The following is a 57,671-nucleotide window of genomic DNA, read 5'->3' as shown; positions in this document are numbered from 1 at the left end:
CAACAATTTTCAGGGATTCGCGAGCATCGATTTCCAGGTTCCGGTAGAAAACGCAGGTACCCGGGGAGCGACTGATTTCTCGCTTGTCATTGAACACCCCAAGGCATTCACCCTGACACCATCTGCAACACAAGCCGGGCTGTCCTGCTCCCCTTCTGACAGCGGCGTTACCGAATGCGTTTATGACGGCGAGGCCATCGCCGGCGGCTCAGCCAAACCCTTGGCCTTTACAACGGTTGATGCCAACAGCCAAAGCGGCATCGCTGTTCCCTTCCAGGTCTCTGTCGAGTTGGATAACAACCGGGATTACCATCGCCTTAACAACAGCGGCACTATCACCTTGCAACTGGGCCAGCCCGAACTGTCCATTACCGCAGAGCCGGTCTGTCTGTCCAACCGAAATAACGGCGTGGAAATGCGCATCGAAGCAAACGTGGCCAACCTGGACGATGTGATTGATTCCACAGGCACTTTTGCCTTCGGCTCACTACCGGAAACGATCACTCTGCTTAGCAAGAGAAGCACATCCTGTACCGTGGAAGACGGCGACTACGAATGTGAGCTCGGCCTGCTGGAAGCCGGTACAGAACGAACCTCAACCATTGCGATCAAGGCCGCAGCTGAAACCACCGAAACCATTTCAATCAATGTGGATAGCGACAACGGCGCGCAGGCAGGCTCCGTTCTGCAGGCCAACGTTGCACTGAATTTCAGTCGCGAAGACCTTGAGGAATGCCCCAGTGTGGCACCTCCCGCTACTCTGGCACCGGGCGGTTCTGGCGGTGGCGGCGGCAGCCTGCCGGTTGGATTACTTTCCATGATGATGCTGTTAGGTCTTTATCGCCGCAAAGCCTGAGCATCAATCAGAACCACGAAAAGGGCCAGCCGTTGCTGGCCCTTTTTTATTGTCTGCATAATTTGCGACAATGCAGCCCTCTTCCACTGCCAAATGTGTCCTTCCCGGGCCGCATCCAAACCATGCCCACTCTCAAATGCCCCAGCTGCGACCTGCCCCTGCAACTCACCGGCAACAGCTGGCAGTGCGACAATGGCCATCGCTTTGACCGTGCCAAACGCGGCTATACCAACCTGCTGCTGGCCCAGCATCGGCGTTCCCGCGCACCCGGTGACGACAAGGCCATGGTGCAGGCGCGCACGGCCTTTTTGGAACTGGGCCGTTATCAGCCGCTGGCCGATGCGCTGCTTGCCGGGCTGGAAGAGGATGATCAGCCCTGGCTGGATATCGGTTGCGGGGAAGGCTGGTATACCTGCCAGTTTGCCCAGCGGCTGGGGAGCGACAACGGCGTGGGCGTGGATATTTCCAAGTTTGCCGTGGATGCGGCGGCAAAACGTGACAAGGCGCTGACCTGGCTGGTGGCCAGTGGCGCGCGGCTACCCTTGTTCGACGCCAGCCAGCAGCGCGTGTTTGTGCTATTCACCCGGCTATTCACCGATGATATTGCCCGGGTGCTGAAGCCTGGTGGCGAACTGATTGTGGTAGGTACCGGCGAACAGCACTTGCTGCCCCTGCGCGAAGCACTCTATGAAGAGGTGCGGCAATCCGGGTTCGACGCCGGCAAGTTTCTGGATAAACGTTTTGCCCAAATCGACAGCCAGGACATCCACCTGGAGTGGATTCCCGATGACGAACAGGAACTGCAGAACCTGCTGGCCATGACCCCGCACCACTGGCGCGCCAAACCGGAGGCCAAAGCCGGTATCGGCAAGCTCGCCGGCAAGACCATGAATGCGCACTTTGTGATTCAGCGGTGGACAAAAGAAGTGAACAGTTAACAGTTAATAGTGAACAGCGCCGCGCCCAGCGTCGTTTCTGTTCTTAAACGCAAGAAGCCGCGCCCAGCCTCTGGGCGCGGCTTCTTTGCTATGAATACAGCAAGCGTTTTCCGCGCAACTGTTAACTATTCACTGTTAACTGTTAACTCTCCCCAGCACCGTATCCAGATACTCCAGCAAGTGATCGGCGTTGCTCACCGGTGCCCGGTAAGCCAGGTGCCCGTCAGGGCGCATCAGCCACATTCTCGGGCCCTCGCCGAAGGCAGCGGCAAACTCGCCCTGATGGTCCCGCCAAATACGAATGGTGCCTTCCCTGGGGATCTGATCCACCGGCGTATCCCGGCTTACGACTACGGTCAGGTGAACGCGCTCACGGTATTCCTGGCCCAGACGATCACTGAGCGCATACAGCACCAGCCGCTCTTTATGGCTCGGGCTCTCGCCCAATTGCAGCAACAGGTGGTGAACCGGTTTGCGCAGCAGATCGTGGAGTTGATGAAAGTGACCGGTACGCACGGAACTCAAGGCGGCATCAGGCAGCCGGTCACCGGGCAACGGGCCCCGATTGCGCCAACCCAGTTCCGCTTCCGGGCCACAGCTCACCAGTGGCGATTGCCGGTAGTGCACATCCAGCTGGCTGGCAGTGCGCAGCAAGCGCCGGGTCAACCCGGGCCGCCCGCCGGCCATTTTCAGCAGGGAATCGCGGGTGCGGCGCAGCATGGGCAGCTTCACCAGTGAGGCCCGCGACAGCAGATCCACCCCGTGCAGCATTTTCTCCGCCACCGGTTTGCGCTCCTGCTCGTAACTGTCGAGCAAGGCACCGCTGCCATAGCCCTTGAGGTAGAACGCCAGTTTCCAGCTCAGGTTGAAGGCATCGGCCAGACCGGTGTTCATGCCCTGGGCACCCAACGGGCTCTGCACATGGGCCGCATCGCCGGCCAGAAACACCCGGTTGCGACGGTAGTGATGGGCCAGCCGCCGTTGCACGGAAAAGCGGCTGATCCAGCGTGGCTCGCCCAGCGCCGGGGCCTCACCAAGAATACTGGTAAGCCGATCCGTGAAGGGCTGCAGACTCAGCTCGCCTTCCCAGGCCTGATCGCGGGCCATGATCAACCGCCAGCCCGTTGGCAGCGGCAAGGCAATAAGCGGGCCTTCTTCCTGCAAAAAACCGTGGGAACTGTCGCTGCGCCAGGGTCCCTGCCAGTCCACGTCTGCCAGCAGGAAATGTTCATCGTAATCAACGCCATTGAAGCCGATACCCAACTGCTGGCGTACGGTGGAACCAACCCCATCGGCCCCGACCAGCAGGCCACAGGTGATGGTTTCCACCTCGGTGCCCTGTCGCACCCGGGCGCGAACGCCGGCGCCATCCTGGGTAAAATCCAGCAATTCAGTGCCGCGGATCAGCTCGCCGCCAAGACTGCGATAACGTTCGGTCAGGGCTTTTTCCACATCAGACTGGGGGCAGCTCAGCACCCAGGGGTACGGGGCATCCAGGGTGGTCAGATCCAGCTCGAACAGGAAGCCCTTGTCACCATAAACAGAGACCGCCCGCATGGTGCGCGAGGCCTTGCGGATCGGTGCCAGCACTTCCAGGGCAGCAAAAATTTCCAGGGTACGGGCATGCAGCCCCAGCGCCCGGGACCAGGGAGACGGCTCGGCGAGCCGGTCGATGATGCAGCAATCTATGCCGTGTCGACGCAGGCCGATCCCCAGCGCCAGGCCGGTGGGGCCAGCGCCAATAATCAGGACCTGCGGTGTGCGGTTACCGGTAATGCCGATGTTACACTCTCCTCAGGGTTGCCCATGCGGCACAGGCAACCCGATTTTCAATCCTGCCACTTCCCAGAGTTCATTCATGGCACAGGCCTCACGCAAGATTATCCACGTGGACTGCGACTGCTTCTACGCCGCCGTGGAAATGCGTGACGACCCGTCCTTGCGCAACCGACCTGTGGCCGTGGGGGGCGATCCCCACCGACGCGGCGTTATTGCTACCTGCAATTACCCGGCCCGTCACTTCGGCGTGCATTCAGCCATGGCCTCATCCCAGGCCCTACGCCTGTGCCCGGAACTGGTGATTGTACCCCCCAACTTCGACAAGTATCGCAAGGTCTCCGCACAGATCCATGACATCTTCCGCCGTTACACCAGCTTGATCGAGCCGTTGTCACTGGACGAGGCATTTCTGGACGTGAGCACCAGTGAGCAGTTCGATAATAGCGCAACCCGCATTGCCGAGGCGTTAAGACAGGATATTCGCCGGGAACTGGGTATTACCGTGTCCGCCGGCGTGGCGCCCAACAAGTTTCTCGCCAAGGTGGCCAGCGACTGGCGCAAACCAGACGGGCTCTTTGTGATTCCGCCGGCCCGGGTGGACGCCTTCGTGGCCGCCCTGCCGGTGAAAAAGATTTCCGGGGTGGGCCGGGTTACTGCCGAGCGCATGGCCGGGCTCAATCTGCACACCTGTGGAGACCTGCAGGGCATGAGCCGGCTGGAGCTCTCCCAGCACTTCGGCAGCTTCGGCGAGCGGCTCTATCATCTGAGTCGCGGCGAGGATAATCGCCCTGTACAAACCGGCCGACGACGCAAATCCGTATCCGTGGAGCGCACCTACGACAAGGATCAGCCCGATCTGACTGCCTGGCTGCGGGAACTGGATGGGCTACTGGAAAAGCTCAAGACCCGCTTCGCCAGGCTGGACCAGCATTATCTGATCAGCGGACTCACCGCCAAGGTCAAGTATCAGGATTTCGTCAGCTTAAGCTGCGACAAGGCAGGCGACGATCTGGATCCGGCCCATTTCGAGGCGCTGCTGCGACAACTGTGGGAACGCCGCCAAGGCCCCGCCCGCCTGATCGGCATCGGCGCCCGCCTGCGTGACCTGAAAGCCCCGCAGCAGCCGGATTTGTTTCCGGAAGAAAGAGAGAAAGCGTTGCGGCAGCAGCGTAACCGGCTGTGAAAATCAGCTACAAGCCACAAGCTTCAAGCTGCAACACGGGCCCGGTGCATTGCCATCGAAGTAGCCCGCTAGCCGGGATTCAAACGTAACAAGCCATTAGGTGATAAGGCCGGCCAGTTCTCAGACCATTTTTTCCTGCTCTCAGCGCGGGGCCGGAGGCCCCAGGTTGGCACCACCCGACCTCCGTGTTGCAGCTTGAAGCTTGTAGCTTTCTCAATGCACCCGCTGACAGACGCGGTTATGCAGGTGGGCCGGAATCAGCCCGTCCATCAGTTCACGACCCCGACGCTGTACCGGCTCCATCTGGGCGTCCAGATAGGCATCCAGGGTGGCCACGCAATCGGCGCAACGGTTCACAGTATCCGTATCCGGGTGCTCGGAGGCGGCCTTGACCGCCTGTTCCAGCTGATTCAGATATTTGAGCAACATGCTTTGCTCCAGGTAAAACCTCATTAACGGGCCGGCTTTCGCCGGTTCCCAATCGACCAAGTATGGCGATCCTTCAAGACAGCCAAATGACACAGATCAACCATGCAGTCAGTGTGCCAGACCTGGTAGAGATTGGGACGCTTGTGGTGACTAGGCGTTCCCGGGAAATTGTAAAAGAGTCTGTCGAGCCTCCATCGCAACTCTTCACTCACAGGGATTGTCATCTGGGGTACTCTTGGCAAATGTCGCTGTCTTTGGGATGGGCAGCGACGGTTTGACCGCCCTGCGGTTGGCTTCCTTGCCAGAGCAAGGTTCGCGCCTCAAGCGGCGCGGCTGCGTAGCCGATCAAGGCGGCTAAATTTGCCTGAATAACGATTATTTGCGACGGACCCGACCCTATGACCGAAACGGTATCCACCATTGTTGCCCCGGAAGGCAGCCTGGAAGTGCTCAGCCAGCACGAAGTCGAACGCCTGCGTGACACCTCCGGCAGCGGCCTGCACGAGCTGCTGCGCCGTTGCGCCCTGGCGGTGCTCAACTGCGGCACCCCCACCGATGACAGCCGCCAGGTCCTGGAGACCTACAAGGATTTTGATATCGAGGTCATCCAGGAAGATCGGGGACTGCGGCTCAAGGTAGACAATGCCCCCGCCGGGGCCTTCGTGGACGGACGCATGATTCGTGGCATCCGCGAGCACCTGTCTGCGGTGTTGCGCGATATCGTCTATGTGGCCAACGAAATCCAGAATAACGACAGCTTCAACCTGAGCAGCAGCCAGGGCATCACCAATGCGGTATTCCATATTCTCCGCAATGCAGGGGCACTGCGGGCAGGATCCTCGCCCAATATGGTGGTGTGCTGGGGCGGTCACAGTATTTCCCGGGAGGAATACGACTACAGCAAGAGCGTGGGCTATCAGCTTGGCCTGCGCCACAAGGATATCTGCACCGGCTGCGGTCCCGGTGCCATGAAGGGCCCCATGAAGGGCGCCCATGTGGCCCACGCCAAACAGCGATTCAAGGGTGGACGCTATCTGGGGATCTCCGAGCCCGGCATCATCGCCGCCGAGGCCCCCAACCCCATCGTCAACGAGCTGGTGATCATGCCGGATATCGAGAAACGGCTGGAGGCATTTCTGCGGGTGGGGCACGGCATCATCGTGTTTCCTGGCGGGGTCGGCACCACCGAGGAAATCCTTTATCTACTCGGCGTGCTACTGCATCCGGACAATGCAGATATGCCCTTGCCGGTCGTTTTCACCGGCCCGGCCAGTAGTGCGGACTACTTTCGCCAGGTTGATGCCTTTATCCGTGAGACGCTGGGAGACAGCGCGGCGCAACGTTACCAGATCATCATCGACGACCCGGAAGCCGTGGCCCTGGCCATGTGCGTGGGCATCGACCGCCTCACCCTGTTCCGCCGTGACAATGACGACGCTTTCTATTTCAACTGGCGATTGAATATTCCCCTGGAATTCCAGCAACCCTTCGAGCCCACCCACGAGGCCATGGCCGGCCTGGATCTCAGCCCCAACCAGCCGGTCCATCTGCTGGCCGCCAACCTGCGTCGGGCCTTCTCCGGCATCGTCGCCGGCAACGTGAAGGAACAGGGCATCCACGCCATCGAACAACATGGCCCCTACCGCCTGCACGCCCCGGGTGAGCTGATGACACACCTGGACGAGCTGCTCAAGGCGTTTGTGGAACAGCACCGTATGAAGCTGCCGGGGAGTCATTACGAGCCGTGTTATGCGTTGGTGGGGTGAAGGAAAGGAACTAGCTTCTAGGCAAAACGTTCCGTAGGAGCGGCGCTTGAGCCGCGAACTTACTTGCGAAGGCATTTCCAAAAACGCTTCGCGGCTCAAGCGCCGCTCCTACGGCAGCTTCGTAGAATGCAAAAAGCCCCGGAATCCCGGGGCTTTTTCGTTTCACTCGTAGCTCGAAGCTAGTCGCTCGCAGCGGCTCTCACCGAGGCTGCATACGAATACCACCGTCAATACGGATGGTCTCGCCGTTGAGGAAGCTGTTCTCGATCATGTGGCAGACCAGCTGAGCGTATTCCGCCGGGTTACCCAAACGCTTGGGGAACTGGGTCATTTCGATCAGCGGCATTTTTACCTTGTCCGGTGCGGCGTTCATCAGCGGGGTGTTGAAGATGCCTGGGGCGATAGTGTTGCAACGGATCCCCAGCGGCGCCAGGTCGCGAGCGATGGGCAGGGTCATGCCTACCACACCCCCTTTGGTGGCCGCATAAGCCACCTGGCCTACCTGGCCGTCAAAGGCTGCCACGGAGGCAGTGTTCACGATCAGACCACGCTCGTTGTCTTCGCCCGGCTCGTTTTCCGCCATGGCGGCAGCGGCCAGACGGGCCACGTTGAAGGTACCGATCAGGTTGATCTTGACCACCATGTTGAACACGCCCAGATCATGAGGCTTGTTCTCACGGCCAACGGTCTTCATGGCGGAGCCCACACCGGCACAGTTCACACACACATGGATGGCACCGAATTTTTCCACCGTGGCGTCGATGGCCGCTTTCACGGACTCCTCGTCAGTCACATCGGTCTGTACAAACGCCGCATTGGCGCCCAGCTCCGCCGCCACTTCCGGGCCGCGCTTGTCGTCACGATCCAGAATCATGACCTTGCCACCCTTGGCGATAATGGCTTCGGCCGTGGCCTGGCCCAGACCGGACGCAGCGCCGGTAATCACGGCCACTTTATCGGTAATATTCATATGCTCTCCTTGTGGTTAACGGGCGGTTACTGCTCCAGCTGCAACAGCCCATTACAAATGCTGCCCGGCAGTATACCCAGCCCGCTCACGTGTCACATTGTTGCTTTCGCTCAAACTGGGTGCCAATCTTTGACAACCGGCCAGGAGGGAAAACCTTGCCAGATACTGCCAGACAGGACGCCAACGCCACCTTGGTGACACGCTACCAGCGTATTCGGGCCTTCAGCGAACAGCTCTGCGCCCCCCTGCTCACTGAGGACATGGGCCTACAGGCCTGCGCCGACGTGAGCCCGCCACGCTGGCACCTGGCTCACACCACCTGGTTCTTCGAAACCTTTCTTCTCAAGCCACACCTGCCCGGCTACCGGGTGTTCCAGCCGCAATTCGAATACCTGTTCAACAGCTACTACAACGGCATTGGTGAGCAGTTTTCCCGCCCGCAACGCCACCTCTTGTCACGCCCCACCGGCGAGGAAGTCCATGCCTGGCGACAACAGGTGGATCAGGCCATGATGCGTCTTATCGACACACAACCGGCACTGGCAGATCGGGTCACGCTGGGACTCAATCATGAGCAACAGCACCAGGAACTGCTGCTGACCGACCTGAAATACAGCCTCTCCTTCAATCCCCTGGCCCCCGCTATCGGCCAGCCGCTGACCGCAACAGACAAGGTTGCACCACTGAGCTTTACGACTTTCAACGGCGGCCTGGTGGACATCGGTGCCAGCGGCAATGACTTTGCCTTCGATAACGAGACGCCCCGCCACCGGGTCTGGCTGGAGCCATTTTCACTGGCCAACCGACCGGTCACCAATGGCGAATTCTGCGCCTTTATCGAGGATGGCGGCTATCGCCGGCCGGAATTATGGCTGTCGGACGGCTGGGCCTGGGTGCAGGCGCAACATAGCCAGCGGCCACTGTACTGGCACGAGGACCTTGACCGGCACTTCACTCTGGCAGGGCTACAACCGTTACACCATGGGCAGATTCTCGCCCACGTGAATTACTACGAAGCGGATGCTTATGCCCGCTGGGCCGGCAAGCGCCTGCCCACGGAACAGGAATGGGAGCACGCAGCGGCGTCGCAACCACTGGAAGGGGGATTTGTGGACAACGGCATCTACCAGCCCGGCCATGCCCGCGATACTGACCTGGCTCATCTGTTCGGCGATGTCTGGGAGTGGACCGCCAGCGCCTACCTGCCCTACCCGGGTTTCCAGGCTGCAGCCGGCGCCGTGGGCGAGTACAACGGCAAGTTCATGTGCAACCAGATGGTACTTCGTGGCGGCTCCTGCGCCAGCAGTCGGGAGCATCTTCGAGCCAGTTATCGTAATTTCTTCTACCCTCACCACCGCTGGCAGTTCAGCGGCATCCGGCTTGCGGGAGGCCCGTCGTGAACCAACAACAGCTCGGCCCAAACCTGACCTTCTTCGACCTGCATCCCCCCACCACCGACATGCTTGCCGAAGTCAGTCAGTCCCTGCGCTCGCCCACGCCGACGCTGCACCCCAAATTCTTCTACGACGAAACCGGCTCTACCCTGTTCGACCGGATCACCCGCACCCCGGAGTACTACCCCACCCGTACCGAAGCGAGCTTGCTGCATTGCTACGCCGACGAGATTCAGTCACGGCTGGACGGCATCCATACCATCGCCGAACCCGGTGCCGGCAGCTGTAAAAAGGTGCGGGTATTACTGGATGCCTGGCAACCGGCCCATTACATGCCACTGGAGATCTCCCGGGAGTGTCTGTTGGGCGCCTCACGGCGCCTGGCCCACGACTTCCCCCAAATACAGATCAGTGCCGTCTGCGCGGATTATTGCCAGGCCATGGCCATGCCCGAGGGCCTGCAACAACCGGGTCGCCTGGTCTTTTTCCCCGGCTCCACCATCGGCAATTTTGAACCTGCCCAGCGGGCCACTTTCCTGCGCGGCCTGCGCGATCTGGCCGGCCCCGGCGGCTCCCTGCTTATAGGGGCAGATCTGCAGAAACCGCCCGAACGACTCCACGCCGCCTATAATGATGCAGGAGGACTCACTGCCGCCTTCAATCTGAATGCACTGCATCATTTGAACCGGGAACTGAATTGTGGCTTCGATACCGACACCATGCGCCATCTGGCATTTTATAACAGCGCACAAAACCGTATCGAGATGCACCTGGAATGCCTACAGGACCAACATATCCAGCTCGGCGACACAGGCCTGACATTGACCGCCGGTACCCGCATTCATACGGAAAATTCCTACAAATTCACCGTGGAAGGGTTTTCCGCCGAACTGGTCACCGCCGGTTTTACCCCTGCCGCCTGCTGGACCGATAGCGACAACCTGTTCAGCCTGCATCTGGCCTGCGCCTGAGCAACGTCCCGGGATCATAACCAACCCCCACCTGCCCGCAACACACGGCAGATCTTTGCCGGAACCACAAAGACTGTAAAACCGGGCACTTTGACATCAGCGAATAGTGTGAACTGGCACTGGTACCGTTATACTGAACTGCGTTTTTTTGCCGATTCAGTCTTCGAAAGAATAAAAGGGGTCACGGACTGCCGTGGCATAGGGAGATCGGATGCTTGAACTGATCAGTGCGGCTCGCCGTCGTAAACGGCCGCCTACACACCAGCTGTTTGATGTTGTCACCCAGGAATACCGGGTGGGGTTGCTGGATATTGACCTGAACATGCATCTGAACAATGCCAAATACCTGAAGTTCATGGATCGCTGCCGGCTGGAACACGCGGTGGTCACCGGGTTGCTCAACCGCATGATCGAAGCGCGCTGTAATGGCGTGGTGGCCAACACCGAGATTTCCTACATTCGCGAGCTGCGCCCGTACCAGCAATTCCAGGTTCACACCCGCATTCTCGGCTGGGACGACAAATACGTGTACTACGATCAGCGCTTCGAATCCCAGCGTAAACTGCACACCCATGCCCTGCTGCGGGTGGCCAACGTCTACGGTGGCAAATCCATCAGCCCCCAGACCCTGCAGGAAATCACCGGCTTCAATCAAACCTCCCCGGCCCTGCCAGAGTACGTGGAACAGTGGAAGCGACTGCTGCAGACCAAGCGGCGACTGACGGAGAGTGACTAGTTACGAGCTGCTAGCGGCTAGCTACTAGCTAAAACCGCCCACACCGTAGGAGCGGCTTCGTAGAAAGGTTATTCCTCTCCACACAGCAAAAAGCCCCGGCATGCCGGGGCTTTTTTGTTTTTGCTAGAAGCTAGTAGCTAGCCACTCGCAGCTAACATTATTCCGTCGTATACGTATAAAACGGCGCCCAGCGCGGAACCTTGCTGTCGCGACCCGCGTAGTAGACGCCAGGCTCATCCAGACGCAGATCGGCGATCTCACGCAGGGCCACGGCACGGGGGACCTGCTGCAACGGCCCGGCCTGCTGGTAGTTTTCCGGGTCGGCGACCAGTTCTTCCATATCCAGCGGACGGGTTTCCGAGTAGCGGAAGTAGTAGTCCTTGCCCCCTTCCACTTCCAGCGGCATCTCGAACACCATCTTCAGATAGAGCACGCTAAGCGGACGGCGGGCGTAGAAATCGTGGGTGCCGGCGGGCAATTCCAACCAGCTGTAGGCACCGGCCTTGAGACCGAACAGCTGCGAGGCATCCAGGAAGAACACCGGTGCCTGTACCTCTTCATAGCCCCAACGGGTAATCGGACGATAGATATAGACCATGGCATTACGCGGATCCAGCGTGTCCATGGGTTTGAAGGTTTTGCCTTGGGGGGCATGGATAAAGGCACCGGGGGTCGAGGGAACTCCCAGGCCGAGGCCGGAACATCCCGAAAGCATCCACAGGCAAGCTGCCAGCAACACAGCCAATCGCATTATTATTCTCCAGTGATGCCGCTTCCCGTTAGCCTGGGGCGACCCTGTTTATTATTCCGCGCAAGATAGTGCTTATGAAGGAGCTAACTATGGCCGATTTGCGGGTATTGCTCAAGATTAAGGTGGCTGCTCAAATTCCCACCAAGTGATTCGCTTCTCCCCTCCCCTGCCCCGCCTTTTCTGCTAATCTTCCGCCATGGCAGTCAATCGCATTCACACCCCCTGTATCGGCGTCTGTTCCACCGTGTTCGGTGATACGGTCTGTCGTGGCTGTCGCCGTTTCAGCCACGAAGTGGTGCACTGGAACGGGTACAGTAACGAAGAAAAGCGAATCGTCTGGAAGCGGCTGAATCTGCTGCTCTGCCAGGTAGTGGACAACTACTTCCAGGTCACCGATGCGGACCGGCTGGCGGCGGAGATGGACTTCCAGAATCTGCGCTACCAGACCCAGCTTTCCCCCCAGGGCTGGGTACCGGAGCTGCTCAAGGCCGCCGGCAAGCAACAGATCCCCTACGATCGTTTCGGCCTGCGCGCCCTGCCCCCAACCCAGGGCCTGTTACCTCGGGAGCTCTACGATCAGATCAGTGCTGAATGCCACGCCCTGGCCCAGGCCCACTACGACCGCTCCTACGCCCGCCCAGTTACCCTCGCCGCGGAACTCACCGAGCTTGCCGCACGGGAAAAGGGGTTGATCTAACTCCCTGCCCCCAGCTACGAGCTACGAGCTACGAGCTTACCGGTTTTAGCTCGTAGCTAGAGGCTAGTAGCTAGCCGCTATCATTTGTCCCCAAATGACCCTTCCACAAAAACATCACTCAATGGCACAGTTACGGAATGAATATTCATTCACTGCCTGAGTGAGACCAATCATGGCCACCCCTGCCCCGGTTACCCCGGTCGACAACAAGGAAAGCCGCAAGCATGAGCAGATCATCCAGGCCGCGTTGCGGGTGTTTGCCGAGCATGGCTTGCACGGCACACCGGTGCCGCCTATCGCGGCGGAAGCCGGTGTAGGTGTGGGTACCCTGTATCGCTATTTCGACAGCAAGGAAGCGCTTATCAACGCCGTGTTCCGGGACAGCAAGAACCGTCTCAAGGAACGCCTGCTCAGCGATCTCGACCTGCTTCATCCCTCGCGCAACCTGTTCGACAACCTCTGGGCCCGGCTCACCGCCTTTGCCCGCGAGGAACCGGACGCCTTCCGCTTTCTGGAAATGCAGGATCATCACAGCTACCTGGACCCGGAAAGCCGCCACCAGGAGCAAGCCCTGCTGATCCCCCTGGGAATCATGGTGGTCATCGGCCAGCGCACCGGCCTACTCAGCAACACCATGAAACCGGACCTGGCCATTGCCCTGTTCTGGGGGGCTTTCGTGGGTGTCTTCAAGGCTGAGCGGCTGGGCTATCTGACTTTAGGTGACGACGACCTGAAACGGGCGCGGGATGCCTGCTGGCTCGCCATCGCCAATCACGACAACAAAGGCACTCAATAATGAAATCCACCCATGTATTGATCACCGGCGGGGCCGGCGCCATCGGCAGCCAGCTCGCTGGCCAGTTTCGGCAGCACCACCCGGACGCGCGCATCACCCTGGTGGACCTGAATGCTGACGCCCTCGCCCAGATCGCTGACAAGCACGGCGCCGAGACGGAAACCTGCGACCTGACAGATATCGGTGCCCTGCCCGCCTGGTGGCAGTCGTTGGTGGACCGTCGCGGGCCGGTGGACGTGCTGGTCAACTGCGCCGGCATCATGGACATCATCAGCATCACCGGCACCGGCTGGGAGCAGGGCAAGCGACTCCTGGATATCAACTTCACCGCCCCCATGCGGCTGATGGACCTGGCCCTACCGGCCATGGTGGAGGCCCGCAACGGCTGTGTGATCAATGTGGCCAGCATGGCCGGACGTGTGCCAATTCGGGGTTGCAGCTATTACGGTGGCGCCAAGGCCGGTATCGGCCTGGCATCGGAAATCGCTCGGCTGGATCTGAAAAAGCAGGGCGTCAACGTGATCACGGTGTACCCAGGCCCGATTCATTCCGGCCTGGAAAGCCATGCCCGCAGCCAGGTCAAGAAAGGGCCGATATCCCGCTATATCCCCACCGGCAAACCGGAGGTGCTAGCCGAGCGCATCTATCGCACCTTCCGCAAGGGCGGCGCCCGGGTGATCTACCCGGATATCTACGCCCTGGCCAAACAGGTAGCCAACCTGAATCTGACCAACCGGGCGATGGATTTCTTCAGCCCACAACCGAACCAATAACCACGGACTCTCCCATGACACAGCAAGCCAACACTCCCATTTACGACGTCCTGATTGTGGGCGCCGGCATCAGCGGCATTGGCCTGGCCATTCGCCTAAAGGAAGCCGGGTTCGGTAACTTTGTAATCCTGGAAAAAGCCGCCGACCTGGGCGGCACCTGGCGGGACAACACCTACCCGGGCTGCGCCTGCGATGTGCCCTCGGCGTTGTATTCCTATTCCTTCGCCCAGAAACCGGACTGGAGCCGGGCCTTCGCCGGGCAGGCGGAAATTCTCGACTATGTCCGCGACACTGCTAACCGCCACAACATTCCCGGTTTTATTCGCTTCAATCAGGCGGTAGATCGGGCCCAATGGCGGGAAAGCAAAAACCTCTGGGAAGTGCAGACCGGCGATCAGCTCTACCTGGCCCGCACCGTGGTGGCCTGCTCCGGCTATCTGCACGAGCCGATCATTCCCAACATCCCCGGCCTGAAGGATTTTCAGGGCAAGCTGTTCCATTCTTCCCGCTGGGACCATGATCACGACCTGAGCGGCGAGAAGGTGGCGGTGATCGGCACCGGCGCCTCGGCGATCCAGTTCGTGCCGGAAATTCAGCCCAAGGTACAACAGCTCACCCTGTTCCAGCGCACCCCGCAATGGGTGCTGCCCAAGCCGGATCACCCCATCCCCAAAATCGAGGAAAACTTCTTCCGCCTGCCGTTCACCCTGAACGCTTGGCGCAAGACCCTTTACGGCGGCTTTGAAGCCTTCGGTATCGGCTTTCGCAAACCGGCGCTGCTGCGACAGATCCAGAAAATGGGCGAGGCGCATATCCGCCTGGCCATCAAGGACCCTGCCCTGCGCGAGAAACTGACCCCGGATTACACTCTGGGCTGCAAGCGGGTACTGATGAGTAACCAGTATTACCCGGCACTCAATCAGGACAATGTGGATGTGTTCGCCACCGGCCTGCGGGAAGTGCGCGGCAATACGCTGGTGGGTCAGGACGGCAGCGAGTGCGAGGTGGACACGATCATTCTGGGTACCGGGTTCTTCGTCACCGAGCCGCCCATTGCCGATCACATCTTCAACGATGCGGGCGAGTCGCTCAGCCAGCTCTGGAAGGACGGCATGCAGGCCTACCGGGGTACCACCATCGCCGGCCTGCCGAACGCTTTCATGGTGCTGGGCCCGAATCTTGGTATCGGCCACAACTCCGCCTTTATCGTCATCGAGGCGCAGATCAACTATATCCTCAGTACCCTGCAAACCATGCGCGACCAGCAACTGAGCCGGGTGGAAGTGAACGCCGACAGCCAGAAAACCTACAACCGCAAGGTCCAGAAAGACCTGCAGGGCACGGTCTGGAACACCGGCGGCTGCTCCAGCTACTACCTGGACAAGAACGGCTTTAACAGCGTGGGCTTCCCCTGGAGCACCCTGGAAATGCAGCGTCTGCTCAAGCACTTTGATGCGGAAAACTACTCGCTCACAGCCGCCACCCAACCCGTCTTTTAATGTGAACAGGCCAGAATCATGACAAACAACACCCCATCTCCCCGTCGCGCCCTGGTTCTGGGCTGTGGCGGCGTCGCTGGCGGCGCCTGGTCCATCGCCGCCCTGCACCATCTCGAGCAGCAACTGGGCTGGGACGCCCGTGACGCAGACATCCTCATCGGCACCTCGGCAGGGGCGGTGCTGGCCACCCTACTGGGCAGCGGCATTAGCGTGGATCAGCTGCTGTCCTGTCAGCAGGGCACCCGTCAACAATGTCGCTGGGATCACGACAGCGATACCGGCGGCGCCTTGCCACCGCTACCCGCGGCCAGCCTCACCGGCGCCAAACTTGCCCTGAAAGGCTTACGTGGAGACGTCTCCCCATTGACCGCCTTCTGCGGACTACTGCCCCGGGGCCAGTTCGATATGACACCTTTCCGGCGCTTGGTTGACGACGCTACGGGGGGCGCAGACTGGGTAGCCCATCCGGCCACCTGGATCATGGCTGTGGATACCACCAGCGGCAAACGAGTGGCTTTCGGTAAAGGCGGCGCACCGCGGGCCCACATCCGCGACGCGGTCTGTGCGTCCTACGGGGTGCCCTTCTGGTGCCCACCGGTAAGCCTGGGCAACCGCAACTACATCGACGGCGGCGTGGCCTCCCCCACCTCGGCGGATCTGCTGGTGGACAGCGCCGTGGACGAGGTCATCATTCTTGCCCCCATGGCCTCACGGCAACCGGACAAGCCCCGCTCGCCCCTGGCAGTCATCGAACGGCGGGTACGCCGTTACATGACCGGTATCGTGGATCGGGAAGTGAACAAACTGGAAAAGGCGGGCAAGAGAGTGATTCGTCTGGAGCCCAATGCGGACGACCTGAAAGCCTTTGGTTTCAATATGATGGACCCTGCTCGCCGCCGCCAGGTGCTGGACACGGCGTTAGTGACCACGCCTGTAACGGTACAAAACGCGCTTTAGTCAGGTAACGCGGGGAGGTTTGCCGGGCGACCTCCCTCGTATTGCCTAGAGTGAGTCCACCGCCGCGATCAGCGACGCCTTGATCTCATGCAGGGAACCGTGTGCCGCCTGGCCCTCGGCGTGGATTAACCCGCCCAACACCAACGCCCCCACCGCCAACGCCACCAGCGCCAGCAGCCGCACGCGGTCGGCTTCAAGCTTTCGTGCCGCCGGAAACTGGCCGGTCTTTCGGTTCCTGTCTTGTGTGTGCACTCGCATAATGCCACCTCCCCTTTAGTTCTACCCGGGGCAAGGCGAACTCGCAAGTGCCGCCCTAAGCGTGCAAGGAGCATTCCGGGCAAAAGCGCAGAGTGCGGAAATACAGCTTGGCCACCGGCAAGGCGTGAATACAGTGAGTGAAATCCCCCAGGTAAATGCGCTGATCGTTTTCATTTGGCAACTGCTGACAATTCACCGTGTGGATTTCCCAGGTGTCGTCATCGGCCATGATCTTGCTGAGGTAATACCGCATACCCTTCCCCGATTAGCGGATTCGACAAGGGGGCATGTTATGGATTTGAGACGTGAACGGTATGAAAAGAAAGTAAAAACTGGCAAGGAATACATTAACTTGATAGCGACCCTGACCCGGATGTCCCGCGACCAAAGATGCCAAAAAACAAAAGGCCGTAACAGCAACGCTGTTACGGCCTTTCTTTGAGATGGTGCGCCAGGAGGGAGTTGAACCCCCACACCTCTCGGCACCAGAACCTAAATCTGGCGTGTCTACCAATTCCACCACTGGCGCAATGGGCGGCTATTCTAGCAGGCTAATCGTTAATTACCAGCGGGATCAGCCGCCCTGGAGAATCCGGTAGAGCGCCTGCAGGTCCTTGTCGATTTTCGCTACCTTGCCCGCCAGGGCGGACACCTCGGCACTGTTGTCTGATACCGGTTGTGCCACGGGGGTGGTGGCCGGTTGCGGTCGGTCGGCCAGGCTGCTGATCCGTGAGGACAGGCCTTTCAGTCTACTGTCCATGTCGTCCAGGCGAGTGGCCAGCTCAGCGCTCTCCTGGCTGCTGTTACGCTGCTTGGCCAGGGCCACGGTAAGCCCGCGTACCTTGGCATTCAGCTCGCGCAGATCGTCACGCAGGCTGGTCACCGCCGCATTACCGGGGGCGGCCTCGGTTGAGTACAGGGCGGGCGCTTTTTCAACACTGCGTGCGTCTTCCTGCCCCTGGCGTTCGGAGGCCAGCTGATAGTATTGCTGTCGCAATTCGCTGAGCTCACGGCTGGTTTCGCTGTTGGCCAACCACTGGCTGGCGGCCAGCAACAGGGCGATGACCGCCAGCACCAGCGACAACCACAGCAAGCCGGAATGGCCGCCTTCGCTGACCGATATCGGTTTGTGTTTTTTCTGGGGCCCCAGCGTCACCGGCTCTAGGTCCGGCCCCGGTACTGGGGTGGCTACCGCCAGCACATCCTGATTCAGCCCCTGTAAACGCCGTTCTTTACTTTCCGGCAACTTGGCCATGGCAAGACGCTCTTTTACTTGTTGTTTTTAGCTGATCACCACCCCCCGTGGTCTATCAGCGCCCTTCCAGTTTATCCAAACGGCTGTTTACCTGCAGCCGATAGGCATCAAAAGCAGCAACCGCTGCTTCCGTATCATCCACCCGGTCCTTCAGCGATGCCAGCCCGGCCTGGGCTTTCTCCAGCTTGGCAAGACCGTTTTTCAGGCTTTGCTGCTGGCTTTCCAGTTGATTGATGTTTTCCGCCAACACATCTACCTGGGTCTGCATCTGGCTGATACGGGTCTGCCACTGCTCACTGCTCTTGTTCACTGCGGTCACCGCACTGTCCACCTGCTTCTTCAGGGCGGCGGTGTCCTTGCTGATGCCCTGCAGTTTGCCATCCACGCCAGCCTGGGCCTTTTTTACCTCATTGAGGGTGGCGGACAAGGCGGTCAACTTCTTGCTCTGCTCGTCAATATCCGCCCGGTTACGCTTGTTGCTCAGATCCCAGAGTTTGCGGATTTCAGTGTTGTTTTCTTCCAGCTTCTTGCCCTGGGTGCGAACCGTATCCAGCAGCTTGTCGGAGGACTGGTTCAGGCTCTCGTCGGTGGCAGACAACCGGGACTGGAGGTTGCCCAGCTCTTGGCTGGATTCCGAGATGCGCTCGTCCATCTGTGTCTGCAGCACGGTCATCTGTTTCTGGAACCAGACGCCCATGACGGCGATCAGTACCACCAGCACCAGGCAGGCAATCATCCAGCCACCGCCGCTACCATGGGAGGCTGGCGGTGTTTTTTTTGGGGCCTTGGGCGGCTTCCCCGCGCCCTTGCCGGACGGCTTGTTGTTGCCTGCGGAAGAGGGCCGGCGACCCGCATCACCATGGTCATCCACGGAGACATCATTCAGATTACCCAGATTTACTTCACGATCTCGCGTCATTCCTGTGTCCTGCAATCCCGGCTAATAGCCTGATTGATGGCGATTGATAGATAGTGCCATGGGGGGGCACCGCTGCGCTGCCGAACAGCGCCCATTATTGCCTGTATATAAAAACTTATTCTCCGCTCTTCTCGAACAACGGCTGTTCGGTGGCGTAGTACACCATGTCGCCCAGCTCGTGCTTTCCTGCGTCGTTCTTGATCAACGGCAGGAAGATCACCCAGGGGCGCACGTCACGGTGATCCACCTGGGCCCAAACCCCGGTGATTTTTTCGCCGTTATCACCGGTGATGTCATGCAGACGGAACAGGCCCATCAGCTCGATATCCGGCTGCTCCTTGCCGATCTTGCGCAGCTGCATGAACAGGCCCTGAGCCCACTCTTCGGCGCTGGGAGCATCCTCTTTATCACCGGAATAGCCTACTGCCTGTACCGTCTCACCGGACTGGATCAAGCCGAAAGGATAGAGCCCACCGGAGCGCTGGATGGCCTGCAATGCCTGGCGCAACCCAGCCTCTGCCAGCTGGTCCATGGCTTGCTGATCAGGGCTTTTCTTTGCCTGCTCCTCGGTGGAGGCAGACGCCAGCTCTTCGGCCATGGCACCCGTTGCCCACAACCCCATGACAAGAAAAAAGATTCCCAAAAAACGCATATCGCACCTGTTATTTTGATTAACCTGCCGGTTGGACCACACAAAGCCCGACAATATCCCGGGCCGAGGACGCTACCAAACTTCCCTCATCGCCGCCAGATAGACACGAAAAAGGCCGCAAAAGCGGCCTTTTTCGTTACCTGAACGGTATCCCGAGAGGGGATAACCCGTCTTAGCCGGCAAAGTTGCTGGCGGCAAAGTCCCAGTTGATCAGGTTCCAGATGGATTCCAGATACTTGGGACGGGCATTGCGGTAATCCACGTAGTAGGCGTGCTCCCATACGTCCACGGTGAACAGCGGGGTCTGGCCCTTGTCGTGAGCGATCGGGGTATCCGCATCGTCAGTGTTGACGATTTCCAGGCTGCCATCGCTGTTCTTCACCAGCCAGGTCCAGCCGGAACCGAAGTTACCGGTCGCTTTGGCGTTGAACTGGGATTTGAACTCGTCGAAGGAACCGAAGGCAGTGTCGATGGCCGCAGCCAGGTCGCCGGTGGGAGCGCCACCGCCGTTGGGGCTCAGGCTGTTCCAGTAGAAGGTGTGGTTCCAGACCTGGGCGGCCTGGTTGAACAGACCGCCTTCAGCGCTCTTGATGATCTCTTCCAGGGATTTGCCTTCGTTGTCGGTGCCGGCAACCATCTCGTTCAGCTTGGTCACATAGGCATTGTGGTGCTTGCCGTGATGGTACTCGAGCGTCTCTGCAGAGATATGCGGTTCCAGTGCATTTTTCTCGAACGGAAGCGGCGGTAATTCAAAAGCCATAGTCATTTCCCCTGACATCATGTTGTTCTGTTGCGGCTTGGCAACAGAAAGAAATTCCCCGCTGACGGCATGCCTGCCGCCAACGGCTGAATGATAATAACAAGCTACCGGCGGCAATCTCCACCACGGACCGGGGGTTTACCATGATTGCCTTTGGCTGCAATAGACGAATCCTATCGCCAATGCCTGATCCGTGACCGGCAGGTCCCTGTGAGATGGGGTGTCTCCCCCTTGTTTCAAGTACAATGCGCCCCAAATTTTGATAACTGCATGCTGGCAGGAGAAAACGATGTCTGATGATGCTGTAGTAATTGTAAATGGTGCCCGTACTGCCATGGGTGGCTTCCAGGGTTCCCTGTCTGCGGTCTCCGCTCCCGAACTGGGCGCCGCCTCTATCCGTGAAGCCGTGTCCCGTGCCGGCCTGAAGCCGGAAGACGTACAGGAAGTCATCATGGGCTGTGTACTGCCCGCTGGCCTCAAGCAGGGCCCAGCCCGCCAGGCCATGCGTCTGGCTGGCCTGCCGGACAACACCGGTGCCACCACCATCAACAAGCTGTGTGGTTCCGGCATGAAAGCCACCATGTTCGCCTACGATTCCATCAAGGCCGGCACCAACGACATCGTCGTTTCCGGTGGCATGGAATCCATGACCAATGCTCCCTATGTGCTGGACAAGGCCCGCAGCGGCATGCGCATGGGTCATGGTCAGGTCTATGACCACATGTTCCTGGACGGGCTGGAAGATGCCGAAACCGGCCGCCTGATGGGCTCCTTCGCCCAAGAAGTGGCGGACAAGCGTTCCATTAGCCGGGAAGACATGGACAACTACGCCATCGAATCCCTGAAACGCGCCCAGGCCGCCATCGACAACGGCTGGTTCAAAGATGAGATCGTGCCGGTGACCGTGAAGACTCGTAAAGGTGAAACCGTGGTGGACACCGACGAGCAGCCCGGCAACGCCAACATCGACAAGATCCCGACCCTGCGTCCGGCCTTCGCCAAAGACGGCACCGTGACCGCCGCCAACGCCAGCTCCATCTCCGATGGCGGCTCTGCACTGGTACTGGCCCGCGAGTCCGTGGCCAATGAGCGTGGCCTGAAACCGCTGGCCCGCATCCTGGCCCACGCCACCAACAGCAAACACCCTAGCGAGTTCACCATTGCCCCCATCGGTGCCACCGAAGCGGTAATGAAGAAAGCTGGTTGGACCGTGGACGACGTGGATCTGTTCGAGATCAACGAAGCCTTCGCCATGGTAGCAATGATGCCGATGATCGACCTGGGCATTCCCCACGACAAGGTGAACATCCACGGTGGCGCCTGTGCCCTGGGCCACCCGGTGGGCTCCACCGGCTCACGCATCATTCTCACCCTGATCCACGCGCTCAAGCGCACCGGCGGCAAGCGCGGTGTGGCCAGCCTGTGCATCGGCGGTGGTGAAGCCACTGCGGTGGCCGTCGAGCTGGTGTAACAAGCCTGACGCTTGATGCCAGACAAAAACGGGGCCTTCGGGCCCCGTTTTTTGTTGGAGCCTTGCTCGCAAGGCGAAATGGGGTCATACCCTTGCGCGTTTCGACAATTCGCCTTGCGAGCAAAGCTTCAACGGTTCGTCCTTACCCAACCCCGAAACATCCGCTTTCATTTTCAAACTCTGTTGCACTTTCCTGACCGGATTCGCCCTCCGTCGTATACGCAAAACCGGGTTTCACCTGTACTCTGACCGGCTAGTCATCGTTTTGGGTTGGGCACAGGCCCGGGAGCACCATGTCAGCATTACCCGTTATTACCGCCATGGGCGGCATCAATGCGGCCGGCCGTAGCGCCCTGCATTTCGGCTTTCAGCGACTGATTTTCGAGGCCCTGCCGGATACCGGCCGCCAGGACACCCTGAGTTCGCTGGGCCAGTTGACCGGTCGCAGCCCGGACAGCCAGCTGGCCGCTACCCTGATCCGTGCCCTGCCCGACTCTCACCGCCTCCACGCCGCCATCAGCGGCACCAGTGACATTCCCGTTACCCTGGAAATGCGCAACATGGACCTGCCTGACTCGCTACCCGCGGGCTGGCAGGTCTCCCCTATCGACAAGCGCCGCAGCTGGGTGACCCTGCCTGCGGGGCTGGACCTGCGTGTCCCCCATGATGCGCCGCGTCGGGTCAGTGCCGCCGGGCAACTGCCGGACGGCTTCGACCCCGGCGCCCTGTATGCCTCGCGCAATCACCCCCGCGCCCTGCAGATGGCCATCTTCGGCATCAGCGATGCGCTGGGGGATCTGGGCATGGACTGGGCCACCGTGGCCTCCAAGGTGCGCCCGGATCAGGTGGCCGTGTACGCCAGCAACGCCATGTCGCAGCTGGACGACAACGGCCTGGGCGGCGTCATGCGTTTCCCGCCCAACGGCCAGCGCATTACCTCCAAGCAGGTGCCACTGGGCCTGGGCGAGATGACCGCGGATTTCCTCAACGCCTATGTGCTGCACTCCGTGGGCACCACCGGCGGCATGCTGGGCGCCTGCGCCACCTTCCTCTACAACCTGGAAAAAGGGGTGCAGGCCATCCGCAGCGGCAAGGTGCGGGTAGCCATCGTCGGCACCAGCGAAGCGCCGCTGGTGGCGGAGATCATGGAAGGTTACCGGGCCATGGGCGCGCTGGCGGAAGACCAGGATCTGGCAGCGCTGGATGGCGCGGCTCAGGCCGATGTCCGCCGCGCCTGCCGGCCGTTTTCCGACAACTGCGGCTTTACCATGGCCGAGTCCGCCCAGTTCACCGTGCTGATGGATGACGCCCTGGCCCTAGAGCTGGGGGCCGATATTCTCGGCGCGGTGCCGGATGTGTTCATTCATGCGGACGGCGCCAAGAAATCCATTTCCGCCCCCGGCGTGGGCAACTACCTGACCGTGGGCAAGGCCGCCGCCCTGACCCGCCAGCTGATCGGCGAACAGGGCCTGCGCGAGCACAGCTTTGTCCACGCCCACGGCACCGGCACCCCTCAGAACCGGGTCACCGAATCAGTGATTCTGGACCGGGTGGCCGAGGCCTTCGGCGTGCGCCACTGGCCGGTCATCGCCATCAAGGCGTTTGTGGGACACTCGCTGGGCAGTGCCGGTGGCGATCAGCTGGCTGCGGCCCTGGGCAGTTTTGCCCAGGGCGTACTGCCTGGCATCCGCACCATCGATCACATCGCCGACGATGTGCACCGCCAGCACCTGGACTTTGCCATGGACCATGTGCCGCGCGACGACCTGCAGGCCAGCCTGATCAATTCGAAAGGCTTTGGCGGCAACAACGCCACCGCCGTGGCTCTGTCCGCCACGGTCACCGAAGCCATGCTGCGCCAGCGCCACGGGGACAAGGCGATAAAAGGCTGGCAAAGCGCTCGGGACAGCGTGCTGCAGGCCAAGGCCGGTTTCCGCGACCACTGCCTGAACGAAGCCCCCAAGCCGGTGTACCGATTTAACGACGGGGTGATGGGGGATGCGGCGGTAACGTTGAATCAGGAGTCGGTGCAACTCAATGGTGGGACCATTATGTCGTTTGATGCGGATGGCAGCCTGAAAGAGTATCAGATAGGCAGTCAGGATTAGTGCCCCAAAGCCACCGATGAAAAGCCACTTGGGGCCTTTTTCAACACCCTGTTAAGGTAATGGCACTCCGACCGATGGACTGCCCATGATCCGACTGAAACTTGCCCTGCTCATGCTGCTGGCGCTGATCGCCTGCAGCGCCCTCTGGCACCGTTACAAACCCCTGCCGGACGGGCTGGCCCATGAGTCGCCGTTGCTGCCCGCCATGGGCCTGAACTTGCTGGTAGATGACACCTGGGAAACCGCCGATGGCGGCCGAGGCATGCGCCAGCGCATTTTCGACGAGGCCCTGCGGTTGATCGGCCAGGCCCGACAACTGGTGGTAGTGGACATGTTCTTGTTCAATGCCTTTCAGGGCGCCGACGATGCCAGTTACCGCCCTCTGTCCGAGCAGCTGACCCGGGCGCTGGTGGCCAAGAAACAGCAGCAACCGGCTCTGCCGGTCATCCTGATCACCGATCCGATCAACACCCTCTACGGCGGCCTGCACAGCGAGCACCTGGAGCGCCTGGAAGGCGCCGGCGTGGTAGTGATCACCACGCCGCTGGCACGCCTGCGCGACTCCAACCCGAGCTGGTCGGGGATCTGGCGGGTCTGCTGTCAGTGGTTGGGCAACAGCAATGAGGGCGGCTGGCTACCCAACCCCATGGGACCGGGCCAAGTCACCCTGCGCAGCTACCTGACCCTGCTCAACTTCAAGGCCAACCACCGCAAGACCCTGGTGGTGGATGAAGGGGACCGGTGGACCGCTCTGGTCACCACTGCCAACCCCCATGATGCCAGCAGCGCCCACAGCAATCTGGGCATCACCTTCCAGGGTCCGGCTGTTGCGCAGCTGCTGGAGAGTGAGCTGGCCGTGGCCAGAATGGCGGGCGTCAGCCTGCCCAATCTGCCTGCAGCACCCGGCCCCGCAACGTCCGACGATGCTGCCGCTCAGCTTCAGGTACTCACCGAAGGCGCCATCCGTGATGCTCTGCTTGCCGCCGTTGAGCGCAGCCGCGGCGGAGAGGCACTGGATATCTCGGTGTTCTACCTGTCCCACCGCCCCCTGGTGAAGGCGCTGTTGGCGGCCCATGAGCGAGGTGTGGCGATACGCGTTCTGCTGGACCCCAACAAGGATGCCTTCGGCCGCCAGAAAAACGGCATCCCCAACCGTCAGGTGGGTGCGGAGCTTCGTGCCGCAGGTATCGAGGTGCGCTGGTGCAATACCCAGGGCGAGCAGTGCCATACCAAGATGTTGTTACGCAGAGGAGCTGAACGCTCGGAGGTCATTATCGGCTCCGCCAACTTCACCCGCCGCAATTTGGACAACCTGAACCTGGAAAGCAGCGTGCGAGTGCTGGCAAAAACGGATCACTCCCTGATGGTCGATGCCCGATCCGCCTTTGCCAGACGCTGGGAAAATCGTGACGGGGAGAAACACAGTACCGATTACGGGGTGTACGCGGATGAAGCGACCTGGAAGTACTGGGTGTATCGGGTGATGGAATTTACCGGGTGGAGTAGTTTTTAAGGCAAAGGCAATTTTCACCACAAAGCAGACGCGCCTACTTCGCAAACCGTAGGAGCGTCGCTGGCGGCGCGAACCGGAACGCAGTGGAGGTAACGCCCGCGAGGGCGGTCCGTAGGGTGCATGAAGTGCATAACCAACGCCAGGAATCGCGCCGCCAGCGACGCTCCTACAGAAAGGGAGGGGTTATTCCGTCGCCGGAGACTCTTTCACCGGCCGGTTGCGATACCAATCCAGACCGCTGACTGCACCATTGATCAGCCAGGCGGCTGCCACCAGACCACCCGCCATAGGCCAGCCCCAGGTCTCCGGCAACAGGTCGGTACCGGGGACAAATACCAGGAACAGCAGGGTTTCCAGCAGCGCCAACAACAGGGGCGCGGCCAGACGGGCCGGGTAATGCAGTTCGACGCCCAACCAACGCAGGGCGGCAGCGCCCATGCCAAGGCCAAGCCAGATAACGATCAGACCACCAATAATCACTGCCACTCTTAATGCTCCTGTTGCTGTCGTCCGTAGAGTGCCTCACGACCATGCCTTACCGCCATGGCCTCGCGCACTTTTTTCGGCAGGCCGCCCACCACCAGGGCATAGGAATGGTCGATCATGCGCTGGATTTCCCCCTCCGGGATGGAGCCATCCAGCTTGATGGTATTCCAGTGTTTCTTGTTCATGTGGTAGCCGGGGATCACGGCCTCGAAAATATCCCGCAGCGCCAGGGCCTGGTCCGGGTCGCATTTGAGATTCATGCGTCCTTCGCCCTGCTCTTCCCCCAGCGTCGCAAACATCTTGTCCCGCACCTTCATCACCGCCACATCCGGGCCGAAGGGGAAATCCTTGCGCGCTTCCGGCTTGCTCAACAGATACGCTTGCGCAGCTTTGACATCCATGATCGAGACATTCCTTATTGACCCGCTATTGCGACATTGGCCGGCTGGGTCGACGGCCCCAATAACTCGCCATGATACCGCCCCCTGCTCACCGCCGCAGCACAGGGGGAAGCCTGCACATAGCGCCTATGGCGGGCAGGCAGATTCGCGCCCAATAAAAACCCCGGCGGATAGCCAGGGTCTTGTGTCCCGACAGTACCCTTGTGAGGCGGGGCCGAAACAAGTCAGGAAGTTTACCCGCTTGTGAAAAGGATCGCGACCGCTGAGTCGGCGCATTTACCTCTCATGCACGAAACCCATCACTGACGGGAATACGACACAACAACGCGAGGCTCGTCTTACTCGCATTGTTGTGTACGCCTGCTGCGTTGCTATGAAATTTCGCGGGTTTCGCGGAACAGGATTTCCGGGTGGCGCTCCTGTGCCAGTTGCAGGTTGACCCGGGTCGGGGCCAGATAGGTCAGGTGCCCGGCGCCATCGCGGGACAGGTTGTCGTGGGCCTTGCGCTCAAAGGCCGCCAGCTCTTTTTCGCTGTCGGCTTCGATCCAGCGGGCGGTGGCCACACTCACAGGTTCATAGCGGCAGTCCACGCCGTACTCGCCTTTCAGGCGCGCCGCGACCACGTCGAACTGCAGGGTACCCACAGCGCCGAGAATCACGTCGTTGTTGCGCAGCGGGAAGAACACCTGGGTGGCACCCTCTTCCGCCAGCTGGGTCAGCCCCTTGTGCAACTGCTTGCTCTTCAGCGGATCGTTGAGCACCACGCGCTGGAACAGTTCCGGAGCGAAGTGGGGAATGCCGGTGAACGCCAGCTCTTCGCCTTCAGTGAAGGTGTCACCAATCTGGATGGTGCCGTGGTTGTGCAGGCCGATGATGTCGCCGGAAAAGGCCTCGTCTACGTTATCGCGCTCACCGGCCAGGAAGGTCAGTGCATCGGGGATGCGCACGTCCTTGCCGGTACGCACCTGCTTGAGCTTGATGCCCTTGTGGTATTTGCCGGAACAAATACGCATGAAGGCAATGCGGTCACGGTGACGCGGGTCCATATTCGCCTGGATCTTGAACACGAAGCCGGTCATCTTGGGCTCGTCGGCGGCCACCGTGCGTGCGGTGGCGTCCCGGGGCTGAGGCGGCGGCGCCCAGTTCACCAGGCCATCAAGCATATGGTCGACGCCGAAGTTGCCCAGAGCAGTACCGAAAAACACCGGGGTCAGCTTGCCGGCCAGGAAACGCTCCAGATCGAACTCGTGGCTGGCGCCCTGCACCAGTTCCAGGGTCTCTCGCAGCTCTTCCGCGTAGTCTGCGCCGACGGCCTGGTCCAGCTCAGGATTGTCGAGCCCTTTCACTTCGCGCACGTCCTGCACGGTGTGGCCCTGGCCAGTCTTGTAGAGAACGGTGGTGTCGGTGAGCAGGTTGTAGACGCCCTTGAAACTCTTGCCCATACCAATGGGCCAGGTCACCGGGGCACACTCGATCTTGAGCACGTCCTCGATTTCGTCCAGCACTTCAATGCCGTCGCGCACGTCCCGGTCCAGCTTGTTGATGAAGGTGAGGATCGGGGTATCCCGCAGGCGGCACACCTCCATCAGCTTGACGGTCCGCTCCTCCACGCCCTTGGCGGCGTCGATTACCATCAATGCCGAATCCACGGCGGTGAGGGTGCGGTAGGTATCCTCGGAGAAGTCGGCGTGGCCAGGGGTGTCCAGCAAGTTGACGGTAGCGCCCTTGTAGGGGAACTGCATCACCGAGGTGGTCACGGAAATGCCCCGCTCCTTCTCCATCTCCATCCAGTCGGAGGTGGCGTGTTTGCCGGACTTCTTGCCTTTCACGGTACCCGCGCTCTGGATCAGGTTGCCGTACAACAGCAGTTTTTCGGTAATGGTGGTTTTACCGGCGTCCGGGTGCGAGATGATCGCGAAGGTGCGGCGCTTGGCCACCTGGTCTTGCAGGCTCATGGGTTCCGACTCTGACTGGAGATTTGCGAGGCGCGAGTATAGCAGCCTTGCGGGGCCGTATCAGCGGGTAGCCCTAACCTGTCAGACGATACCGGAGCCCTTGAGTTGACGCTGGCGCATCAGCAAATAGAGGGCAAAGCCCACCGCCACCCCGGGCACCACCCCCAGCAGCAGCGCCAGCCAGCCGCCGCGGATCTGGTAGCGCTGGCGCTCGAACACCACCCAGATGGCGAGCACCACCCAGCACAGGATCACATCGGTGGCGTAGCCCGCGGCAAAGGGATTCACAAAACCGCCGGCAGCAGCCGCAATGATATCCGGGTTGGCGAGCAGCGGCGGGATAATCAGTACCGCAAACACCACACAAAAGCTCAGGGCTACCAGCAATAACAGTCGACGAAACAGCTTCTCTGACACAGGCTCGATCCTCGCAATAGGTCATCCGTGATAGCCGTATCCTTGAGGATTTATCCCGGGGTGTCCACCTTTCCAGCACGGCACTTCAGGGCGAACCGAAAGCAGTGCTAGAGTGTCGGTTCCAGAACCATAAGGATACCCGACCATGTCTGTTTATCTTCGCGCTTTTGCTGCCCTCCTCCTCGCCACCCTGCTGGCGGCCTGCAGCCGTACTCCGGATGCCGGCGATGCCCGTAAAGCGCTGGAAGCAGAACTGGACAACGCTCATCTGTCCGGGCTGCTGGCGGTGACCGATGTGGAAAAACGCAACGGTTACGATGACGGCGACGGTCGCTACACCCTGGAAGTGGATTATCAGCTGAAAGCCAGGGAAGATCTGAGCGGCTATACCGACAAGATCAAGGGGAATGAAGATCTGTCCGGCATGGATCGCTTCGCCATGATCATGACCCTCAGCGCCCTGCGCATGGAGCATGGCAATTTCAAGAAGGGGGATACCTTCCAGCGGCAGCGGGTAATTACCTTCCGGGATTCGGAAAACGGCTGGATGCCGATTCAGGAGTAAAAGGAAGCTGCAAGCCTCAAGCTACAATGCGGGCTGGGCCGTGCTAATCGAATAACGCCCTGCCCGCGTTTTTTGTAGGAGCCTGCTTGCAGGCGATTGGGGTTGGGGTGGCACTGGATTGGTAGGGCTTGGTTAGACCTGTCGAGCTCTGAGTCGATTTCCGCGCAAGCGCGGTTCGCCATGCAAGCATAGCTCCTACAGCGGCTTTGTAGACAGCCCCCCAATCCCACAAGTGTAGCTTGTAGCATAATTATTTATGCCCGCCGGAAAGCAGGCACTGCATCAACACCGCATTCTCGTGCCCGTCCCCCTTGCGGTAATAATTCTTGCGCATGCCACAGACCTCAAAGCCCAGCTGGCGGTACAGTGCCTGGGCGCTTTGATTGCTTTCCCGCACTTCCAGATAGACCACGGTCATGGCGTCGGCCCGGGCAGCGCTCAGAGCCTGTTGCAGTAATCGCCGGGCGATGCCGCGACGCTGCCAGGCCGGCGCCACGGCAATGTTGAGAACATGGGTTTCGTCGAGGATTCGCGACAGGATCAGAAAGGCCACCGGGACATCGTCCACGGTGGCCACCTGGCACAGATAGTTGGCGTTGCCCAGGCAATCGCGAAAGTGCGTGCTGCTCCAGGGGGTGAGCTGGGCGGCTGTTTCGATGGCCAGCACCGCTTCTACATCTTCCAGCTCCATGGCGCGGATGGTTGCCATGCGGGTCGGCTCACTCGCCATGGAAGCCATTTGCCTGCATGGCCTGCCAGCTGGCTTTCTTGTGCTGCGCCGGCTCCGCCAGCATTTCTGCCAGGCTGCTGACCACCAACGCGTGGCGGCCGCCCAATTCGAAGGGCTGGTAGCGGGGCTGATCAAACAGCGCCTCACTGAGCGCCTCCGGCAAGCAGAGCAGGACGCGCTCTCCACCCGCCTGTTCACAGAGGCCGGCAATAAAGGCCGAGAGGGCCTGAGAGGCTTCTGCTGCCGGCATGGGCTGGTCGGTCAGCGGACAGAAGAACCGTCGCGGACGCTGGGGGCGTGCCTGAAACAGGGCCAGCAGGTTGGCCATCAGTGGCGCTTCAAACCGACCCAGTCCCGGTGCCTGGCTGTCTTCCTGGGCACATAGCAACCAGGTATCACCACCCAGATGGGCTTCCAGGGTAAAGGTCAGACCCTTGCCTTTGCCCGCTGCCGGTGCGGTTGGCGCGGGTTGCGGAGTATCGGTGGCGGCTTTCGGCAGAGACGGACTCTGCGGGGCCTCCTGAACCGGCGCCTCACTGACAACCGGGGCAGCTGTTTGCGGCGGGGCCGGGGCGGGTGCGTCCTGGACAGGCGCGGGTGATGTCGGCGCTGCCGGCTGCTCTTCCTCGTCCTCCCAGTCCAGCAACGGCGAGGACGCGGCACCGGGCAATGGCGCCCTGGCCACCCAGGGCGTCAGCCCCAGGGCTTTCAGATAGTGTTGTCGCTGGGCTTCATTCATAGGGCGCTCCGCGCCGGTCGAACGTCTGAAGTCTGAAGTCGGACTCTCAAAAACAGACCGACCGCCAGGATTTTGGCGTCAGACATCCGACGACCGACCTCCGACCAGAAACTCATACATCTGCCGCCTGCGGGTGAGCCCGTTCCAGGCCCGCCGCAAAATGGTTTAGTGCATTCAGGTAGGCCTTGGCGGAGGCGGTGATGATATCCACATCGGCACCATGACCGTTGACGATACGGCCGCCTTTTTCCAACCGCACGGTGACCTCTCCCTGGCTGTCGGTGCCGGCGGTGATGGCATTCACCGAGTACAGCTGCAGGATGCTGTGGCTGTCCGCCAGCATCTCGATGGCCTTGAAGGCCGCATCCACCGGACCGGCACCGGTGGACGTCGCTTCCCGCTCTTCACCATCAATGGTCAGCACGATGCGCGCTTCCGGAGTTTCACCTGTGCGCGCAGTGGCTTCCAGCAGCACCAGTTTGAAACGTTCTTCCTCGGCGGCTTTCTTGGTGTCGCTGACCAGGGCCTGCAGGTCCTCGTCGAACACTTCGTGCTTCTTGTCAGCCAGATCCTTGAAGCGCTGGAAGGCTTCGTTCATGGCCGCTTCCGAGGCAAAGGTGATGCCCAGCTCGTCCAGACGGGCACGGAAGGCGGCACGGCCGGAGTGCTTGCCCAGCACCATGCGGTTGGTGTGCCAGCCCACGTCCTCGGCGGACATGATCTCGTAGGTTTCCCGGTGCTTGAGCACCCCGTCCTGGTGGATGCCGGACTCGTGGGCGAACGCGTTGGCGCCGACGATGGCCTTGTTGGGCTGCACCGGGAAGCCGGTGATCTGCGACACCATTTTCGAGGTGGGCACGATTTCTTTGGCGTTGATGCCGGTATCCACATTGAACAGGTCCTGGCGGGTGCGGACCGCCATGACGATCTCTTCCAGGGAGGCATTACCGGCCCGTTCACCGAGACCGTTGATGGTGCACTCTACCTGCCGGGCACCGGCCTGCACCGCCGCCAGGGAATTGGCCACGGCCAGCCCCAGGTCGTTATGGCAATGCACGGAGAACACCGCCTTGTCGGCGTTGGGGATTCGGCTGAGCAGCTTGCCGATGGTGTCACCGAACTGCTCGGGAATGGCATAGCCCACCGTGTCGGGGATGTTGATGGTGGTAGCGCCGGCGTCGATCACCGCTTCAATGATGCGGCAGAGGAAATCCAGCTCGGAGCGACCGGCGTCTTCGCAGGAAAACTCCACATCACCCATGTGATTGCGGGCGTGCTTCACCGCCGCCACTGCGTGCTCGACCACCTGATCCGGTTCCAACCTCAGCTTGTGCTGCATATGAATCGGGCTGGTGGCCAGGAAGGTGTGAATCCGGCCGGATTCGGCACCGGCCAGCGCTTCCGCCGCCCGGTCGATATCCGACGCCTTGGCCCGGGCCAGGGAGCAGATGGTGGATTCGCGCACGGTATCGGCAATGGCCTTCACCGACAGGAAATCCCCCTGGCTGGCGATGGCGAAGCCGGCTTCGATCACATCCACCTTCATGCGCTCCAGGGCCTTGGCGATACGCAGCTTTTCGTCCTGGTCCATGGTAGCGCCGGGGCTCTGCTCGCCATCGCGCAGGGTGGTATCGAAAATAATCAGGCGTTCTTTGCTCATCGGGGTCTCTCTCTGGCAGGCGAGCGGTCAAGCTCACCGAGCTGTAGGAGCTCTGCTTGCAGGGCGAACAACGGTGGCCAGTTCCCTGCCACGCGGTTGCCAACCTGAAGGCTCTTCGCCACGCGAGCATGGCTCCTACGGTGATTTGTCGTTGTGGTATCGCTGAATTCTACACCAGTCGCAGGGTGCGCAGCACGCACCGGCCTCTCGCCCGGCAATCCCCTCCGCCAGCCGGATCTTTTTGCCATCCACCTCGGCGATCAGCGTCATGTACTCGGTCCGGCGGCCATTGGTGGTGCTGCTCATGCCGGTCTTGAGCACCACCTGCTCCGCCCGCAGCAGTTGCCCCTTGCGGGTAAAAAGGGGCATGCCCAGCCAGCGACGCAGGCTTCGCACTTCACCACCGCGAATCCATACATCCAGACCACGCCCCAGAGTAAACACGGTACTGCCGACAATGGCATAGCCGATAAGCCCGAAAATGCTACCCATAAAATACAGCATGAGCCCTTCGCTGGCAGCGGCGATAAACAACCCGGTGCCCACGGCCGCGAAGATACCACCAAACACCAGTAGCGCCAGCTTCATGCCCAGGTGGCGGCCCGGGCGGCTTTCCAGATGCAGCCCCTGGCCGGTCTGCTCCACCCGGATCTGCTCATTGGCGGATTCCAGCGCCTCCACCTGTCGCTCGCGCTGGTCAGCCATGACGTGGGACTCCGGCAGACGGAAACGGCTTTCCCCCTGCCCGGCCACCACCGGGATATCCCAGCTGCGTTTCAGCTTGCGGCCTTCCACCATGCCCTCCAGCTCTACCCGCCAGCAGATATAGTTGCGGCCACTGCCAGAGGACGGCGGCTGCTCCGCCGGCACATCGAAACAGAACAGGATATCGCTGCCCTGCTGGGCCGGCTGGCACAGGGCGCGCTGGTCGGTCTGCCAGAGGATGTCTTCCACGGTCTTGCGGTCCTTGCCGCTGCCGCTTTCCCGGCCACGGATGCAGCTCAGCCACACCGCCATCTCCGTCTCCCGGGGCAGCGGTTTGCCCAAGTGGATGGAGCCGCCCACCTGGCCACCGGCATGGCCAGGTTCCGGGTCCAGCTGCAAAGGTGTGGGGCCGAAGAACTGGTAATTACTGCGCATTTTCCAGCCTGCGTAGGCAATGCCGGCACCGACTGCGGGAAACAAAAGCACCATCAGAATCGCGTAGTCACCGCGGCTGACCTTGTCCCAGACCGCCAGATAGGCCGGCGACGGCAGCAGAATGAAAATGGCGCCAAAGCCCACCAGGAACCAGTGCCCGGATTTTTCCTTGCTGTAATACTGGCCCCCTTCCGCCAGATCCGCCTTGCCCTTGCTGCCCCGGTTGAACAGAAACATCAGGCCACCGCCCACCAGTGCAAACACACCGCCAAAGGCCAGACCAAACACCAGCGAGCCCCAGCGCAGGGTACGATCCAGATAGGCTTCGGAAGGATTGGCCGGGTTGACCCAGGCCATGACGGTGCGCCCCCGGGAGCGGGCGGATTCCAGCCGGCTGGCCAGGCGCTGCCAGTAATCATCAAAGTTATCGCTGCCGCCGTACTGACTCACGGTATGACTGGAATAGCGGCGCCCCTGATACTCATAGCGGTAGTTGGCGCTGACGCTGTAGGTGGTGGAACCGTCGGAATAACTGCGATTGAGGGTACTGCTAAGCACTGTGGCCGGCACCCTGTCCCAGCTACCGGACTGCCAGTATTGAAAGACCGGCTTGAGGCCCACAAAGAACATCACCGCCAGCCCCGCCACCAGAAAGATGCCGGGAAAGAGTATTGTCATGCAGCCCGAGGCGTTATTGTCTTTCTGCGTTTCCTGTTCTGCATTTTCTGCCGTATTCGACACCGGTTATTCCCCCAAACAACACGACTCCGGCCAGCGCACCGTACAGGTGGGCATTCACATAGACCCGCCCGTCAATCCAGCCACGGAGATAGTCCACGTCATAGCCCGCCTGCTGCTCACTGACAATCCGCCCGGCGATCACCAGCAACACCAGTGAATGCAGCCAGGGATTCCCCCGCCAGCCCTGCAGCAGGCAATAGACCAGCAAGCCATGCAGGATACCGGACAGGCCCACATAGTGCTGCAAACCGGTATCCAGAAAATACAACGCCAGCCCGGTTACCAGCCCGCAAAACAACAACCAACTCCAGAAACGCACCCGATCCAGCAGATCCGTGAAGAAATAACCGCACAGCACCAAGCCGGCCAGATTGAGCAGCATGTGCCAGTGATTGAGATGCACCAAATGGCAGGTAAACAACCGCCAGAGCTGCCCCTGCTCGATAGCCGCCCGGTCAAACCCCAACCAGGGATTCACCCAGGAATGCCCCAGCCCCAACACGACCATGGTGGCCACCACCAGGGCGAAGTGCGGGCGCAGTTTTTTGTCTCTGGGTTGCATGGAGATACCGGCTGAAATTGAAGGGGTATTAAGCCACAAGCTGCAAGCTGCAAGCTACAAGGCGCGGGATGGATTGTACCGATACTGGCAGACAGTGCCTGCGACCCCAAGTCAGCGGCGCGGCGCACGCGTTAGCGGTTTGGCTGCAACATCGAATCGCGTTGCAGCTTGTAGCTTGTAGCTTGAAACTTGTAGCTGCCTTTAAAAAAGAAAACCCCGCACAAGGCGGGGTTTTCTGTGGAGCGTGTTACGAGAGGATGATTTACATCATGCCGCCCATACCGCCCATTCCACCCATGCCGCCCATATCCGGGGCGCCACCGCCGTTTTCTTCCGGCTTGTCTGCCACCATGGCTTCGGTGGTGATCATCAGGCCAGCGATGGAAGCCGCTGCCTGCAGCGCGGAACGGGTTACCTTGGCAGGATCCAGGATACCCATTTCCAGCATGTCACCGTATTCACCGGTGGCCGCGTTGTAGCCGTAGTTACCTTTGCCGTTACGCACTTCCTGTACGATCACGGAGGCTTCAGCACCAGCGTTGTAGGCGATCTGACGCAGGGGCATTTCCAGCGCGCGGAAGGTCAGGGCAATACCGGCGTTCTGCTCGTCGTTGTCACCCTTGATGGTGCCAACGTTGGCCAGCGCGCGTACCAGCGCCACACCACCGCCAGGAACCACACCCTCTTCTACCGCAGCACGGGTCGCATGCAGGGCATCGTCCACACGGGCTTTCTTCTCTTTCATTTCAATCTCGGTGGCAGCACCGATCTTGATCACCGCAACACCGCCGGCCAGCTTGGCCACGCGCTCTTGCAGTTTTTCCTTGTCGTAGTCAGAGGAAGAATTCTCGATTTCCTTGCGGATCTGTTCCACACGGGCATCGATATCAGCCTGCTGGCCAGCGCCATCAACAATGGTGGTATTTTCCTTGTCGATGTTCACTTTCTTGGCAGTACCCAGATCTTCCAGGGACGCATTTTCCAGGCTCAGGCCCACTTCTTCGCTGATTACGGTACCACCGGTGAGGATGGCGATGTCCTGCAGCATGGCCTTGCGACGGTCACCGAAGCCCGGCGCTTTTACGGCGGCGCACTTGATGATGCCGCGCATGTTGTTCACTACCAGGGTAGCCAGCGCTTCGCCTTCGATATCTTCGGCGATGATCAGCAGCGGCTTGCCTGCTTTGGCGACATTCTCCAGGGCCGGCAGCAGTTCGCGGATGTTGGAGATCTTCTTGTCCACCAGCAGGATGTAGGGGTCTTCCAGCTCGACCTGCATCTTCTCCTGGTTGTTGATGAAGTAGGGGCTCAGGTAACCGCGGTCAAACTGCATGCCCTCAACCACGTCCAGCTCGTTCTGCAGGGACTGGCCTTCTTCAACGGTGATAACACCTTCCTGGCCCACTTTTTCCATGGCCTGGGCAATGATTTCGCCCACAGATTTGTCGGCGTTGGCGGAGATGGTACCCACCTGCTCGATGCTCTTGGTGTTGTCACACGGAGTGGACAGCTTCTTCAGCTCTTCCACCACGGCGGCTACGGCCTGGTCGATACCGCGTTTCAGGTCCATGGGGTTCATGCCGGCGGTGACAGACTTGAGGCCTTCGTTAACAAACGCCTGGGCCAGCACGGTGGCGGTGGTGGTGCCGTCGCCAGCTTCGTCGTTGGCCTTGGACGCCACTTCTTTCACCATCTGGGCACCCATGTTCTCGAACTTGTCTTCCAGTTCGATTTCACGGGCTACGGACACGCCATCCTTGGTGATGGCCGGTGCACCGAAGGATTTTTCCAGCACCACGTTACGGCCTTTCGGGCCCAGTGTTACCTTGACGGCGTCGGCCAGGATGTTGACGCCTTTGGCCATACGTTGACGGGCTTCGTCACGGAACAGAATTTCTTTCGCCATGGTTCTTTTACCTCTGCAAATCTTTACCCCGGAATGGGGTGAATACCCTTGCGGGCGTTCGTGTTCTTGCTCTGGGCCTGCGGCACTTAGCCTTCGACGACGGCCAGAATTTCGGATTCGCTCATGATCAGCAGTTCTTCGCCGTCCACCTTCACGGTGTTACCGGCGTACTGACCGAAGATCACCTTGTCACCGGCTTTCACGTCCAGGGGACGTACATCACCGCTGTCGGTGATCTTGCCGTTACCCACTGCGATCACTTCGCCGCGGGACGGCTTCTCGGTAGCGGAACCGGGCAGCACGATACCGCCAGCGGTCTTGGTTTCTTCCTCTTCACGGCGAACCAGCACGCGATCATGCAAAGGACGGATGCTCATTTTTCCTTAAACTCCCAGTTAGTTCAGTTGACACCCGAGCCACTTACCCGGCGGGAAGGGCTCGACAGTCGCAATTAGCACTCTAACGAGTCGAGTGCTAATCATAGTAATGATGCCAGTGCAGTCAATAGGGAAAGTGACCTTTGAAAGCGCCGGTCCCACGACCGCCTGCAGGACACAGGAGTGGGGCCTCAGCGCCTGGTTTCAAGGGGGAGACGAAAAATCCTTTGTCGGCCGGGGCCGACTGAAGCTGGCCGAGGGTTCCGTTTGCCGTTTTTGTGAGTCACTGAGCAATCCGGTCATTGGCCAGGCAGGGTCAGCCCACCATAATCCGGGCCATCGTGAACCGACATCGCAAGGAATCACCATGGATCTGAACCAGAAAGTGGTTGTTGTTACCGGCGCCGGCCGAGGCCTGGGCCGGGGTATTGCCACCTACTTTGCCGGCAAGGGCGCCCGCCTGGCCTGCGTGGACCTTAGCCAGGAAGACCTGGACGCCACCGTGGCCGCCTGTGAGGCTGCCGGCGGTGAAGCCCGTGCCTACCTGGCCAATGTGGCCAAAGAGAGGAAGTGGAAAAGCTGTTCAGTGACGTGGTGGCGGACTTTGGCACCCTGCACGGCGTGGTCAATAATGCCGGCATCACCCGCGACGGCCTGTTGGTAAAGGCCAAGGACGGGGAAGTGGTCAGCAAGATGAGCCTGCAGCAATGGCAGGCGGTGATCGACGTGAACCTGACCGGCGTGTTCCTGTGTGGCCGTGAAGCGGCGGCGAAAATGCTGGAACTGGGTGTCGAGGAAGGGGTGATCGTCAACATTTCTTCCCTGGCGCGCCAGGGCAGCTTCGGCCAGAGCAACTACGCCGCCGCCAAGACCGGGGTGGTCGCCCTGGCCGAGGTGTGGGCGAAGGAACTGGCCCGTTACAACATCCGCACCGGCGCAGTGGCCCCCGGTACCATCAACACCGACATGCTGGCGGCCATGAAACCGGAAGCCCGCGAGCGTCTGATCAAGGCCGTTCCCCTGCAGCGTCTGGGTGAAGCGGAACACATCGCCCGCTCCGTGGCCTTTATCTTCGAGACCGATTACTTCACCGGCCGCTGTATCGATATGGATGGCGGGTTGCGGTGATAGCTTCAAGCTGCAAGCTGCAAGCTGCAAGCTTAGGACGGATGCTCATTTTTCCTTAAACTCCCAGTTAGTTCAGTTGACACCCGAGCCACTTACCCGGCGGGAAGGGCTCGACAGTCGCAATTAGCACTCTAACGAGTCGAGTGCTAATCATAGTAATGATGCCAGTGCAGTCAATAGGGAAAGTGACCTTTGAAAGCGCCGGTCCCACGACCGCCTGCAGGACACAGGAGTGGGGCCTCAGCGCCTGGTTTCAAGGGGGCGTGACGAAAAATCCTTTGTCGGCCGGGGCCGACTGAAGCTGGCCGAGGGTTCCGTTTGCCGTTTTTGCGAGTGACTGAGCAATCCGGTCATTGGCCGGGCAGAGCCAGCCCACCATAATCCCGGCCATCGTGAACCGACATTGCAAGGAATCACCATGGATCTGAACCAGAAAGTGGTTGTTGTCACCGGGGCTGGTCGAGGCCTGGGCCGGGGTATTGCCACCTACTTTGCCGGCAAGGGCGCTCGCCTGGCCTGCGTCGACCTGAGCCAGGAAGACCTGAACGCCACCGTGGCCGCCTGTGAGGCTGCCGGCGGTGAAGCACGCGCCTACCTGGCCAATGTGGCCAAAGAAGAGGAAGTGGAAAAGCTGTTCAGTGACGTGGTGGCGGACTTTGGCACCCTGCACGGCGTGGTCAATAATGCCGGCATCACCCGCGACGGCCTGTTGGTAAAGGCCAAGGACGGGGAAGTGGTCAGCAAGATGAGCCTGCAGCAATGGCAGGCGGTGATCGACGTGAACCTGACCGGCGTGTTCCTGTGTGGCCGTGAAGCGGCGGCGAAAATGCTGGAACTGGGTGTCGAGGAAGGGGTGATCGTCAACATTTCTTCCCTGGCGCGCCAGGGCAGCTTCGGCCAGAGCAACTACGCCGCCGCCAAGACCGGGGTGGTCGCCCTGGCCGAGGTGTGGGCGAAGGAACTGGCCCGTTACAACATCCGCACCGGCGCAGTGGCCCCCGGTACCATCAACACCGACATGCTGGCGGCCATGAAACCGGAAGCCCGCGAGCGTCTGATCAAGGCCGTTCCCCTGCAGCGTCTGGGTGAAGCGCGGAACATCGCCCCGCTCCGTGGCCTTTATCTTCGAGACCGATTACTTCACCGGCCGCTGTATCGATATGGATGGCGGGTTGCGGTGATAGCTTCTAGCTTCTAGCTTCTAGCTTCTAGCTTCTAGCTTCTAGCTTCTAGCTTCTAGCTTCTAGCTATCAGTATGTTCTGCTAATGAGAAAGGGCAACCGAAAGGTTGCCAGCTGCAAGCTGCAAGCTGCAAGCTGCAAGCCAGCATGGTGTGCTGGCCACACAAAAGGGCAAGCCTTCGGGCCAGCCCTTTTGTCTTCTTTCATGTTTTCCTTGTAGCTTGAAACTTGTGGCTTGAAGCTGCCTTTATGGACCCTTCTTTCCGAGACGCCGTCTACCAGATCGTTGCCGCCATCCCGCCCGGGGCGGTGAGCAGCTATGGTGCCGTGGCGCGGCAAGCCGGGTTTCCCCGCCATGCCCGTTTTGTGGGTCGGCTGATGAGCCAGTTGCCCAAGGACACCCGCCTGCCTTGGCACCGGGTGTTGCGCGGCGACGGGCGGATTGCCCTGGCGGGTGCGCCAGCGGGCGAGATACAGATTCAGCGGCTTAGCGATGAAGGCGTGACGGTAATTTCTTGCGGCGCATCATCATCATGACCAGCACGATGGCGGGAATGCCCATCACCGCAGCATAGTTGAAGAACACGGTATAGCCGGCGCCCTTGACCACTTCCCCGGAAAACCCGCCGATAAACTTGCCCGGCAACGTCATCAGTGAGCTGAACAGGGCGTACTGGGTGGCACTGAAAGCCCGGTTGGTAAGGCTGGACATGAACGCAATCAGCGCCACATTGGCAAAACCGCCGCTCAGGTTATCGGCACTGATCACCGCCGCCAGCCACGCCAGGGAAAACCAGCGCACGGCTTCCGGCTCGCCCACCAGCGGACTTACCGGGGTGTAGGTGGCCATTACTGCAAACAGCAGGTTGGTCAGCATCACCGCTACCGCTCCCACCAGCAGCGGCCGCAGCAACCCGAAACGGGAGACAGCCAGGCCACCAATTACCGACCCCGCAATGGTCATGAAGAACCCGAAAAACTTGGCCACGGTGGCGATTTCGTTCTTGGTATAACCGATATCCAGGTAGAACGGGTTGGCCATCACGCCCATGGTGATATCGCTGATCCGATACACCGCCACCAGCGCCAGCAGCATCAACGCATATTGGCCATAGCGACCGAAAAAATCCGCAAAGGGACGCACCAGCGCATTGTTGATCCACTGGGCTGGGCTCTTGCCAAAATCATCCCGAGGCGGCGTGTCCGGCTCGTCAACGATAAAGGTCGTAATCAGCCCCACCCCCATGAGCACAGCCATGATCAGATACGCCGTTCCCCAGCTATCCATATCGGCAATGTAGAAAGACCCGGCGCCGGCCATCAGCATGGCAACTCGATAACCAAAGATATAGGTGGCCGCCATGGCCCCCTGAAATTCATCAGCGGCGGAATCGATCCGGTAGGCATCGATACAGATGTCCTGGGTGGCGGAGAAGAACGCTACCAGCAAGGCCAACTGGGCAAACAGGGCCAGATTACCCACTGGCTGGGTGGTCCCCATCAGCAACAATGAAACCGCGATGCCGATCTGCGCCACCACCAGCCAGCTTCGTCGCTGGCCCAGCCAACGGGTCAGCAGGGGTAATTTCAGGCGGTCCACTACCGGCGCCCAGAACACCTTGATGGAAAACATGATCCCCACCCAGCTGAAATAGCCAATGGAGGCCCGATCCACATCCACATCCGCCAGCCAGGCTGACAGGGTGGAAAACACCAGCAGAAATGGCAGTCCGGCGGAAAAACCGAGGAACAGCATCACCAGCACCCGCGGGTGGCGATAAAGCTGCCAGGCATTCATCGACATGCTCGCACTCCCCGGCCGGATGACAGAGAGAGCAGAGGGGCGGAACTAAAAAAACAAGGAAGTACAAAAATCAGCATATCGTGTACAATTTTCCATCAAATAAGAAACCCGCTATAGTCGAGTGAGATTCTCGACATAACAACAATAAGAACACACGGATGAGTCACTCGGAACTCGATATTCTGGTTGTGGATGATGCTCGCTTCTCGGCGGCGGTGGTTAATCGTACCCTCGCCTCTGCCGGTTACACTCGCATTCGCCACGCCCACAGCGCCCACGACGCCCTTGGTCAACTGACCGAGCAGCCCGCCGATCTGGTTGTCGCAGACTGGCTGATGCCCGGCATGGACGGCCTGGAGCTGACCCGCCGCATTCGTCAAAGCGACGAAGCCAGCAATCGCTACACCTACGTACTGCTGCTCACCGCCCGCGAAGGGGTGGATGCCCTGCAACAGGCCTTTGATCAGGGCGTGGATGATTTTGTGTCCAAATCCGCCATGACCGAGCAGCTACATCACCGGGTGATGGCCGCGGACCGCATTATCCAGCGCCACAACCGGGTACAGACCGACTATCAGCGCATGCTGACCGTGAACCGTCAGCTCAAACGCCACGCCCTGATCGATCCACTTACCGGTTTCGGCAATCGCCAGGATGCCCTGCGCGCGTTGCAGAATACCCTGAAGCAGGCGGAAAAACGCGGCGGTGCGGCCTGTCTATTAATGCTTCGCCTGGAAGACTTCGAGGCCCTGCGTGTCCAGCGCGGTGACAAGGTCATACAGCAGGGGGTACTGGCGTTCAGCCGGCGCCTGCGCCAGTCGGTGCGCCCCATGGATCATCTGTGCCGCTTGCAGACCGACCAGTTTGCCCTGATCACCTGGCAACCCCAGCTGAGCCACTGCGACCCCACCGGTTTCCGGCGCCTGTATGAAGGCCTCAACCACCGGGCCTACCAGACCGCCGCCGGCTTCCTGAGCCTGCAGGTGAGCATGGCAATCGCCGCCTCCGAAGGCAACAGCAGTGCCGAGCAGATGTTCGAGCAGGCCCTGGCAGAGCTGGATCAGTCCCTCAGCGAACGACGCATCGTATCCGCCAGCGCCAATGTGTGAATGACGCCCCCCTGCTGTAGGAGCGTCGCTGGCGGCGCGATAGCCCAATCCAGTTGCGAGATACAAGGAGCGAAAACCTGGCATTCTCAGCTCCTGGGTGTTGATTGACGAAACTCGCGTCTCGCAACTCGACCCTGGCACCGTCGATCATTGCTACGCGCCCACAAGAATACCCCGTTAACTCTGTGTTCTCTGTGTCCTCTGTGGTAAAAATCGGTTCTTTGGCCTGCGATCTTATGCCCCACACTTCCCCCCACTGGTTTTTACTGGGTGCCGGCAATATGGGCACCCTGGCGGCCTGGTATCTGACCCGGGCCGGGCATGGCGTTACCGTGATTCGCCACGCCTCCCCAGCACCACTGGAAAAGACGCTGTGGCTGCCGGACGGACGTCAGCAAACCTTGTCGTTGCCGGTGCTGGATCCTGCTGCCCTGCCCGACCGTATCGACCATTTGCTGGTGGCAGTCAAAACCCCCTATACCCGTCAGGCGATGGCGCCACTGGCGGGTCGTCTTGACGCCGACTCTCTGGTCCTTCGTTTTCAGAATGGACTGGGCGCCCTGGATGGCCTGTTGCCGGCAGGGTGCTCCGCGCTGGAAGCTGTCACCACCAGCGCCGTCAAAGGGCTGCACCCGGACCATACGGTGGTGGCGGAAAATAACACCTGGCTGGGAGGCAGCACCGCGCCACCCACCTGGTTTGCTGCACTGACCGAACACTGGCCACACCTGCACTGGGAAGACAATATCCGCCCACGCCAGTGGCACAAGCTGGTCGCCAATGCGGTGATCAATCCGTTGACCGCCCTTCACGATGTCCCCAATGGCCGTGTTAACGATGACCCGACCTTGCGCAAGCAGGCCGAACGGCTTTGCGAAGAGGCGGATCAGGTATTGCAGCAACTGGATCCGGCTTGGCCCGGCCACTCTCTGGAGAATGTGCTTGCGATAGCCCGAGCCACCGCCGGCAATACGTCCTCCATGCGCGCGGACCGGCAACGGGGCGCCCCGACAGAAGTCGATGCCATCAATGGCTGGCTGGTAACACAGGCAGACAGGCTGGGATTGGCGGTCCCCGTCAACAGGAAGGTACTCGCCGCACTGACGGCCCGATAGCGCCATTGCGAGATACGAGGCACGAAAATCTGGTTTCCCGGCATCATGGTCGTGCTCTTCGAAACTCGCTTCTCGCAACTCGAACCTCAATGCTCCCCGGCACCTAACCTTTATGTGTCTCTCCCCCGCAACGGCTTTTACCAATCAGCACTGGAATTAAACGCCGTTTTTCGCCATCGTAGCGGGCACTTATCCGGATTCGTGGAATACCGATGCAACCTCGACACCTTCTCTCAGTCGGCCTGATTGCCATCAGCGGCCTGACCCTGGCCGATAACGAACTCAAGGCAGTGAAAGTCAGCGGCGCCAGCCACCCCAGTCTGGCCGGGGAGCTGCCCACCGGCACCCTGACCCTGGACCGGGAAACCCTGGCCAGCATGCCCGCCAGCAACCTGACGGAAGTGCTGGATACGGTAGGCGGCCTGCAGGCCAGCCAGCTTTATGGTATTAACGGCAGCGAGGCCAGCCTGGACCTGCTGGGCTTCGGTGCCACCGCCAACCAGAACACCCTGATACTGCTCAATGGTCGCCGCCTGTCGAATATCGATCTGGCCAGCCCCTTTCTCAGTGGTATTCCACTTGCCGCCATTGAACGTATCGAGATTCTCCCCGGCGCTGGCGCCGCGCTGTACGGCAATGGTGCCGTGGGCGGGGTGATCAATATCATCACCCGCCGTCGCTATGAGAACAGTGCCGGACTGGAAGTGAACGGCGGCAGCTATGACTCCCTGGGCGGTAGCGCCTACGCCACCGGCCACCAGGGCAACCTGAGCGGCGCCGTGGCCATGAGCACCCTGGACAGCGACGGTTACAGGGACAACAACGAGGTGCGTAATCACAACGCCTTCGCCGACCTGCGTTATCAGCAGGACGGCATTGAGGCCTACTTCACCGCCAGCGGCGAAGACCAGGAGCAGGGCCTGCCCGGCGGTCGCACCGATGCACAATTTCGCAACGACCCGCAAGGCACTGACACACCCTTCGACGATGCCGAGCAAGACAACTACTGGCTGATGCCGGGCCTGCGCATTGCCCTGCGTGGCAACACCGCGCTGACCCTGGAAGCCAGCAAACGTCGACAGGAACAGACCTTCGACTATGTCTCCAGCGGCAGCTTCGGTGAAACCGTGGTGGAGAGCTACAGCGTCACCCCCAAGCTGGAAGGCCAGCTCGCCACCGGCGACGCGGTGCACAACTGGACCTTGGGCCTGGACCTGCACGAATACGATTACGACAGTCAAACCAGTTTCGGTAACCGGAAGCTGGAGCAAAGTCAGCGGGCCTGGTATCTGCACAATCTGGTCAGCCTGACCCCGAAACTGTCTCTGAGTGCCGGCGCCCGGAAACTGGAAAGCACCCTCAGTGGCGAAGGGGCGGACAAGGAACAGGACGGGGAAATGTACGAGGGTGGCATCCGCTATACCTTCACCGGCAACCTGGCCCTGTTCGCCGGTGCCCAGCGCAGTGTGCGCATTGCCAACGTGGATGAACTGAGCCCCTTCAATCCGCCCATTGATCCGCAGACCGGCAAGGGTTTCACCACCGGGGCCAGCTGGTCCCAGGGACGTCAGCATTCCACCCTGACTTTCTGGCGGGCCGAGATCGACAACGAAATCGTTTTCGACCCCACCGCCGGTGCCTTTGGCACCAACCGTAACCTGGAAGATCGCACCGTACACAAGGGCGTCAGCATCAATTCCCGCTGGCGGCTGGACAAGGACCTGATGCTGACCATCAACGCCAGCGCCCAGCAGGCCCGTTTCGACGGCGGCCCCTTCGACCGCAACGACGTACCGCTGGTGCCTGAACATACCATGCAGCTGATCGCCGACTGGCAGGCCCTGTCCTGGCTGTCTACCCAGATCAGTCACCGTTATGTGGGGGATCGCCGCTTTGACGGTGACCTGGACAACCGCTTCCGAAAACTGGACCACTACCGCACCACGGATCTGCAACTGACCGCCCGCTACCGGGCCGTTTATCTCAAGGCCGGGGTCTACAACCTGGAAGATCATCGGGTGGTGGATTACGGTAACTTCAGCAACAACACAAACATGGCCACGCTGTATCCGTTACCGGAACGCCACTACCGCGCCGCGCTTGGCGTGGAGTTCTAAAGCTTTACCGCAAACCCGTTGGAGCCTTGCTCGCAAGGCTCCAACGGGAAAAGTGCTATACGCGCCCCCATCAGGAGCCACCATGAGCGACAAGGACAAGACCCGCATCAACCGGGTGATCACCCGCACTGGCGACCGCGGTGATACCGGGCTGGCCGATGGCAGCCGGGTCAGCAAGTGGCACCCCCGCATTCAGGTACTGGGTGAACTGGATGAACTGAACAGCAGCCTGGGGGTGTTGCGCGCCCGATCCCTGGATGCGGATCTGGATACAGCACTTGGCCTGACCCAGCAATTGCTGTTCGATATTGGCGGCGAGCTGGCGATCCCCGGGCATCGCGTGATTGACGATCATGATCTGGTGGAGCTGGAATCCCGGGCGGACACCTTCAATGCGGAGCTGCCGCCTTTAAAGGAATTCGTGCTCCCCGGCGGCCATCCGGACGCTGCCTGGTGCCACCACTGCCGCACGGTGGCCCGACGCACCGAGCGCCACTTCGTGGCTCTGCAAGAAGCCGACGAAGACGCCGTCAACCCGGTGAGCCTGGCCCTGGTCAACCGGCTTTCCGATTTATTGTTCGTGATGGCCAGGGTGATCAACCTGCGCCAGGAGTCCCCGGAAGTACTCTGGGAGCCGAAGACACAGAGGGGCTGACCCCGCTTACCGCAGAGGGAATCGTGCCACCGAACAGCCTGTGGCAATCGAAGCAGGAAGCAAGCTGCAAGCCTCAAGCTACAACGCGAAAAAGAATTGTCAGGCACTCAAATGCTCTTCCCGCGAATCAGCGTTAAGTGCGGACAGAGCATTTCACTCAAACTCCAAACCTCATCCGTGTTGTAACTTGCTGCTTGAAGCTTGCCGCTCCTCATTGTGAAAACATTGTGCAACCCTGACGCAAAAGCGGAGGCTCGGGCTACACTGTAAGCCCGGATTGACGATGTTTTGCCATGGGCATCCGCAACAAACTCTTTGTCATTTTCCTTTCCACCTTCCTGGTGCTCACCCTGGCAGCCAGCGGTTTCTATTACCTGTCGTTTCTGGGTAGCCTGGAAACCTATCTGGATGAACGCCAGCAAGCCCAGGTAGAAAGGCTGGCAGATCACCTGGGTCTGCTCTACCAGCAGCGTGGCGGCTGGCAGTTCCTGGTGGACGACCCCCGTCTGCTCAAGCGACTCTACCGGCTGGCCGGTGATAGGGATGACGACCGGGACAGCCGCGGCGACCACCGCCACCTGCAACTGCTGGATGCCAACAAACAACGGCTGCTGGGACCACCGGCACCACCGAAGTTCCGTTCGAAAATTCCGATCCAGGTCGGTAACGGCATCATCGGCTACCTGACCTATCCGGATCAGGACGCCATCCGAGACAAACTGGACCAGCGCTTCATGGGCCGCCAGCTTCGCTTCATGGGCTGGATGCTGTTTGTGGGCGTGGCGTTGTCGCTACTGGTGTCCTGGCTGCTGGCCCGCCATCTGGTTGCACCGATTCTTGCTCTGTCCAACCACACCCGCGACCTGCAGGAAGGCCACTACAGCGCCCGCCTGGAAACCCGGCGCCGGGACGAACTGGGCACCCTTACCAAACAGGTCAATCAGTTGGCCCAGCGGCTGGATCAGGGCCAGCAGGCCCGCCAGCGCTGGTTCTCGGATATCGCCCACGAGCTGCGCACCCCGGTGGCGATCCTGCAGGGCGAGCTGGAAGCCATCAGCGATGGCATTCGCCCCCTGAGCCCGGAGTTCATCAAGTCCCTGGAAGGGGAAGTGGCCCAGCTCACCCACCTGATCAACGACCTGCACGACCTGGCGCTGGCTGACGGCGGCAATCTGCGCTACCAGTTTCATCGGGACGATCTGGCGGACCTGCTTGGCGAGGTGGTGGACAGCTATCGCAACAGCTTTGCCCAGCAAACCATCAGCCTGGAGACCCGCCTTCCCGAACAGGCCGTTGTGGATATGGACCCGGTGCGCATTCGCCAGCTGCTGGACAACCTGCTACAGAACTCTCTCAAGTACACCGCCAGTGGCGGCACCCTGAGCATCTCGCTGACACAGCGACCAGACAACTGGGAACTGCTGATCGAAGATAGCGCCCCCGGAGTACCTGACGACGCCCTGCCCCGCCTGTTCGATCATTTGTACCGTGTGGAAAGCTCACGCAACCGTCGCACCGGCGGCGCTGGCCTGGGGCTGGCCATTTGCCAGCGGATTGTCGAAGCCCACGGCGGTACCATCGGCGCGGAGCACAGCCCCCTGGGCGGCGTCCGCATTCGCATCACCCTGCCGGGAGAGGCACCATGAATCGCATCCTGATCGTGGAAGACGAGCCACGTCTGTCACAACTGATGGCGGACTATCTCCAGCATGCCCACTTCCTGACCGAACAAACCGACAGCGCCCGGACCGCCATGACTCTGGCAAAAAAGGAACACTTTCAGGCCATCCTGCTGGACCTGATGCTGCCGGACGGCGACGGCTTGGAAGTGTGCAAGGCCATCCGCCAGCACAGCCAGGTACCGATCCTGATGGTCACCGCCCGGGTGGATGAGGTGGATCGGCTGCTGGGGCTGGAACTGGGCGCCGACGATTATATCTGCAAACCGTTCAGCCCACGGGAAGTGGTGGCCAGGATCAAGGCCGTACTGCGCCGGGCCAACCCGCAACTGGACAGCACCGCCCCAACACTGACCCTGGACGAAGAGCGCTACGAGGCGGTCATGGGCAAACAACGGGTGGCCCTCACCGCCATCGAATTCGCCCTGCTCGCCACCCTGGCCCGCCACCCCGGACGCATCTGGTCCCGAGACCAGTTGATGGATGAAATCTACCAGGACCACCGGGTCGTTTCCGACCGCACCATCGACAGCCACATCCGCAAACTGCGCCGCAAACTCAACGACGGCGACGACCAGTCCCATGACTGGATTGGTAGTGTTTATGGGGTGGGGTATCGGCTGGAGCAGCCGTAGGGCAGCTTCTAGCTTCTAGCTTCTTCTAGCTTCTAGCTTCTAGCTTCTAGCTTCTAGCTATCAGTATGAGAGAGGACGGCAAATAGCCGTCAAGCACCCTCTGTCTTTTGTATTATCTTTTTCTAGTAGCTCGTAGCTCGTAACTGCTTCTTCCTTTTTTCCTGCATATTCCTTGCACCCTTTCCTTCCATACTGCTCCCACATATTCACAGGGACTCACTGAGTCACAAGGAGAGCATCATGAAAAAACTGGCTATCGTTGCCCTGGCAATCTTCACCACCTCTGCTTTTGCCTATGGCCCCGGCCATAAGGGCGGGGAGCACATGGTGGAACGTCTGGAGAAGAAACTGGAGCTGAGCGAAGAACAAAGCACCCAGCTCAAGGCCATCTTTCAGGAGCAGGGCGAAAAGATGAAAGCCCTGCACGAAGAAACCCAAGGCAAGATGAACAAGGTACTGACCCCTGAACAGCAGGAAAAGCTGGCCGAAATGAAGGAAAAACGCAAGGAACGCTGGGAAGAGCGCAAGGAGAACAGGAAAGAGAAAAAGGACAAGCGCGGGGAATAATTCAGGCTGCCGTTTGTAGTCGGACGTCCCCGACCCGCACCCTCCCAACGATGATAGCCGGAAAATTGCCGGCTATCATCGTTGGGTTGAGTGGACCTCTTAAAGCAACGCCCGCCGCATATCTGTCAGCAACTGACTGAGATAGGCGGTAAATCTTGCCGCGTCGGCGCCATCAATCACCCGGTGATCGTAGGACAGACTCAACGGCAACATCAGCCGGGGCTGAAACTGCTCACCGTCCCAGACCGGCTGCATATCGGATCGGCTCACCCCCAGGATGGCCACTTCCGGCCAGTTCACAATGGGCGTAAACGCAGTGCCACCAATTCCACCCAGAGAAGAAATACTGAACGTCCCGCCCTTCATGTCTGCCGGTGTCAGTTTGCGATTACGGGCCTTTTCCGCCAGCTCACTCATTTCAAGAGCAATGGCTTTCAGCCCCTTCTTGTCCGCATCCTTGATCACCGGCACCACCAGGCCATTGGGGGTGTCCACGGCAATGCCGATGTTAATGTAATGCTTCTGAATCAGGGCCTCACCGCCGTTTTCCAGGGAGCTGTTGAAACGCGGAAACTCCTGCAATGCCCTGGCACAGGCACTGACCAGGAACGCCAGCATGGTCAACTTCACGCCTTCTTTCTCCAGCGCCTTGTTTTGCTGTTTGCGGAAGGCTTCCAGGCCGGTGATATCTGCCACCTCGTGCTGGGTGACATGGGGAATGGTCAGCCAGGAGCGAGTCAGGTTCTGGGCGGACACCTTGCGCAGCTTGTTGAGCTCCAGCCGCTCGATCTCGCCGAACTGGCTGAAATCGATTTCCGGCAATTCCACCGCCAGGCTACCGCCAGCTGCGGCAGGTACACCTTCAAGGCGTTGTTTCACCCAGGCGTGCACATCTTCCTTGAGGATACGGTCCTTGGGACCGGTGCCGTTGACCTGGGCCAGATCCACACCCATTTCCCGGGCCAACTTGCGGACCGCCGGGCCAGCGTGCACGGACCGGGAAGGGGAACCGGCATCCGCAGTGGTTGGCTGCGACGTTGCCGGAGCCGGTTTTTGCTCGGTGGAGGCCTGCTCCGGGGCTGGCGCCGGCTTTGTTTCTGACTTTTCTGCCGCCTCGGCTTTGTTGTCCGCTGCCGGCTTGCCGCCGGCCACCGCCATGGTCAGCAGCGCATCACCGGTACCGACCTTGTCGCCCACCTTCACCGCCACCGATTCCACCTTGCCAGCGGAGGGCGCGGGAATTTCCAGGGAGGCCTTGTCCGATTCCACCACCACAATGACCTGCTCCTGCTCGAGCTCATCACCCACGGCCACATTCACTTCGATAATTTCTGCGGAATCGATATCGCCAAGATCCGGCACGGTAACGGTTTCGCTGCCACCGCTTTCCTGCGCTTCGGGCTCATCCTCTTCTTGCGGCTTTGACTCCGTATCCGTTTTTTCCTCTGCGGCCTGCGACGGTTCACTGGCAGCCTCGGAGTCCGCGGAGGCCTGATCTTCCGACTCGCCTTCGGCCTCGACTTCCATTAGTTCATCGCCTTCCTTGACCCGGTCGCCCACCTTGACACTGATGGCGGTAATTTTCCCCGCTTGCGGTGCGGGCACTTCTACCGTGGCCTTGTCGGATTCCAGAACAATAATGGTGTCTTCTGCGGCAATGGTGTCGCCGACTTTCACGCTGATCTCGATGACGTCAACAGGATCACTGCTGCCCACATCGGGAACACGAATCATGCTCTTACTCACACCGGTCTCCTTTTGTGAGATCACGTTGGGGTGCGATCAATGCATCACCGGATAGGGTTTATCCGTATCGATGCCGTATTTTTCGATGGCCTTTTTCACGGTAGCTGCCTCCACCTTGCCGTCCTTGCGCAATGCACTGAGGGCCGCCAACACCACGAAATGACGATCCACCTCAAAGAAGTGGCGCAGTTTCTGGCGGGAATCGCTGCGGCCGAAACCGTCGGTGCCCAGTACCGTATAAGGTGCGTGTACCCAAGGCCGGATCTGGTCGGCAAAGGCGCGCATGTAGTCGGTGGACGCGATCACCGGACCGTCGCGACCATCCAGGCATCTCTCTACCCAGGTGCGCTCGCGCTCCTGATCCGGGTTGAGGATTTCATCCCGGTCCAGACGCAGGCCTTCCCGGCGCAGTTCGTTGAAGCTGGTGACACTCCACACATCTGCCGCCACGCCGAAGTCATCACGGAGCAGCTCCGCCGCCGCTTCCACTTCGCGCAGAATGGTGCCGCTGCCCAGCAACTGCACGCGGGGGGATTTCCTGGTTTTCCCCTTGCCTTCGCGCAACAGGTACATGCCCCGACGAATACCTTCTTCGGCCCCTTCCGGCATGGCACCGTGCACGTAGTTTTCGTTCATCAGGGTCAGGTAATAGAAAACTTTTTCGTTGTCTTCATACATGCGCTTGAGGCCGTCGTGCAGGATCACCGCCAGCTCGTAGCTGTAGGTGGGGTCATAGCTGACGCAATTGGGCACGGTGCTGGCCAGCAAATGGCTGTGGCCATCCTGGTGCTGTAGCCCTTCGCCATTGAGGGTGGTACGTCCGGCGGTGGCACCCAGCAGAAAACCGCGTGCCTGACTGTCGCCGGCAGCCCAACAAAGATCGCCCACGCGCTGGAAACCGAACATGGAGTAATAGATATAGAACGGGATAAGGGTGAAATCGTGCACGCTGTAGCTGGTGGCGGCGGCCAGCCAGCCGGACATGGCGCCCGCTTCGTTGATCCCCTCTTCCAGGATGCGACCCTTCTTGTCTTCCCGGTAATACATGACCTGACCGGCATCCTCGGGCTCGTATTTCTGGCCACCGGAGGAATAGATACCCAGTTGCCGGAACAGGCCTTCCATGCCAAAGGTACGTGCCTCATCGGGCACAATCGGCACCACCCTTTCGCCGATCTGCTTGTCCTTGATCAGCGCACTCATCATGCGCACAAACGCCATGGTGGTGGAAATTTCCCGGTCGCCACTGCCCTCCAGGAAGTTGGCAAAGATATCCAGCCCGGGCAGGGTCAATGCCTGACTGGCCTGCTGTCGACGCACCGGCATATAACCGCCCAGCTTATCGCGCTGTTCTTTCATGAAACGCATTTCCGGGGAGTCGGCGTCCGGCCGGTAGTAGGGCACATCCTTGAGTTCTTCGTCGGTGAACGGCATGTCGAAGCGGTCGCGGAATTCCTTCAGGCTTTCCAGATCCAGCTTCTTCATCTGGTGGGTCTTGTTGACCGCTTCACCGGCGCCGGTGGCATAACCTTTTACCGTCTTGGCCAGGATCACTGTGGGCCGACCGGTATGGTTAACCGCCGCGTGGTAGGCCGCGTAGACCTTGAACGGGTCGTGGCCACCGCGATTGAGGCGGTACACCTCATCGTCGGACATGTGCTCCACCAGCTTTTTCAGCTCCGGATACTCGCCGAAGAAATGCTCGCGGGTATAGGCGCCACCGTTCTTCTTGTAGGCCTGGTATTCACCGTCCACGCACTCTTCCATGCGCCGGCGCAGCAGGCCCTGGCTGTCCCGTTCCAGTAGCGGATCCCAGAGTCGCCCCCAGACCACCTTGATCACATTCCAGCCGGCGCCCCGAAACACACCTTCCAGTTCCTGGATGATCTTGCCGTTACCGCGCACCGGGCCATCCAGACGCTGCAGGTTGCAGTTGACCACAAAAATCAGGTTATCCAGTTTCTCCCGGCCGGCCAGAGCCAGGGCACCCAGAGATTCCGGCTCGTCCATTTCGCCGTCGCCCAGGAAGGCCCACACCTTGCGGTCATCCTTCTGGATCAGCTCACGGTTTTGCAGGTATTTCATCACGTGGGCCTGGTAGATGGCCTGAATCGGCCCCAGCCCCATGGACACGGTGGGAAACTGCCAGAAGTCCGGCATCAACCAGGGGTGCGGGTAGGAGGACAGGCCCTTGCCATCCACCTCCCGGCGGAAGTTGTCGAGCTGCTCTTCGCTGATACGCCCTTCCAGGTAAGCGCGGGCATATACCCCCGGCGCAGAATGGCCCTGGAAGAACACCAGGTCCCCTTCGTTCTTGTCACTGGGGGCCCGGAAGAAATGATTGAAACCCACATCATAAAGCGTGGCGGATGACGCAAAGGAAGCGATATGGCCACCCAACTCGTCGTCATTCATGTTGGCCCGCATCACCGTGGCCAACGCATTCCAGCGCACCAGAGAACGCACCCGGCGCTCCATGAAGATATCGCTGGGGATCGGCACTTCATCCTTGGCGGGAATGGTATTGAGGTACGGGGTATTGAGGTGAGTACGACGGATGCCCTGTTCCTGGGCCTCGTTGGTGATGGTATCCAGCAACCAGGCGGCCCGTTCCGGGCCTTCGCGCTCGACCACGGATTCCAGGGCTTCTAGCCACTCCCGGGTTTCTGCCGGGTCCATATCATCAAAGAAACTTCTTTTATGCATGGGCGTGCGTCCTTTTTCGCGTTGCCAGGCGGCACGGCAGGATCACTGCAGCACCGCGGAAATAAGCGCCCGGGGGTGTTGGGCGAACTGATACAAGCTCTTTCCATACTAGCCGCAATGACCGGCCGGTCAAATGACGATAATCACCACAGGCGGGTTACAGGCGGATGTTTTGGTATGGCAAAAGCCCTGCCAGCATGAGGTCTGACAGAGCAGGACGACATCAGACCTAAGTCGATGGGGAGAAAAGCAATTGATAATGGATAATTGAGAATTGATAACACGCGGAACACGCCCTTCTATCGTCAAACACAAGAGGCCGCGCCCAAGCTCTGGACGCGGTCACTCAGTTTTGACAAGCGCCACAGCGTTGATCGCGCCCTTATCAATTATCCATTCTCAATTAGATAGCACGTTCAGAACGCCTTGGGCTATCGTCAGATCACGATGATCCACAGCGCTGACAGGATCAGCCAGATGGCAACGCAGCGCAGTAGTAAGCCCTGCAGGGATTCCAAGTGATCCAGGGCGGCAGACAGGGAACCTCCTTGTTGAACCTGCGCATCCTCCAGGGCCACATTGGCCACCTCCTGCAGGCCCTGACCACTATGATCCAGGCGTAACCACTGGCCGATCCGCAAAACTGCGCCCGCAAACTCAACGACGGCGACGACCAGTCCCATGACTGGATTGGTAGTGTTTATGGGGTGGGGTATCGGCTGGAGCAGCCGTAGGCAGCAGCTTCTAGCTTCTAGCTTCTAGCTTCTAGCTTCTTTAGCTTCTTTCTTTAGCTTCTAGCTTCTAGCTTAGCTATCAGTATGAGAGAGGACGGCAAATAGCCGTCAAGCACCCTCTGTCTTTTGTATTATCTTTTTCTAGTAGCTCGTAGCTCGTAACTGCTTCTTCCTTTTTTCCTGCATATTCCTTGCACCCTTTCCTTCCATACTGCTCCCACATATTCACAGGGACTCACTGAGTCACAAGGAGAGCATCATGAAAAAACTGGCTATCGTTGCCCTGGCAATCTTCACCACCTCTGCTTTTGCCTATGGCCCCGGCCATAAGGGCGGGGAGCACATGGTGGAACGTCTGGAGAAGAAACTGGAGCTGAGCGAAGAACAAAGCACCCAGCTCAAGGCCATCTTTCAGGAGCAGGGCGAAAAGATGAAAGCCCTGCACGAAGAAACCCAAGGCAAGATGAACAAGGTACTGACCCCTGAACAGCAGGAAAAGCTGGCCGAAATGAAGGAAAAACGCAAGGAACGCTGGGAAGAGCGCAAGGAGAACAGGAAAGAGAAAAAGGACAAGCGCGGGGAATAATTCAGGCTGCCGTTTGTAGTCGGACGTCCGACCCGCACCCTCCCAACGATGATAGCCGGAAAATTGCCGGCTATCATCGTTGGGTTGAGTGGACCTCTTAAGCAACGCCCGCCGCATATCTGTCAGCAACTGACTGAGATAGGCGGTAAATCTTGCCGCGTCGGCGCCATCAATCACCCGGTGATCGTAGGACAGACTCAACGGCAACATCAGCCGGGGCTGAAACTGCTCACCGTCCCAGACCGGCTGCATATCGGATCGGCTCACCCCCAGGATGGCCACTTCCGGCCAGTTCACAATGGGCGTAAACGCAGTGCCACCAATTCCACCCAGAGAAGAAATACTGAACGTCCCGCCCTTCATGTCTGCCGGTGTCAGTTTGCGATTACGGGCCTTTTCCGCCAGCTCACTCATTTCAAGAGCAATGGCTTTCAGCCCCTTCTTGTCCGCATCCTTGATCACCGGCACCACCAGGCCATTGGGGGTGTCCACGGCAATGCCGATGTTAATGTAATGCTTCTGAATCAGGGCCTCACCGCCGTTTTCCAGGGAGCTGTTGAAACGCGGAAACTCCTGCAATGCCCTGGCACAGGCACTGACCAGGAACGCCAGCATGGTCAACTTCACGCCTTCTTTCTCCAGCGCCTTGTTTTGCTGTTTGCGGAAGGCTTCCAGGCCGGTGATATCTGCCACCTCGTGCTGGGTGACATGGGGAATGGTCAGCCAGGAGCGAGTCAGGTTCTGGGCGGACACCTTGCGCAGCTTGTTGAGCTCCAGCCGCTCGATCTCGCCGAACTGGCTGAAATCGATTTCCGGCAATTCCACCGCCAGGCTACCGCCAGCTGCGGCAGGTACACCTTCAAGGCGTTGTTTCACCCAGGCGTGCACATCTTCCTTGAGGATACGGTCCTTGGGACCGGTGCCGTTGACCTGGGCCAGATCCACACCCATTTCCCGGGCCAACTTGCGGACCGCCGGGCCAGCGTGCACGGACCGGGAAGGGGAACCGGCATCCGCAGTGGTTGGCTGCGACGTTGCCGGAGCCGGTTTTTGCTCGGTGGAGGCCTGCTCCGGGGCTGGCGCCGGCTTTGTTTCTGACTTTTCTGCCGCCTCGGCTTTGTTGTCCGCTGCCGGCTTGCCGCCGGCCACCGCCATGGTCAGCAGCGCATCACCGGTACCGACCTTGTCGCCCACCTTCACCGCCACCGATTCCACCTTGCCAGCGGAGGGCGCGGGAATTTCCAGGAGGCCTTGTCCGATTCCACCACCACAATGACCTGCTCCTGCTCGAGCTCATCACCCACGGCCACATTCACTTCGATAATTTCTGCGGAATCGATATCGCCAAGATCCGGCACGGTAACGGTTTCGCTGCCACCGCTTTCCTGCGCTTCGGGCTCATCCTCTTCTTGCGGCTTTGACTCCGTATCCGTTTTTTCCTCTGCGGCCTGCGACGGTTCACTGGCAGCCTCGGAGTCCGCGGAGGCCTGATCTTCCGACTCGCCTTCGGCCTCGACTTCCATTAGTTCATCGCCTTCCTTGACCCGGTCGCCCACCTTGACACTGATGGCGGTAATTTTCCCCGCTTGCGGTGCGGGCACTTCTACCGTGGCCTTGTCGGATTCCAGAACAATAATGGTGTCTTCTGCGGCAATGGTGTCGCCGACTTTCACGCTGATCTCGATGACGTCAACAGGATCACTGCTGCCCACATCGGGAACACGAATCATGCTCTTACTCACACCGGTCTCCTTTTGTGAGATCACGTTGGGGTGCGATCAATGCATCACCGGATAGGGTTTATCCGTATCGATGCCGTATTTTTCGATGGCCTTTTTCACGGTAGCTGCCTCCACCTTGCCGTCCTTGCGCAATGCACTGAGGGCCGCCAACACCACGAAATGACGATCCACCTCAAAGAAGTGGCGCAGTTTCTGGCGGGAATCGCTGCGGCCGAAACCGTCGGTGCCCAGTACCGTATAAGGTGCGTGTACCCAAGGCCGGATCTGGTCGGCAAAGGCGCGCATGTAGTCGGTGGACGCGATCACCGGACCGTCGCGACCATCCAGGCATCTCTCTACCCAGGTGCGCTCGCGCTCCTGATCCGGGTTGAGGATTTCATCCCGGTCCAGACGCAGGCCTTCCCGGCGCAGTTCGTTGAAGCTGGTGACACTCCACACATCTGCCGCCACGCCGAAGTCATCACGGAGCAGCTCCGCCGCCGCTTCCACTTCGCGCAGAATGGTGCCGCTGCCCAGCAACTGCACGCGGGGGGATTTCCTGGTTTTCCCCTTGCCTTCGCGCAACAGGTACATGCCCCGACGAATACCTTCTTCGGCCCCTTCCGGCATGGCACCGTGCACGTAGTTTTCGTTCATCAGGGTCAGGTAATAGAAAACTTTTTCGTTGTCTTCATACATGCGCTTGAGGCCGTCGTGCAGGATCACCGCCAGCTCGTAGCTGTAGGTGGGGTCATAGCTGACGCAATTGGGCACGGTGCTGGCCAGCAAATGGCTGTGGCCATCCTGGTGCTGTAGCCCTTCGCCATTGAGGGTGGTACGTCCGGCGGTGGCACCCAGCAGAAAACCGCGTGCCTGACTGTCGCCGGCAGCCCAACAAAGATCGCCCACGCGCTGGAAACCGAACATGGAGTAATAGATATAGAACGGGATAAGGGTGAAATCGTGCACGCTGTAGCTGGTGGCGGCGGCCAGCCAGCCGGACATGGCGCCCGCTTCGTTGATCCCCTCTTCCAGGATGCGACCCTTCTTGTCTTCCCGGTAATACATGACCTGACCG

General features: G+C 60.1%; 50 protein-coding genes, 1 tRNA gene and 4 pseudogenes (2 of these 55 only partly in view). 26 read left to right on the top strand and 29 right to left on the bottom strand.

The features are described 5' to 3' along the window. Together KZ772_RS17660 and KZ772_RS17655 are read left to right on the top strand one after the other, a co-directional pair. Positions 1-856, top strand: the final stretch of a protein-coding gene (locus KZ772_RS17660) for a serine protease (protein ID WP_290537734.1). It extends 971 nt beyond the left edge of the window; 856 of the gene's 1,827 nt are visible here — the last part of the coding sequence; its start codon lies beyond the left edge, outside the window; the stop codon is at positions 854-856. A gap of 122 nt (positions 857-978) precedes the next feature. Beyond that, positions 979-1,794, top strand: coding sequence for a putative RNA methyltransferase (locus tag KZ772_RS17655; protein ID WP_290537733.1), 816 nt, complete (start codon positions 979-981; stop codon positions 1,792-1,794). 135 nt (positions 1,795-1,929) lie between these two features. On the opposite strand, the gene KZ772_RS17650 is transcribed toward KZ772_RS17655, so the two are convergent. Then, on the bottom strand, positions 1,930-3,537 hold the full coding sequence (locus KZ772_RS17650) for an FAD-dependent monooxygenase (RefSeq protein ID WP_290539498.1): 1,608 nt from the start codon (positions 3,535-3,537) through the stop codon (positions 1,930-1,932). Positions 3,538-3,652: 115 nt separating this feature from the next. Here KZ772_RS17650 and dinB point away from each other — a divergent pair, with 115 nt between their 5' ends. Then, the gene (dinB, locus tag KZ772_RS17645; RefSeq protein WP_290537732.1) at positions 3,653-4,756 is read left to right on the top strand and encodes a DNA polymerase IV; all 1,104 of its coding nucleotides are present in this window, start codon (positions 3,653-3,655) and stop codon (positions 4,754-4,756) included. Between the two features lie 213 nt (positions 4,757-4,969). On the opposite strand, the gene KZ772_RS17640 is transcribed toward dinB, so the two are convergent. Further along, positions 4,970-5,185, bottom strand: coding sequence for a hypothetical protein (locus KZ772_RS17640; RefSeq protein ID WP_290537731.1), 216 nt, complete (start codon positions 5,183-5,185; stop codon positions 4,970-4,972). A gap of 398 nt (positions 5,186-5,583) precedes the next feature. Between KZ772_RS17640 and ppnN the strand changes: the two genes are divergently transcribed. After that, entirely contained in the window at positions 5,584-6,951 is a 1,368-nt protein-coding gene (ppnN, locus tag KZ772_RS17635) for a nucleotide 5'-monophosphate nucleosidase PpnN (protein WP_290537730.1), read from the top strand. Positions 6,952-7,150: 199 nt separating this feature from the next. Here the strand turns inward: ppnN and KZ772_RS17630 are convergent, their stop codons facing one another. Then, a complete protein-coding gene (locus tag KZ772_RS17630; RefSeq protein WP_062816786.1) occupies positions 7,151-7,921 on the bottom strand; it encodes a 3-hydroxyacyl-CoA dehydrogenase in 771 nt (256 codons plus the stop codon). Positions 7,922-8,076: 155 nt separating this feature from the next. Between KZ772_RS17630 and egtB the strand changes: the two genes are divergently transcribed. From egtB to KZ772_RS17615, 3 genes are all read left to right on the top strand, one after another. Then, a complete protein-coding gene (gene egtB, locus KZ772_RS17625; protein ID WP_290537729.1) occupies positions 8,077-9,321 on the top strand; it encodes an ergothioneine biosynthesis protein EgtB in 1,245 nt (414 codons plus the stop codon). Beyond that, positions 9,318-10,286, top strand: coding sequence for an L-histidine N(alpha)-methyltransferase (gene egtD, locus KZ772_RS17620; protein ID WP_290537728.1), 969 nt, complete (start codon positions 9,318-9,320; stop codon positions 10,284-10,286). The genes egtB and egtD overlap by 4 nt, the downstream gene beginning before the upstream one ends. Positions 10,287-10,497: 211 nt before the next feature. Then, positions 10,498-11,022: an acyl-CoA thioesterase gene (locus KZ772_RS17615; RefSeq protein ID WP_035249412.1), complete on the top strand. Its 525-nt coding sequence runs from the start codon at positions 10,498-10,500 to the stop codon at positions 11,020-11,022. Positions 11,023-11,179: 157 nt separating this feature from the next. Here the strand turns inward: KZ772_RS17615 and KZ772_RS17610 are convergent, their stop codons facing one another. Further along, positions 11,180-11,773, bottom strand: a complete 594-nt coding sequence (locus KZ772_RS17610) for a DUF2846 domain-containing protein (protein ID WP_290537727.1) — start codon at positions 11,771-11,773, stop codon at positions 11,180-11,182. A 196-nt stretch (positions 11,774-11,969) separates the two neighbouring features. Between KZ772_RS17610 and KZ772_RS17605 the strand changes: the two genes are divergently transcribed. The 5 genes from KZ772_RS17605 (at position 11,970) to KZ772_RS17585 (ending at position 16,495) form a co-directional block, all read left to right on the top strand. Further along, positions 11,970-12,470: a DUF1289 domain-containing protein gene (locus tag KZ772_RS17605; RefSeq protein WP_290537726.1), complete on the top strand. Its 501-nt coding sequence runs from the start codon at positions 11,970-11,972 to the stop codon at positions 12,468-12,470. 172 nt (positions 12,471-12,642) lie between these two features. After that, positions 12,643-13,266: a TetR/AcrR family transcriptional regulator gene (locus KZ772_RS17600; RefSeq protein WP_290537725.1), complete on the top strand. Its 624-nt coding sequence runs from the start codon at positions 12,643-12,645 to the stop codon at positions 13,264-13,266. Further along, positions 13,266-14,039: an SDR family NAD(P)-dependent oxidoreductase gene (locus KZ772_RS17595; protein WP_290537724.1), complete on the top strand. Its 774-nt coding sequence runs from the start codon at positions 13,266-13,268 to the stop codon at positions 14,037-14,039. Before KZ772_RS17600 ends, KZ772_RS17595 begins: the two co-directional genes overlap by 1 nt. Positions 14,040-14,053: 14 nt before the next feature. Next, complete coding sequence (locus KZ772_RS17590) at positions 14,054-15,538, top strand: NAD(P)/FAD-dependent oxidoreductase (RefSeq protein ID WP_290537723.1); 1,485 nt, start codon at positions 14,054-14,056, stop codon at positions 15,536-15,538. Positions 15,539-15,556: 18 nt separating this feature from the next. Next, positions 15,557-16,495 (top strand): patatin-like phospholipase family protein, encoded by a 939-nt coding sequence (locus KZ772_RS17585; protein WP_290537722.1) that lies wholly within the window; start codon positions 15,557-15,559, stop codon positions 16,493-16,495. 45 nt (positions 16,496-16,540) lie between these two features. On the opposite strand, the gene KZ772_RS17580 is transcribed toward KZ772_RS17585, so the two are convergent. From KZ772_RS17580 to KZ772_RS17550, 7 genes are all read right to left on the bottom strand, one after another. After that, entirely contained in the window at positions 16,541-16,753 is a 213-nt protein-coding gene (locus tag KZ772_RS17580) for a hypothetical protein (protein WP_290537721.1), read from the bottom strand. 55 nt (positions 16,754-16,808) lie between these two features. Further along, positions 16,809-17,006, bottom strand: a complete 198-nt coding sequence (locus KZ772_RS17575; protein WP_290537720.1) for a hypothetical protein — start codon at positions 17,004-17,006, stop codon at positions 16,809-16,811. A 191-nt stretch (positions 17,007-17,197) separates the two neighbouring features. Next, positions 17,198-17,282 (bottom strand) — tRNA-Leu (locus KZ772_RS17570). Positions 17,283-17,327: 45 nt separating this feature from the next. After that, positions 17,328-18,008 (bottom strand): hypothetical protein, encoded by a 681-nt coding sequence (locus KZ772_RS17565; protein ID WP_290537719.1) that lies wholly within the window; start codon positions 18,006-18,008, stop codon positions 17,328-17,330. Between the two features lie 55 nt (positions 18,009-18,063). After that, positions 18,064-18,927, bottom strand: a complete 864-nt coding sequence (locus KZ772_RS17560) for a hypothetical protein (RefSeq protein WP_290537718.1) — start codon at positions 18,925-18,927, stop codon at positions 18,064-18,066. A 115-nt stretch (positions 18,928-19,042) separates the two neighbouring features. Further along, a complete protein-coding gene (locus KZ772_RS17555) occupies positions 19,043-19,579 on the bottom strand; it encodes a hypothetical protein (RefSeq protein WP_290537717.1) in 537 nt (178 codons plus the stop codon). A 172-nt stretch (positions 19,580-19,751) separates the two neighbouring features. After that, a complete protein-coding gene (locus KZ772_RS17550) occupies positions 19,752-20,339 on the bottom strand; it encodes a Fe-Mn family superoxide dismutase (protein ID WP_290537716.1) in 588 nt (195 codons plus the stop codon). Positions 20,340-20,628: 289 nt separating this feature from the next. On the opposite strand from KZ772_RS17550, the gene KZ772_RS17545 reads away from it, so the two are divergent. The 3 genes from KZ772_RS17545 (at position 20,629) to KZ772_RS17535 (ending at position 25,431) form a co-directional block, all read left to right on the top strand. Next, positions 20,629-21,810, top strand: a complete 1,182-nt coding sequence (locus tag KZ772_RS17545; RefSeq protein ID WP_290537715.1) for an acetyl-CoA C-acyltransferase — start codon at positions 20,629-20,631, stop codon at positions 21,808-21,810. Positions 21,811-22,103: 293 nt separating this feature from the next. Beyond that, positions 22,104-23,918 carry a beta-ketoacyl synthase gene (locus KZ772_RS17540; protein ID WP_290537714.1) on the top strand — a complete coding sequence of 605 codons (1,815 nt, stop codon included), beginning with the start codon at positions 22,104-22,106 and terminating at the stop codon, positions 23,916-23,918. 85 nt (positions 23,919-24,003) lie between these two features. Further along, positions 24,004-25,431 carry a phospholipase D family protein gene (locus KZ772_RS17535; protein ID WP_290537713.1) on the top strand — a complete coding sequence of 476 codons (1,428 nt, stop codon included), beginning with the start codon at positions 24,004-24,006 and terminating at the stop codon, positions 25,429-25,431. 183 nt (positions 25,432-25,614) lie between these two features. On the opposite strand, the gene KZ772_RS17530 is transcribed toward KZ772_RS17535, so the two are convergent. The 4 genes from KZ772_RS17530 to KZ772_RS17515 all read right to left on the bottom strand — a co-directional run bounded on the left by KZ772_RS17530 (position 25,615) and on the right by KZ772_RS17515 (position 28,690). Next, positions 25,615-25,917 (bottom strand): hypothetical protein, encoded by a 303-nt coding sequence (locus tag KZ772_RS17530; RefSeq protein WP_290537712.1) that lies wholly within the window; start codon positions 25,915-25,917, stop codon positions 25,615-25,617. A 2-nt stretch (positions 25,918-25,919) separates the two neighbouring features. Continuing rightward, the gene (locus KZ772_RS17525; RefSeq protein ID WP_290537711.1) at positions 25,920-26,318 is read right to left on the bottom strand and encodes an MmcQ/YjbR family DNA-binding protein; all 399 of its coding nucleotides are present in this window, start codon (positions 26,316-26,318) and stop codon (positions 25,920-25,922) included. A 371-nt stretch (positions 26,319-26,689) separates the two neighbouring features. Beyond that, positions 26,690-28,273 (bottom strand): peptide chain release factor 3, encoded by a 1,584-nt coding sequence (gene prfC / locus KZ772_RS17520; protein ID WP_290537710.1) that lies wholly within the window; start codon positions 28,271-28,273, stop codon positions 26,690-26,692. 81 nt (positions 28,274-28,354) lie between these two features. Next, the gene (locus KZ772_RS17515; RefSeq protein ID WP_290537709.1) at positions 28,355-28,690 is read right to left on the bottom strand and encodes a DUF2834 domain-containing protein; all 336 of its coding nucleotides are present in this window, start codon (positions 28,688-28,690) and stop codon (positions 28,355-28,357) included. Between the two features lie 145 nt (positions 28,691-28,835). On the opposite strand from KZ772_RS17515, the gene KZ772_RS17510 reads away from it, so the two are divergent. Then, entirely contained in the window at positions 28,836-29,255 is a 420-nt protein-coding gene (locus tag KZ772_RS17510) for a hypothetical protein (protein ID WP_290537708.1), read from the top strand. Between the two features lie 250 nt (positions 29,256-29,505). Here KZ772_RS17510 and rimI read toward each other — a convergent pair whose 3' ends face one another. The 7 genes from rimI to groES all read right to left on the bottom strand — a co-directional run bounded on the left by rimI (position 29,506) and on the right by groES (position 37,110). After that, complete coding sequence (gene rimI / locus KZ772_RS17505) at positions 29,506-29,964, bottom strand: ribosomal protein S18-alanine N-acetyltransferase (protein ID WP_290537707.1); 459 nt, start codon at positions 29,962-29,964, stop codon at positions 29,506-29,508. Between the two features lie 10 nt (positions 29,965-29,974). Beyond that, positions 29,975-30,724 (bottom strand): hypothetical protein, encoded by a 750-nt coding sequence (locus KZ772_RS17500; protein WP_290537706.1) that lies wholly within the window; start codon positions 30,722-30,724, stop codon positions 29,975-29,977. Between the two features lie 112 nt (positions 30,725-30,836). Beyond that, positions 30,837-32,384, bottom strand: a complete 1,548-nt coding sequence (locus KZ772_RS17495; protein WP_290537705.1) for a 2-isopropylmalate synthase — start codon at positions 32,382-32,384, stop codon at positions 30,837-30,839. A gap of 135 nt (positions 32,385-32,519) precedes the next feature. Beyond that, entirely contained in the window at positions 32,520-34,265 is a 1,746-nt protein-coding gene (locus KZ772_RS17490; protein ID WP_290537704.1) for a DUF3592 domain-containing protein, read from the bottom strand. Then, positions 34,216-34,827 carry a rhombosortase gene (gene rrtA, locus KZ772_RS17485; RefSeq protein WP_290537703.1) on the bottom strand — a complete coding sequence of 204 codons (612 nt, stop codon included), beginning with the start codon at positions 34,825-34,827 and terminating at the stop codon, positions 34,216-34,218. Before rrtA ends, KZ772_RS17490 begins: the two co-directional genes overlap by 50 nt. Positions 34,828-35,089: 262 nt before the next feature. Next, positions 35,090-36,733, bottom strand: coding sequence for a chaperonin GroEL (gene groL / locus KZ772_RS17480; protein ID WP_290537702.1), 1,644 nt, complete (start codon positions 36,731-36,733; stop codon positions 35,090-35,092). An 86-nt stretch (positions 36,734-36,819) separates the two neighbouring features. Further along, positions 36,820-37,110, bottom strand: a complete 291-nt coding sequence (gene groES / locus KZ772_RS17475) for a co-chaperone GroES (RefSeq protein WP_290537701.1) — start codon at positions 37,108-37,110, stop codon at positions 36,820-36,822. Between the two features lie 367 nt (positions 37,111-37,477). Between groES and KZ772_RS17470 the strand changes: the two are divergent. From KZ772_RS17470 to KZ772_RS17460, 3 genes and pseudogenes are all read left to right on the top strand, one after another. Next, a pseudogene (locus tag KZ772_RS17470) lies at positions 37,478-38,238 on the top strand (SDR family oxidoreductase). Positions 38,239-38,656: 418 nt separating this feature from the next. Next, positions 38,657-39,419: pseudogene (locus tag KZ772_RS17465) on the top strand (SDR family oxidoreductase). Positions 39,420-39,668: 249 nt separating this feature from the next. Next, positions 39,669-39,956, top strand: coding sequence for an MGMT family protein (locus KZ772_RS17460; protein ID WP_290537700.1), 288 nt, complete (start codon positions 39,669-39,671; stop codon positions 39,954-39,956). Here the strand turns inward: KZ772_RS17460 and KZ772_RS17455 are convergent. Next, positions 39,907-41,223 (bottom strand): MFS transporter, encoded by a 1,317-nt coding sequence (locus KZ772_RS17455; protein ID WP_290537699.1) that lies wholly within the window; start codon positions 41,221-41,223, stop codon positions 39,907-39,909. The genes KZ772_RS17460 and KZ772_RS17455 overlap by 50 nt on opposite strands. Before the next feature lie 158 nt (positions 41,224-41,381). Between KZ772_RS17455 and KZ772_RS17450 the strand changes: the two genes are divergently transcribed. The 7 genes from KZ772_RS17450 (at position 41,382) to KZ772_RS17420 (ending at position 49,100) form a co-directional block, all read left to right on the top strand. Then, positions 41,382-42,332 (top strand): response regulator, encoded by a 951-nt coding sequence (locus KZ772_RS17450; RefSeq protein WP_290537698.1) that lies wholly within the window; start codon positions 41,382-41,384, stop codon positions 42,330-42,332. Positions 42,333-42,568: 236 nt separating this feature from the next. Next, positions 42,569-43,447, top strand: a complete 879-nt coding sequence (locus tag KZ772_RS17445; protein WP_290537697.1) for a 2-dehydropantoate 2-reductase — start codon at positions 42,569-42,571, stop codon at positions 43,445-43,447. 212 nt (positions 43,448-43,659) lie between these two features. Next, a complete protein-coding gene (locus KZ772_RS17440; RefSeq protein ID WP_290537696.1) occupies positions 43,660-45,564 on the top strand; it encodes a TonB-dependent receptor in 1,905 nt (634 codons plus the stop codon). 82 nt (positions 45,565-45,646) lie between these two features. After that, the gene (locus tag KZ772_RS17435) at positions 45,647-46,219 is read left to right on the top strand and encodes a cob(I)yrinic acid a,c-diamide adenosyltransferase (RefSeq protein WP_290537695.1); all 573 of its coding nucleotides are present in this window, start codon (positions 45,647-45,649) and stop codon (positions 46,217-46,219) included. 293 nt (positions 46,220-46,512) lie between these two features. Further along, positions 46,513-47,865 carry an ATP-binding protein gene (locus tag KZ772_RS17430; protein WP_290537694.1) on the top strand — a complete coding sequence of 451 codons (1,353 nt, stop codon included), beginning with the start codon at positions 46,513-46,515 and terminating at the stop codon, positions 47,863-47,865. Beyond that, on the top strand, positions 47,862-48,533 hold the full coding sequence (locus KZ772_RS17425; protein WP_290537691.1) for a response regulator: 672 nt from the start codon (positions 47,862-47,864) through the stop codon (positions 48,531-48,533). Before KZ772_RS17430 ends, KZ772_RS17425 begins: the two co-directional genes overlap by 4 nt. 240 nt (positions 48,534-48,773) lie before the next feature. Then, a complete protein-coding gene (locus KZ772_RS17420; protein ID WP_290537690.1) occupies positions 48,774-49,100 on the top strand; it encodes a hypothetical protein in 327 nt (108 codons plus the stop codon). Between the two features lie 99 nt (positions 49,101-49,199). Here KZ772_RS17420 and aceF read toward each other — a convergent pair whose 3' ends face one another. The 6 genes and pseudogenes from aceF to aceE (KZ772_RS17395) all read right to left on the bottom strand — a co-directional run. After that, positions 49,200-50,846, bottom strand: coding sequence for a dihydrolipoyllysine-residue acetyltransferase (gene aceF / locus KZ772_RS17415; RefSeq protein ID WP_290537689.1), 1,647 nt, complete (start codon positions 50,844-50,846; stop codon positions 49,200-49,202). A gap of 36 nt (positions 50,847-50,882) precedes the next feature. Continuing rightward, complete coding sequence (aceE, locus tag KZ772_RS17410) at positions 50,883-53,552, bottom strand: pyruvate dehydrogenase (acetyl-transferring), homodimeric type (RefSeq protein WP_290537693.1); 2,670 nt, start codon at positions 53,550-53,552, stop codon at positions 50,883-50,885. 437 nt (positions 53,553-53,989) lie between these two features. Next, the gene (locus KZ772_RS17405) at positions 53,990-54,235 is read right to left on the bottom strand and encodes a hypothetical protein (protein ID WP_290537692.1); all 246 of its coding nucleotides are present in this window, start codon (positions 54,233-54,235) and stop codon (positions 53,990-53,992) included. A 286-nt stretch (positions 54,236-54,521) separates the two neighbouring features. Beyond that, the gene (locus KZ772_RS17400; RefSeq protein ID WP_365871151.1) at positions 54,522-56,078 is read right to left on the bottom strand and encodes a 2-oxo acid dehydrogenase subunit E2; all 1,557 of its coding nucleotides are present in this window, start codon (positions 56,076-56,078) and stop codon (positions 54,522-54,524) included. A 6-nt stretch (positions 56,079-56,084) separates the two neighbouring features. After that, a pseudogene (locus tag KZ772_RS18660) lies at positions 56,085-56,602 on the bottom strand (biotin/lipoyl-containing protein); the annotation flags it as partial. A 48-nt stretch (positions 56,603-56,650) separates the two neighbouring features. Then, positions 56,651-57,671 (bottom strand): annotated as a pseudogene (gene aceE / locus KZ772_RS17395) (pyruvate dehydrogenase (acetyl-transferring), homodimeric type); it runs 1,629 nt beyond the window's last position.

Source organism: Alcanivorax sp. (assembly GCF_019431375.1).
In the GTDB taxonomy this organism is placed as follows: domain Bacteria; phylum Pseudomonadota; class Gammaproteobacteria; order Pseudomonadales; family Alcanivoracaceae; genus Alcanivorax; species Alcanivorax jadensis_A.
This window is presented reverse-complemented; position numbering and strand designations above follow the sequence as displayed.

Coding starts and splice junctions, on each gene's coding strand:
- KZ772_RS17460 (WP_290537700.1), top strand. CDS start 39,669: ATGGACCCTTCTTTCCGAGACGCCGTCTACCAGATCGTTGCCGCCATC.
- KZ772_RS17495 (WP_290537705.1), bottom strand. CDS start 32,384: ATGAGCAAAGAACGCCTGATTATTTTCGATACCACCCTGCGCGATGGC.
- KZ772_RS17405 (WP_290537692.1), bottom strand. CDS start 54,235: ATGGGACTGGTCGTCGCCGTCGTTGAGTTTGCGGGCGCAGTTTTGCGG.
- KZ772_RS17450 (WP_290537698.1), top strand. CDS start 41,382: ATGAGTCACTCGGAACTCGATATTCTGGTTGTGGATGATGCTCGCTTC.
- KZ772_RS17555 (WP_290537717.1), bottom strand. CDS start 19,579: ATGCGTTTTTTGGGAATCTTTTTTCTTGTCATGGGGTTGTGGGCAACG.
- KZ772_RS17590 (WP_290537723.1), top strand. CDS start 14,054: ATGACACAGCAAGCCAACACTCCCATTTACGACGTCCTGATTGTGGGC.
- KZ772_RS17640 (WP_290537731.1), bottom strand. CDS start 5,185: ATGTTGCTCAAATATCTGAATCAGCTGGAACAGGCGGTCAAGGCCGCC.
- KZ772_RS17540 (WP_290537714.1), top strand. CDS start 22,104: ATGTCAGCATTACCCGTTATTACCGCCATGGGCGGCATCAATGCGGCC.
- aceE (WP_290537693.1), bottom strand. CDS start 53,552: ATGCATAAAAGAAGTTTCTTTGATGATATGGACCCGGCAGAAACCCGG.
- KZ772_RS17510 (WP_290537708.1), top strand. CDS start 28,836: ATGTCTGTTTATCTTCGCGCTTTTGCTGCCCTCCTCCTCGCCACCCTG.
- KZ772_RS17420 (WP_290537690.1), top strand. CDS start 48,774: ATGAAAAAACTGGCTATCGTTGCCCTGGCAATCTTCACCACCTCTGCT.
- KZ772_RS17615 (WP_035249412.1), top strand. CDS start 10,498: ATGCTTGAACTGATCAGTGCGGCTCGCCGTCGTAAACGGCCGCCTACA.
- KZ772_RS17535 (WP_290537713.1), top strand. CDS start 24,004: ATGATCCGACTGAAACTTGCCCTGCTCATGCTGCTGGCGCTGATCGCC.
- rimI (WP_290537707.1), bottom strand. CDS start 29,964: ATGGCAACCATCCGCGCCATGGAGCTGGAAGATGTAGAAGCGGTGCTG.
- groES (WP_290537701.1), bottom strand. CDS start 37,110: ATGAGCATCCGTCCTTTGCATGATCGCGTGCTGGTTCGCCGTGAAGAG.
- KZ772_RS17500 (WP_290537706.1), bottom strand. CDS start 30,724: ATGAATGAAGCCCAGCGACAACACTATCTGAAAGCCCTGGGGCTGACG.
- KZ772_RS17600 (WP_290537725.1), top strand. CDS start 12,643: ATGGCCACCCCTGCCCCGGTTACCCCGGTCGACAACAAGGAAAGCCGC.
- KZ772_RS17435 (WP_290537695.1), top strand. CDS start 45,647: ATGAGCGACAAGGACAAGACCCGCATCAACCGGGTGATCACCCGCACT.
- KZ772_RS17655 (WP_290537733.1), top strand. CDS start 979: ATGCCCACTCTCAAATGCCCCAGCTGCGACCTGCCCCTGCAACTCACC.
- groL (WP_290537702.1), bottom strand. CDS start 36,733: ATGGCGAAAGAAATTCTGTTCCGTGACGAAGCCCGTCAACGTATGGCC.
- KZ772_RS17425 (WP_290537691.1), top strand. CDS start 47,862: ATGAATCGCATCCTGATCGTGGAAGACGAGCCACGTCTGTCACAACTG.
- KZ772_RS17610 (WP_290537727.1), bottom strand. CDS start 11,773: ATGCGATTGGCTGTGTTGCTGGCAGCTTGCCTGTGGATGCTTTCGGGA.
- KZ772_RS17525 (WP_290537711.1), bottom strand. CDS start 26,318: ATGGATGTCAAAGCTGCGCAAGCGTATCTGTTGAGCAAGCCGGAAGCG.
- KZ772_RS17565 (WP_290537719.1), bottom strand. CDS start 18,008: ATGGCCAAGTTGCCGGAAAGTAAAGAACGGCGTTTACAGGGGCTGAAT.
- ppnN (WP_290537730.1), top strand. CDS start 5,584: ATGACCGAAACGGTATCCACCATTGTTGCCCCGGAAGGCAGCCTGGAA.
- KZ772_RS17560 (WP_290537718.1), bottom strand. CDS start 18,927: ATGACGCGAGATCGTGAAGTAAATCTGGGTAATCTGAATGATGTCTCC.
- KZ772_RS17550 (WP_290537716.1), bottom strand. CDS start 20,339: ATGGCTTTTGAATTACCGCCGCTTCCGTTCGAGAAAAATGCACTGGAA.
- KZ772_RS17580 (WP_290537721.1), bottom strand. CDS start 16,753: ATGCGAGTGCACACACAAGACAGGAACCGAAAGACCGGCCAGTTTCCG.
- dinB (WP_290537732.1), top strand. CDS start 3,653: ATGGCACAGGCCTCACGCAAGATTATCCACGTGGACTGCGACTGCTTC.
- KZ772_RS17575 (WP_290537720.1), bottom strand. CDS start 17,006: ATGCGGTATTACCTCAGCAAGATCATGGCCGATGACGACACCTGGGAA.
- KZ772_RS17585 (WP_290537722.1), top strand. CDS start 15,557: ATGACAAACAACACCCCATCTCCCCGTCGCGCCCTGGTTCTGGGCTGT.
- KZ772_RS17630 (WP_062816786.1), bottom strand. CDS start 7,921: ATGAATATTACCGATAAAGTGGCCGTGATTACCGGCGCTGCGTCCGGT.
- KZ772_RS17445 (WP_290537697.1), top strand. CDS start 42,569: ATGCCCCACACTTCCCCCCACTGGTTTTTACTGGGTGCCGGCAATATG.
- prfC (WP_290537710.1), bottom strand. CDS start 28,273: ATGAGCCTGCAAGACCAGGTGGCCAAGCGCCGCACCTTCGCGATCATC.
- rrtA (WP_290537703.1), bottom strand. CDS start 34,827: ATGCAACCCAGAGACAAAAAACTGCGCCCGCACTTCGCCCTGGTGGTG.
- KZ772_RS17440 (WP_290537696.1), top strand. CDS start 43,660: ATGCAACCTCGACACCTTCTCTCAGTCGGCCTGATTGCCATCAGCGGC.
- KZ772_RS17595 (WP_290537724.1), top strand. CDS start 13,266: ATGAAATCCACCCATGTATTGATCACCGGCGGGGCCGGCGCCATCGGC.
- KZ772_RS17455 (WP_290537699.1), bottom strand. CDS start 41,223: ATGTCGATGAATGCCTGGCAGCTTTATCGCCACCCGCGGGTGCTGGTG.
- KZ772_RS17605 (WP_290537726.1), top strand. CDS start 11,970: ATGGCAGTCAATCGCATTCACACCCCCTGTATCGGCGTCTGTTCCACC.
- KZ772_RS17545 (WP_290537715.1), top strand. CDS start 20,629: ATGTCTGATGATGCTGTAGTAATTGTAAATGGTGCCCGTACTGCCATG.
- KZ772_RS17430 (WP_290537694.1), top strand. CDS start 46,513: ATGGGCATCCGCAACAAACTCTTTGTCATTTTCCTTTCCACCTTCCTG.